Consider the following 55,722-nt stretch of genomic DNA (forward strand, 5'->3'; position numbering starts at 1 on the left):
CATACGCACCTACCTGAAAGGACACAGTAAAATAGATGACGGTAAAGCGCGGACCTTCCAGCCGTTTGTGGAAGTGAACTGGCTGCACAACACGCATGATTTTGGTACGAAGATGGACGGGGTGAGCGTGTATCAGGACGGGGCGCGCAATCTCGGAGAAATCAAAACCGGCGTGGAAGGCAAGCTGAACGACCACCTGAATCTGTGGGGTAACGTGGGCGTCCAGGTCGGTGACAAAGGCTACAGCGACTCATCTGCGATGGTAGGGATGAAATACAGCTTCTAGGTCATAAAGTCATGGCAGGCCTCAGGAAGAGGCTTGCCATTGTTTCATACAGGTTTTGTCAGCCGGAGCCTGTCAAATTTCTGGCGGCAGTGAGGTTACTTTGCTGCCCGCCAACTGAACCTGAACGTCATGTTCAGCATCTGATAAATTGCGCAAACTTCAGAGGCATCAGCCCCGTTATCGTCGTGATTGTCGCGATCATCCGGGACTTTTTGCTGTTATGGCGAGTCGTTACAGCCGGTATCTTTATGTCTGGCCCAGTCGACCATGCCCTGAAAGTCAACAATGACCACCGACTCATCCCCGACGACCCAGGCATCGTGCCCTGGAGGGATGCGTGACAGATCGCCGGGGCGGCAATCAAATTCACTGCCATCGTCCATTTTTACCCGCAGCACCCCGGCTACGTGGTATTGAAAATGCGGGGCTTCACAACTCTTTGTTCCCGCTATCGACTGGATCGATGTCGCCCATCGCCAGCCGGGCTCCAGCACCGCACGTCCGACGATGGCTCCGCCGATATTGAGAAGTTCCAGTCGTCCATTCGCAAACTCGCGAACCTCATCGGGTATATCGAATGATTTCACATCTGCTTTGTCCATTGCGCACCTCCTTAGCTTGATTACGCACATGGCCGCTCTTCAATTATATCAGCCTGGTTGTTTGTTGTTCGGTTTCGCCATGGGGAATTCTGCAACAGGACCTACCCGTAGACCGGGTTTAAGCCGTGCCCGGATTAGCGTAAAATGTCCGCTTTCTGCCGCAACGCTACTGGCTAACTCAACCAAGTGAATTTTTGATGAAAAATAATCCGACGCTCTCCCTGATGTGTTTTCAGATGCTGGAATCTGGCGCGAGTCGCCGTACGGTGAAAAGGGCTCTGACATCCCGCCGTGTCAAGGGACGTCAGGCTGTGGTGCTGCTCTGCAAGCAAGAGATGGCGCTGCTGAGAAGCGGGAAATTGCGCGTGTCAGAAAACGGGTAATCCCAGCCCACATTTCACTTCCCTTACTGTTTTCTGCGTGACGTCATGCGCCCGCTCGCTCCCTTTTTGCAATAGCGCCATCAACATACCTTTATCCTGGATGTAGGTCGCACGGCGCTCTCGCATGGGGGCAATAAGCTCTTGTAAGCACACCTCCAGCTCATTTTTACACGTTTTATCCCCCAGCCCACCTTGCTGGTAGTTCGCTTTCATTTCCGCAACTTTTGCTTTGTTCGGGTGAAAAGCATCCAGATACGTGAACACCATATTGCCATCTATCCGCCCCGGATCGGTCACTTTCAAATGGTGAGGATCGGTGTACATGGCGCTGACCGCGCGATGAATGGTCTCTTCGCTGGCAGAAAGAAGCAACGTGTTACCGAGCGATTTAGACATTTTGGCGTTGCCGTCGATCCCCGGCAGGCGGGTGGTTTCGCTCAACATCGCTTTACAATGCTGTAAAATGGGAGTCGGTAATAAGCTATTCATCTTATGTACGATTTCGTTAGTCTGCTCGATCATCGGTAATTGATCGTCGCCGACGGGGACAACGCTGGCTTTGAAGGCCGTAATATCTGCCGCCTGGCTGATCGGGTAAACCAGGAAACCAACCGGTAGAGAGCGGGTGAACCCTTTTTGCATAATTTCATTTTTTACCGTTGGGTTACGCTCCACGCGCGCCACGGTAACAATGTTCATATAAAGCGCAGTCAGTTCAGCAAGCGCCGGTAAAGCAGACTGCAAGCAAATTGTCGTGAGTGAAGGATCAATCCCCGCGGCAAGATAATCGGCGAGCACTTCGGGGATGTTATTGCGGATCTTTTGCGGATTGCTGCCGTTATCGGTAAGCCCCTGAAGATCCGCGACCAGCACAAACTGTTGATAATCACGTTGCAGGGCAACACGCTGGCGTAGCGAGCCAACAAAGTGGCCGAGATGTAATGGGCCGGTTGGGCGATCGCCAGTAAGAATAATGGTTTTGTTGTTCATGTCAGACTCCTTAGTCATCAAACCGAAAGGGGTCTTTCAAATGCAAGTAACCGCCTTTCGGCGGTTATTTAAAATGGAGAAAACACATTCTGGCCGCCTTTAAGAAGGCTGCCACCACAGGTTGTTATTAACGCTGTTTACATCGTGTTTTGTATTCATTTAATGAACATATCATGGTGTGATGAAGAGGTAAAGCCATGCACGCTGCGAGCTGATTGGCGTGACAACCGTTGTTATCGCGCGTTCTCACGCAACTGTACTTTACCTGTCAGATACGTTGTGGCTTGCCCACCAATATGGACACGATCGCCCACTAACTTGCAGCGTAAATCCCCGCCGCGCTCGGACACCTGGCGTGCCAGCATCTGTGTTTTGTTCAGTTTCTCAGCCCAGTATGGAATGAGCATGCTATGTGCCGAACCTGTGACAGGGTCTTCCGCAACGGCCTCGCCTGGGCAGAAGAAACGACTGACAAAATCATATTCCCCATCGCCTGGCGCCGTAATGCAGACCATTTTTCCCAGCGGAAGCATGGCGTGAATATCCGGGTGTACTGCTGCAATCTGCTGCTGATTCTCCATAACGACCATGTAATCACGTGCCACGCGGACTTCTTTGTATTCCGTGATACCCAGCGTTTCCAATAGTAAAGGCGGCGGTATAACCGATTCGGTATTCCAGGCGGGGAAATCAAGCGTCAGCCATTCGCCACTGCGGGTCACGGTCAGCGGGCCAACAAATCGGGTTTCGAAGTGAATTGTGGTGTCCGGGTAGTCAAGATGTTCAAAGATGACGTGTGCAGCAGCCAGTGTGGCATGCCCGCATAAATTGATTTCACCCTGAGTGGTAAACCAACGTAGCTCAAAGCCGCTATCGGTGGTGACAAAGAAGGCGGTTTCTGACTGGTTATGTTGCTGAGACATTTTTAATAATATCTCATCGGGCAACCATTCTGTAAGAGGACACACTGCGGCGGCATTGCCACCAAAAGTGGTGTCGGTAAAGGCATCTATCATGTAAAAATCAATGTGCTTCATCGTATAGTCCTCTTGTTGTTCTCCGGTCATCTCACGCTCTACCATGCCATGACAACGTGCAATTTCGTATTGGTTTATGCTCTTGCAGGCAATAACATATCGCGATATGCCCGCGTTTAGCTCGCTTGCAGCATACCGAAGCTCACAATTCGTGACCGGCCCAACTCTTTGGCGCGATACAGGGCCACGTCAGCGGCGCGCAGCAGGTTGTCGCTTTGGGCGTGCTGTGGGTAGCTGGCAACGCCAATAGACACGTCGATATGGCTGATGTCCGACGTCCCAAAGCGCAGCGTAAGCGCATGCACACCGTTGTAGATCTCCGTCGCCATGCGGTTAGACTCTTCTTCACCCATGCCGCTGAGCAGGACCAAAAACTCTTCACCACCGTAGCGGAACGCCATCCCACTGTCGCGTATGGCGCGCTGAATAATCGCGGCAACGCCCTTGATAACGCCATCGCCCGCCTCGTGGCCGAACCGGTCGTTGACATCTTTGAAGTGATCAATATCAATCATCAGGCAACTGATGGGTGTCTGATTATGTATCGCCTGGCCCATCTGGGTTCGCAAAGTGTCTTCCAGATGATGGCGATTGCGCAGACCGGTCAGCGGGTCGTAGAGTGCTTTTTCCAGTAACGCATCGCGCAGACGCTGATTGGCTAATGCCAGACCGAGCGCTTCTGCCATCAGTTCCAGATACGCGCGGGAAGGCGCGGTATCATCGCTGAGGTTCTGAAATGAGAGCAGGCCGATAGCTTCACCCTGAGCAATCAACGGCACACACAACGTGTGATCCTGACATGACTCTGGCAGATGGTAGCAGGCGATGTCCGGCTCGCCGTGGACCGGGGGATGACTCTGCCCGCGACGCACGGCCCAGCATTCGTCCGGGTGGAAGGCATCGGCTTTTCCCTGCGGAGAAAGCCACTCAGCGACGCAGCGCATCTGCCACGGTTCCCGATCGAGAATGTAGAGCCGTCCGACGACGCCGGGAGCAATATTCGGCGCGAACAGTTGTGCAACATTGATAACGTCAGCGAAGTTCTCACAGCCCTGTAAGCGCTGAGTCATCCGTGCCAGCAGTTCGCGTATCGCCCAGTCGGCGTCACGCTCTTTCTCCAGCCGCTGCCGTACCAGGCCATTCTCGCGAAAAATGCGGATGGCCTGTGCCATATCGCCGATTTCATCAATCTGGTTAAAGTTAGGTGTTTCAACCGCGTAATCCTGCGAGGCGAGTCGATGAACGACGTCGCTCAGTCGCACGACGGGGCGCAGCACCCGACGTTTTAAAATAAAGCCGAGGACAAACAAAAACAGCAGTGCCGTCAGTCCGACCATCACTTCGGACAGCGTGCGCAGTGTACGGGACGTCTGCGTGGCGTCCTCAATGGCGTTGCGGGCGCGGCTGTCGAGCATCTGGCGGAAATGGTCTATTTTATCCTGCGTCCGTTCGAGCTCCTGCTCATAGGATTTACCGAAGAGCAGGGCGATAGCCTGCGCCTGCTCTCCGCGCGCGACGCTTTCGATCGCCGTCTGTTGTTCGTTCTGTAGCGCATCAACAATTTGCAATCCCTCGTGCAGGAGCGCCAATTCTTCCCCTGATGCACCGGTATCCTTCAGTTTCGTCAATCGGTGCTCAACGGCTTTCAGCGAGGTCTCTTTCTGTTGGTAGGCTTGCAACGCATCAGGATCTTTACTGACCACATACAGGCGCGCCAGATCGGACAGTGACCAGGCGTCAATTTCAACTTCTTCGGTCAGTTGATCGAATACATACCGCTGTTCGACCGCCTGTCGTTCGGTGTTATCGGCGCTTGACGCCATTAGCATGACCACGCCGGAGGCGAGGGTCAGGCATACCGTCGCACTGTAGGCCCAGTTGGTGATTGTGGCTATTCGCACCTGTTTATTCCTTTTGCGACGAGTAATGAATGTGCATGATTGAAATTATAGAAAACGTATGATTTTGCGTGACAATAAAAAGGCGACCCCGTGGTCGCCCTTTATTATCGTCATACCGTTATAAATCTGGAGGATTTTTTCCTTCTTCCATAAAGTCTTTATCGATCTCCTCCACGTTGCCCTCGTGATCGCGCCCGGATAACAGATTCCAGCAGGCAAGGAACAGTGCCGCGATCAATGGGCCAATGACAAACCCGTTAATACCGTAAATCTCCATCCCGCCGAGGGTGGAAATCAAAATTAGATAATCGGGCATCTTGGTGTCTTTGCCCACCAGCAATGGGCGCAAAATATTGTCTACCAGCCCGACGATAATGACGAAGAATCCGACGATAAACAGTCCTTGCCATAACTGCTGTGTGGCAAAGAGGAAAATTGCCGCGGGCACCCAGACAATGGCTGAACCCACCGCAGGCACCAGTGAGAGAAACGCCATTAATGCGCCCCACAGAACGCTGCCGTCGATGTCCACAATGGCAAAAGCAATGCCACCGAGTGTGCCCTGAACCACCGCGACCACCGCTGTGCCTTTTACCGTGGCACGGGTGACACCGACAAATTTGGCAAACAGGTGCTGTTTAGCGAAATCGGTCAGCGGTAAAGAATCCAGAATCTGACGCACCAGGTACGGCCCGTCCTTGAGCAGGAAAAACAGCAAATACAGCATGATGCCAAAGCTGATGGCAAAGCCGAATGTCCCTTTGCCAATCAGGAATGCACTGCCGGCGAGGTACTGCCCGCCCTGTAATGCAACATCGGAGAGCTTTTGCCGAATTTGTGCCACGTTATCCAGATGGTGGTCCGCAAGGAATCCTCTGACCCAGTCAGGGAGATACGACAGAATCGCGGTGACGACTTCCGGGAACTGCGTGTCGTTCTGTTGCAGCTTGCTGTACACCACGTTCAGTTCGATAGCCAGTGATGACAGGATCACCATCAGGGGAATAAAGACAATCAGGCAGATAATGCCAATGGTGATAAGTGACGCCAGCCCGTTGCGATCGCCCAGCGCGCTGCGCAGTTTGTTTTTCACCGGATTAAAAATAGTGGTTAATATCGCGGCCCACAGAATGGCGGAAAAGTAAGGGGACAGCACATCAAAGAACGCCCACGTCACGAGGGCGAGAATGAAAATGAAAAAACCTTTGGTCAGTCCGTTATAACGCATTAGTGGATCCTGTAAATAAGAAGCAGTCCCGACTATAGAACTGTTCAGCGGATTTACCAACCTGCAACTGTCGGCGTGCCAGGACACGCTGAGCGAAATGGACGCGAGTCTACCGAGGTTTATTCATGTCCGGTGTTTACTCGTTTACCAATATCTTTGAGCTGAGAATACTTTTCCAGCAACTGCGGAGCATCATCCAGGCTCATGGCAAACATCCACATATAGGTCATCACAGAGTAAATGTGACCCGCATCAGCCCCGCCGCCGAGCGTCATGATGAGGATCGTCATGCCAAATAACAGAGCGACTACAATGCCAATGGACAAGTAACCCAGCGCCTCACGGTCGGACAGACAAATACGCAGCCGGGACAACAGGCGGTAATGTTTGCCGAGCGGGGAGGCGGCGGCGCTATTGACCATGGCTATCTCTTTTTCGAGTCGATTATTTAATCGCAGGAAAAGCGCTTCGTTTTTGCGCGTATAGCTGCTCAGGAACAGTGAAAAAAAACCAAGAATGACAAGGCAGGCCACACCCGTCCACAACTCTATAACCAGCAGCATGATGGCAGCCCCCAGAATAGAGGCGATCGAGGTGATCAGCGCAGGCAGATGCTTTTCAAAAAAATCGACGAACTCGCGGGAAAGCGCGACCCGTGCTGCAATGGTCGAGGTATTTTGATTGTCCCGACGTTGAGCGAGAATGACGGGAACCGCCAACTCAGCATAGATCCGGGTAAATGTACGGGTATCAACACTCCGACGAGCCGCCCCAATGGCCCACATAATAAACACCACAACGGCATAAAAAACCGCATGTAAGGCGTTACCCGCAATAATTGCATTGATGGCAAAGCCGGCCATTAGCGGATACAGCAGATACGTCAGGTTCTCGGCAACGACGAGAAGAAATGTGACCAGGAGTTTTTTACGGTGGCGGCGGGCCAGAGACTTAAGCGTGCCAACTGCACTGTATAAGGATGTGGATTTATCGTGACTCTTAAGGCTTATCATTATCTGTGATTCTGTTAAAATTAATAATTGAGCGGTTGCTCAATTATTGCAGATCGAGTGTATTTGAGCGGTTGCTCAAAGTCAATGCGGGGTGAGTTGGTGAAAAAAAAGACAGAAGAGTTGAGAGTACGAATTCTGGATGGCGCAGTGGCGCTGTTTATCGAAAAAGGGATAGAGAAGGTGACGACTCGGGAATTGACGGAACACCTCGGCCTTTCTCGCAGCCATATCTATCACTACTTTAAGGACTGGCAGTCACTGTGCCTTGCCGCGCTGGAACGATTTATGCAACAAGAGCTGGACGATTTAACCGAATCGTTAGCCGGGCGCGAACCTCACGAAAAGTTAAGCGTATTGATCAAATACTACCTTCCTGAAGGTCCGGATGCCGTCTGGCAGCTTTATGACTCTTTATGGCGTCTGGCGAGCCATGACGCCGCTTACGCAGAGCTTGCAGAGCGCAATATGAATTGCTGGATGGAAATGATAGCCGACATTATTCGTGAAGGTGTGGGGTTGAAAGCGTTCCGGGCGCTGGATGCCGAACGTGTTACACGCCAGTTCGTTGCCATGCTTAACGGGTACTCAGAGAACCTGATTATTCATCCTTCACCTGAGAAATGTCAGTTGGCCAGCGATGATCTCCACGACTTTATCAGGCAGATGTTGTAAAGCTGCATAGTTCGTGCGTAGCCAATGTTCAGAAAGGCGAAAAAGGACAGAGCTGATACACCGCTACCATCACGGAGATGCTCAATAATACGCTGATGATAAAGTAGGTTTTGAATGGCTGTTTTTGTGTTTTGTGGCGAAAGAGCTGTTGACCTGCTATCGCGCCGGGCCATCCACCGATAACGCCAAACATCAGTAATGTGGATTCTGGCACTCTGCGCCAGGCTTTTCGCGCCGCCATTTTGTCCAGGCCGTAAATCACCAGCGTCAGTACGTTGGCGAGCAGTAACCATATAATAAAGGGATGAGATGTAAACAGGCTGCCGATCGCGGCGAGGATCAGCAGCAAATAACAACCGCGATTGAGATTCATAGTATTCGCCACAGCCATTTCCAGAGAGTATCGACCCTGCATTGTACGCAATACCCACGGCGAGCAGAACCCCTGTCGGAAGCCGTAACCATAACCTGTTACTCATAAACCTTACTGGAATAATGTTCTATTCTAAAATTTGTCTTTTTAATACCAGACTTGTGCGCAAGGACGCTCACAAATAAAAATACGCGATGCCAATTGACTTACATCAATCTTTAGTCCTATTTTTACTACTCCTTTAGAGATAAATACGCATCCCTCTTTAAGGGGTTGTTACAGATATGGACAGAGATGATAGAGGGTTATTGCTAAGAGGAGAGGCTTGATGAGTGGGGAAATTGAAAAGTTAATGACTGGGAAGGTGTGAATGTCTACATTAATATATTATAAACCGATTTTTATTATATATCGTAATATATTGTCAGTGCTTAAAATTAAAGTGAGCATAGTGTAATGCAGATTCACTTTTATGTATTCAATGCCACCATATTTTCCTTTAAATATCACTGTGTCTTCTCATCGTTATTCTGATTTCCCACTTGTCATGATAACTTTCATATGAAGTAAATGCGCTAAATAGATGCTGCTTTTAACATTTAACGAACAAATTTCAAGGCGTTTTCAGCCGTTGACTTGAATTTACCAGGCGGTCATATTTCAACACGCGAAATATCACTACCGCCCGTGGACGCGGTGCAACGGATTTAACGAACTGGAAACCAAAGAATGAAAAAAGTACTCATCGCTAGCCTGACCTTAGTCGCAATGACCACCGCACCAGCGCACGCCATCAACGCACAGTACCGTGCCCAGTTGGAGCGTTCCGGCTGCAACGAGATGAATGCTGGCAAGGGGTGCGACATCCACAAAACAAAGGCAGAGAATGCAAAAAACGCCGTGAAGCATACACCTAACTCGGTAAATGAATCCAACGTGCCGCAGTACGTTAAAGAGGCTGAGAATATTATCAACCTCAAAGGGATCGCCGCAGAAGAATATTTGATAGAGCGTGGCTGGCGTCAGCAGGCAGATGGCGACTGGGAAAAAGGCGTTCACCTGATGCGCGTCATTGAGGATAAAAAAGGATTTGTGGCAAATGCCCAGATCATCAAGTAATAAAAGACCCCACACCGGGGGCCAGCCTTCGGCTGTTCAAATTCGTTCCTGACGAATTTATCACACAATTACTGACTTTATGAAATTCGAATTATTTTGGATATAGGGGGGATGTTCTTCAGAAATATGTAGTTTATCGCCATGGATAAAGAAAAGCTTTTTAAAGCATAAAATACGTGGCGGTATGATTGGGTGAGCTGTAAATAAAAACATTGACGATATACACAAAGGGTAAATGTAATGAAAGCAAAATTAATTATGGTGTTGCTTTGTTTGTCTGTGGTGGGTAATGCTAACGCTATTAGCGCCTCATACCGTAGCCAGCTTGAGAAATCAGGTTGCACACAAGTTACTGATGGTAACGGCACATGTGATATTCATAAAAGTAAACGCGAAAACATGAAACACCATCACGCGGAATTAGCCCCCGCTGAACGCACTATAGATCAGGCTGTAGCCGGTAAAAAATTGAGTGAGGTTGTTCCCCTACTGGTTGCTAATGGCTGGAAACAGGATGATAACGCACCTTTAGAATTTGTCTCAAAAGAAGGTGTACGGATGATTTTAGACGTTAATCAGTCTAATGATCAGGTACAGGGCGTAAATTTAAAATAATGAATAATCCTATTTTTATACTGTGGGCGGTAGTCTGTTTAGTAGGTTACATCATAACACTTCATCTTTATCGAGTTGATCAATGAAAACTATTTTTAAAATTCTGATAGTTTCTGCGGTTTGTGGTTCCCTCTATGGCTGTGTGGTACCTCTTGCAAATGATGATTATCAGGGAGCTGGCCACCATCATCATAAAAACAATAAGGGTTATAATGAAGAAGCAGGAAATCATAGCCATTATGTGACTCGAGACGGATTCACTCTGCCGCCTTGTGATGAAATCCCCGATGCCTCCCAGGCAGATAATGGCAACCGTTGCTGGTTCGAATGATAAACGATACGCAACTGACAGCGTTGTCGTGTTAGCGCATTGATAGTGCTCGCGTTCAATACTTCAAGGGAGGCGATACGTCTCCCTTTATCATCTTATATATTAAAGGGTTATCATTTCCTTCCCTTATTTACAAGGATGCGCTACTCTCACGAATGCGTTCGCAACCAAAATGGTTCGGGTCTGTATGCGTGCTTATTAAAGGCTACTAAAAATGAAAAAAACAATCCCAGAATATACGCCAGTTGACTTATCTTGTTGGGCAAGGAAGGAGCATTTTGAGGTATTTCAGACCTTTGCACAAAGCACATTTAACCAAACAGTTCTCTTAGACATTACCGCGCTGTTAAAACATATAAAAGAGGTTGGCTGGAAATTTTATCCTACTATTATTTTCCTGCTCTCTAAAGTCGTAAACAGACATACAGAGTTTCGTATGGCGATAAAGGACAATGAGCTTGTCATATGGAATGAAGTTCATCCAAGTTATACGATTTTCCATAATGAAACGGAGACCTTTTCATCATTATGGAGTCACTACGATGGCAATATTCATCACTTTCAACATGTTTATGCAGAAGACATGGCACGCTATGGTAATAACCTTTCTTACTGGCCTAAGGGAGAGTCGCTGGAAAATATATTTTTCGTGTCGGCCATTCCTTGGGTAAGTTTTACCAGCTTCAATATCAACGTTGCCAACATGCAGAACTTTTTTTCCCCCATGTTCACTATTGGGAAATACTACAACCAGGATGGAAAAGTAATGTTACCCCTCGCCGTTCAGGTACATCATTCCGTGTGCGATGGTTTTCATGTGGCAAGATTGATCAATGAGTTACAAGAGATTAGCGATAACATATTGCACCATTCAGAAGAACGCAATGCTTGATGTGCCAGACGATCTCTTATTACCAGCAAGGATAGCAGTCATGTCTGCTAAGAGTACATAACCTCCCGCTACAGGGCAGCTTGAACGTAAAGCCGCCCTTTATTTTGCCTGTGATGAAGCAACAATGTTACTCAGTCATGCCGTGGTTAATGCGCGTTAACGGTTCATTGACATTAAAGATTTTGAATTGCACGTTTTGCACACCCAGCGGCTTCAGACGGGCTGTATGCTTTTTAACATATGCCAGCGCAGTTTCTTCGTCCTGGAACAGGTAGATGCCGCCGGCTTCCTGGGTTGCTTCGTTTTCTGTCCAGATTTTCCAGATAAAGCCAGGCTCCTGGTTAATGGATTCTGCCAGGTCGACAAGCTGGCGTGACATCTCTTCGCCAAACGGGCCCTGAAAATCAAAGTGCAACTGCAATAGTGTGTTTGACATAATTCCTCCATGGATAACGCTGATGCGGGTAAGTCAGTATCTTATTTTTAATTTATTGCACAATAAACGGCAAAAGATCGCTGATTCGCCAGTCGGTTGAAAATTCGTTATGATCCGCTCCCGTACTTTATCATGGCTGCCTGATGTCTACTCTCTTTGATACCTTTATTGCTCCGCCGTGCCATGACGAGATAGAGGTCCTCTATCAGGACGACCATCTGCTTCTTATCAATAAACCCACCGGTTTGCTAAGCCTGTCGGGAAAAAATCCGCAAAATATCGACTCGGTACATCACCGGCTGGTTCAGATTTATCCCGGCTGCACGCTGGTGCATCGGCTTGATTTTGGTACCTCCGGGCTGATGGTAATTGCCCGCAATAAGGCGATCAATGCCGCGCTGTGTCAGCAATTCAGTCAGCGCGCCGTCACCAAGGTGTATAGCGCCTTGCTCTGTGGGCATCTGAGCGAGGATGACGGGGTGATTGACGCGGCTATTGCCAAAGATCCAGCGCTGTTTCCGCTAATGTCGATATGCGCCATCAGCGGCAAACCCGCGCGCTCCCGCTATCGGGTCGTCGAGCGCTTGATTCATCCGCTGGAAGACGGGACGATGCTGCCGCTAACGCGGGTACAGCTTTTCCCTGAAACCGGTCGCACCCATCAGTTGCGGATTCACTGTCAACATCTGGGGTATGCCATTTGGGGCTGCGATCTGTATGGTGGTCGTCTGTTACCGGGTACAGAACGGACGCCGCGACTGATGCTGCACGCCAGCGAGCTGCATTTTAAGCATCCCGTCAGCGGAGATGCGATCCACGTCCACAATGCCAGTCCGTTCTGAATAGGGCGGAGATAATAGCCGCCGGGTGGCGGCTATTGCGGGGCGTTATCGCGCTGCGCGTTGCAAAATAATGGCGGAAGGCTGGCGTTGCAGATAGCGCATGCGCAGCATCATCAAAATTGCGGCAGAGGTCAGACCGATAATAAAGCCGATCCAGAAGCCTGCTGGACCCATGCGATCAACCACCAGGTCGGTCAGTGCGAGGATATATCCGCTCGGTAAACCCAGCACCCAGTAGGCGATAAAGGTGATAAAGAAAATGGAGCGCGTATCTTTATAACCACGCAGGATCCCACTGCCAATCACCTGAATCGAGTCCGATATCTGATACACGGCGGCCAGTAACATGAGCTGGGCAGCCAGCGTCACCACTTCAGGATTATTGTTGTAGAGCAGGGCGATGTGCTCACGCAGGGTCACGGTGAACACTGCGGTTAACATCGCCATGCATACACCGACGCCTAACCCGGTTCTGGCAGCGGTTTGGGCGTCAAGCGTTGATCCCTGGCCCAGACGATAACCGACACGAATTGTCACGGCGGCAGCCAGCGACATCGGCAGAACGAACATAAGCGAGCTAAAGTTCAGCGCGATTTGGTGTCCGGCCACGTCCACAATCCCCAGCGGGGAAACCAGCAATGCCACTACGGCGAACAACGTGACTTCAAAGAATAACGCCAGCGCAATCGGTAAGCCCAGTTGGATCAGACGCTTCATCACCGCGGTATCGGGTTTCTGGAAACCGCGGAGGTTGCGAATATCACGCATTGAGCGCGCACGTTTAACGTAGGACAACATGGCGAGAAACATCACCCAGTACACCGCTGCAGTGGCTACGCCGCAGCCTACGCCGCCGAGTTCCGGCATGCCAAAATGTCCGTAGATGAAAATGTAGTTAACCGGGATGTTCACCAACAGGCCGAGAAACCCCATCACCATCGCGGGTTTGGTTTTGGCCAGACCTTCGCACTGGTTACGAGCCACCTGGAAGAATAAATAGCCTGGCGCCCCCCACAACAGCGCGCGCAGGTAGCCGACGGCTTTATCGGCCAACGCCGGATCGATGTTGTGCATAGAGCGGATAATGTATCCCGCATTCCATAGCACTACCATAATGAGTACGGATACGCTGCCCGCCAGCCAGAAACCCTGGCGTATTTGATGGGCAATGCGGTCGCGGCGACCAGAGCCATTAAGTTGCGCAATGACCGGCGTTAGCGCCAGCAGGAGTCCGTGACCAAATAAGATGGCCGGAAGCCAGATGGAAGTCCCGATAGCGACGGCAGCCATGTCCGTCGCGCTGTATCCGCCTGCCATGACGGTATCGACGAACCCCATTGCGGTTTGGGCGATTTGCGCAAGAATCACCGGAATTGCCAGAGCTAATAACTGACGCGCTTCAACTACATACTTTTGCACGTTTACACCATGATATTGTTGTTATTTGAGAGACTAAAAAAGCCGCCTGAGAGGGCAGCAAGAAGAAAATACAGGGGAAATTGCAGTCTATTGTAGCGAGGAATACGTAATTCTCCAGTGAAAAAACAGGTGGGGGCGGTGCATTGCTGGCAACCGCAATTTTCACCTGCTATTGTGCACAACAGATATGTCTTAATTACGTTCAGGAGTTAGAGGTATGTTTACGGGTATTGTGCAGGGCACCGCGAAACTGGTGTCTATTGATGAGAAACCAAATTTTCGTACGCATGTAGTGGAGTTACCTGAATACATGCTGGATGGCCTGGAGACGGGTGCATCGGTAGCACACAATGGTTGTTGTCTGACGGTGACCGACATTAACGGCAATCACATCAGCTTTGACCTGATGAAAGAAACGCTGCGTATTACCAACCTGGGCGAGCTTAAAGTGGGCGATCGGGTCAACGTAGAGCGCGCGGCAAAATTCAGCGATGAGATCGGCGGGCATTTAATGTCAGGCCATATTATGACTACCGCTGAGATATCAAAAATTCTGACCTCAGAAAATAATCGTCAGATCTGGTTTAAGGTGCAGGATGCGTCGTTGATGAAATATATCCTGTACAAAGGATTTATCGGCATTGATGGTATCAGCCTGACGGTTGGCGAAGTAACACCGACGCGTTTTTGCGTGCATTTGATCCCGGAAACGCTGGAGCGTACGACGCTGGGTAAGAAAAAACTGGGGGCTCGGGTCAACATCGAAATCGACCCACAAACGCAGGCGGTCGTGGATACCGTTGAGCGCGTGCTGGCGGCAAAAGAAAGTGCAGTAAATCACGTCACCGGCGAAGTCTAAGCCGGCGCGTTTCCAGGCCCCCGTTGAAGGCGGGGGCGAGAATGACTAGCGTGGAACGCGCAGACCGTGTTCTACGCCACGTGAGAACACCACCTGCCAGAGCTGAATATCACGGGCGCGAAATGCGCCGGCACAGGCGTTGAGGTAGTAGCTGAACATACGTTTAAAGCGTTCGGTGTAGCGATCGGTGATTTCAGGCCAGGTTGCCATAAAGCGCGTATGCCAGGCCATCAGCGTAGTGTCATAATCCGCGCCAAAATTATGCCAGTCTTCCATCACAAAGTACGGCTCGCTGGCGTTGGCAATCTGGCGCACGGACGGCAAGCAACCATTCGGGAAAATATACTTATTGATCCACGGATCGACGTTATTGTCGGTTTTTCTGGATCCAATGCTGTGGAGCAAAAACAGACCCTCTGGTTTTAAATTGCGATCGACAACATCAAAATAGGTGTTGTAGTTTTTTGGACCCACATGCTCAAACATGCCAACGGAGACAATGCGGTCGAAACGATCGTGCAGTTCGCGGTAATCCTCAAGTAAAATAGTGACATCCAGCCCTTCACACCGCGTTTGCGCCAGTTTCTGCTGTTCGGCAGAAATGGTCACCCCCACGACGCTGACGCCGTAATGGGCGGCCATAAACTGGGACAAGCCTCCCCAGCCGCAGCCAATGTCCAGCACGCGCATCCCCGGTTTGAGCTGTAATTTTTCGGCGATCATTTTGAGTTTCGCCTGTTGGGCTGACTCCAGGGTTGTGGCGTCCTTCCAGTAGGCGCAGGAATATTGCATATAGGGGTCAAGCATGCGGGTGAAGAGATCGTTGCCTAAATCGTAGTGTTCTTTTCCGACAACCCACGCGCGTTTTTTATTCTGTAAATTGAACAGGCGCGCGGCGGCGATTCGCAGCGTGTCTTTAAAGTGGCGGGGGAGTTGGCCTTCAAGGCCGGCACGTAAAACCTGAGTAAAAAACATGTCCAGCCGATCGCATTCCCACCAGCCATCCATATAACTTTCACCTAAACCCAGCGAACCTTCCTGTAAAACGCGCTTGTAAAAATCGGGGTTGTTAACGCGAATATCTGCCGGTGCAGTGCCATTAATGGTAATGCCCGCACGGCTTAATAATTCACTGGTGATTCGATACCAGTCATCATCCGGGATGCTGACGTCTTCTATACACGATGAACTCATAGCTTCTCCATCACAGGTCGGTGATCAGAACCTTAAAACAGCGTAGACGCTTTTTTGGGCTTTGTGAGAAATCTCACGGAATGAATCCGCGAATCTGTTTTCCGACGTAGAACAGAGGAAGGGAGAACCCCTTACCGAAAAGGCCATCCGTGGTTAAGCGGGAACATGCGTGTTCCCGTTAACACATAAAAATTATCGTTTTTGTAACAACTGGAAATCAGTATAGACCTGAATTTTTGTGGGTTCAATCGATAATTGTTAGCGGGCTAATTAAATGCCCGCAACCGTTATTAGTGCGACTCTCCGTGGGCAATTTGCGCACGGTCATCTGTTTGCGGGGCGTCAATTTTCTGTGATTGCATTTTGTAACCCACGGCCGCCAGCAGTACCGTTGACAGCATGACGCTGGTGGTGGTGAATAGCGGCGTGCTGATCAACCACGACACAACCAGACTTGCCAGGAAGCATAAGCCCAGTTGCAGTGTATTCTGCAGCGCTGCGGCACGTCCTGTTGCCTGTGGGAAGGGACGCAAAGCCTGAGCAACGACAATCGGATAGATAGCACCGTTCGCTATTGCCATCACGCAGAATGGGATCAGGATTTCGGCCAGCGCAACGTGGTGAATAAAGCCGACCGCCCAGGTGGCGATGACGCTCACGGCATACAGGATGAGCAGCCACGGCAGTAATTGACGGCCTTCCCATTTTTGCAGGGCGGCACGACAGCCGTATCCGCCTATCAAAAAGGCGATGGTTTGCGGCACATAGCTCAGGCCAATGACGGCCGGGCTATAGCCCATTTCGCTCAGGATAAACGGTGAGCCGGTCAGCCACGCGAAAAAGCTCGCGGAACAGGCGGCATAAATCAGCACGTTGCCGCGGTAGGTTCTGGAGCGCAAAAGGGTGGCAAAGGTGAGCTTATCCTGGCTATCGTCACGCGCCTTAGCCGTGGGCTTCAGGCGCAGAGCCGGCAGCATCAGGATCAGCGTGATGGCAAACAGAGTGGCAAAGATAGCCTGCCAGGAAAAATGCACCAGGATCCAGCTACCTAACAATGGCGCTAACGCAGGGGATAATCCGACCAGCGGCATAATCGTCGCAAAGATACGGTTCACTTTTTGTGAGGGATAATAATCGGCAACCAGCGCCTGCCAGATAACCGACGCCGCACAGACACCCACAGCCTGGATAAAGCGCAGCACCAGCAAGCCGGTGGCGTTTTCGACCCAAAGCATGCCAAGACTGCTCAGCGCGAAGATGGAGAGGCCTAATAGCAAAATAGGCTTGCGGCCATAATGGTCGGAGAGTGGCCCCCATAAAAGTTGCGCGATGGCAAAGCCCGCCAAAAACAGGCTAAGGCTGGCGCTGACGGCTGATGCTGGGGTTTGCAAATCGGACTGAATAGCCGCAAATGCTGGCAAATACATATCCGTTGCCAGAAAACCGAGCACGCTAAGACCTGCCAGCCAGACTAAAAACCCTTTTCCAGGTTGCATCATTATTTCTCTTTATAAGCAATAGAACAGTGCCGCTGAGTGTAGTGAGTGAAATTCTTGCTGTGAAACGCTAATATTTGCTTATTGATTTCAAATTTTTTGCAGGCAGAGTATGTGGTCAGAATATTCCCTTGAAGTGGTGGATGCAGTCGCACGCAACGGCAGCTTTAGTTCTGCCGCCCAGGAGTTGCACCGCGTGCCTTCGGCGGTGAGCTATACTGTGCGTCAACTGGAGGAGTGGCTGGCTGTGCCTCTTTTCGAACGTCGCCATCGGGATGTGGAATTAACCCCCGCCGGGGCGTGGTTTTTAAAAGAAGGGCGCTCTGTTATCAAAAAAATGCAGATCACCCGCCAACAATGTCAGCAAATTGCCAACGGCTGGCGTGGGCAACTGGCGATTGCCGTCGATAATATTGTCAGGCCGGAACGGACCCGACAGATGATTGTGGATTTCTACCGTCATTTTGATGATGTGGAGTTAATCGTTTTTCAGGAGGTGTTTAACGGCGTCTGGGATGCGCTATCGGACGGGCGCGTGGAGCTGGCGATTGGCGCGACGCAGGCTATTCCGGTAGGGGGGCGCTATACGTTTCGCGATATGGGAATGTTGAGCTGGAACTGCGTGGTGGCAAGTCATCATCCGCTGGCGTCGATGCCGGGACCGCTCAGTGACGATGCGTTGCGCAACTGGCCGTCGCTGGTGCGTGAAGATACCTCCCGTACGCTGCCAAAACGTATTACCTGGCTACTGGATAACCAAAAACGGGTGGTAGTGCCTGACTGGGAATCCTCTGCCACCTGTTTATCGGCGGGGCTGTGCGTGGGGATGGTGCCGACGCATTTTTCCAAACCGTGGATCGACAGTGGAAAATGGGTGGCACTTCAGCTTGAGAATCCCTTTCCTGATGCCGCCTGTTGCCTGACCTGGCAGCAAAACGATACGTCGCCTGCGCTGAGATGGCTGCTGGACTATTTAGGGGACAGTGAAACGTTGAATAAAGAGTGGCTGCGGGAGCCAGAGTAAGGCTCCCGCACAACAGATTATCGACGATAATCGCGGAACGGACCATCGGCCACGGAGCGACGTTCTACCAGGCGCGGGTGCACCTCAATAGACTGTGACTCTTCGCGTTTATTCACGATACGGTCTAACAGCATGTTAAAGGCCGTTTCACCGAGCGAATCTTTTGGCTGATGAATGGTGGTTAATGCCGGGGTGAAGAAGCGGGCATTACGCACGTTGTCGTAACCAATCAGCGACACATCCTGCGGGACGCGCAGGCCCATCTCGTCAGCGGCGCAAAGCGCGCCCATCGCCATGATATCACCACCGCAGAAGACGGCGGTCGGGCGGTGCGACTGGGAGAGGATCTGCTGCATGGCGCGATATCCGGATTCAGGCTCAAAATCACCCTGGACAATCCAGTTGTCAGGCACTTTAATCAGCGCTTCTTCCATTGCTTTCATAAAGCCTGCCAGACGACCGGCGCCGGTGTTACGCTCCATAGGCCCTGGGATCACACCAATCTCGCGATGACCGCGTTCAACCAGATAACGGCCTGCCATATACCCGCCTTCAAAGGCGTTATCGATGACCGTATCGGTAAAATCGGCTTTGGCTTCGCCCCAATCCATCACCACCATCGGAATATGGCGATATTCTTCGAGCATGGAAAGCAGAGGTTCCGGGTATTCAGAACACATCACCAGCAGACCATCTACGCGCTTCTGCGCCATCATGGAGAGGTAGGCCTGCTGCTTCTCGAGGCTGTTCCACGCGTTGCCCAGAATCAGCGTATAGCCTTTCTGGAAGCAGTTCTTCTCAACGGCTTCAATGATTTCCGCAAAGTAGGCGGCTTCGCTGCTGGTCGCCAACAAGCCAATCGATTTGGTGTGATTCACCTTCAGACTGCGTGCCACCGCGCTTGGGGAATAATGTAGTTCTTTAATCGCTGCCCAGACGGCATTGCGCGTTTCTTCCGCGACAAAGCGTGTTTTGTTAATTACGTGTGATACGGTTGTAGTGGAAACGTTTGCTCGCTTCGCTACATCTTTAATTGTTGCCATTACATCTCACTCCAGACCATATCCTAAGTTCCTGAGAATACTCCAGGTAAACGTTTGCCTTCACACACCCTTCGCGCAACATCAGGGTTGCGGTACGCCAGGAAAACGACACGGAACGTCAGGAAGGGGTCAATGGCCGGTACGCTAATCAAGTAAGCGTGGAATTTTGTCTGATCTTAACCAAAAGGGGAAGAGTTAAAAGCATTTATCAATATAAATCGTGAGAGATTTTTACCTTCAAGTGTGTAAAAATGCGCAATATCACTTTTTGTGTGGGAATAAAAAGGAGAAAACTTGATGAGCACCGATCTGAAATTTTCGTTAGTCACCACCATTATTGTTCTGGGTCTGATTGTCGCCAGTGGTTTAACCGCCGCGCTGCATTGATTTATCGCCGAGGGAGAGCACTCTCCCTCATCCCGCCCCCCCGTCCTCCTGCCGCTATTGTTTGCAAATAAGCAAAAGTCTTTTGCATTTTTGTTAACTTTATTATTTTTGCGATCAATGTCATGCTTTCGACTCTTATTCTGTGTCGTGCCACGGCTCGACGTTACGGAGTCGCTGTATGAAAATAAATTATCCACTACTGGCGCTGGCGATAGGGGCGTTTGGTATCGGCACGACAGAGTTTTCTCCGATGGGGCTATTACCGGTCATCGCTAAAGGCGTCGATGTCTCGATTCCGGCGGCAGGGATGCTAATTAGCGCCTATGCGGTAGGGGTGATGGTCGGTGCACCGTTAATGACCCTATTGCTTTCCCATCGCGCGCGTCGCAATGCGCTGATTTTCCTGATGGCGATTTTTACGCTCGGCAACGTGCTGTCGGCGTTATCACCGGATTACACCACTCTGATGCTGTCGCGTATTCTGACCAGTCTTAACCACGGGGCGTTTTTTGGTCTCGGCTCGGTTGTGGCGGCAAGCGTGGTGCCAAAGCACAAACAGGCCAGCGCTGTCGCCACCATGTTTATGGGACTCACCATCGCCAATATTGGCGGCGTTCCTGCAGCGACCTGGCTGGGTGAAACCATCGGCTGGCGCATGTCATTTATGGCAACGGCGGGTCTGGGTGTTATCTCGATGGTCAGCCTGTTCTTCTCGTTGCCGAATGGCGGAGCCGGGGAGCGCCCGGACGTGCGCAAAGAGCTGGCGGTGCTCATGCGCCCGCAGGTGGTGTCAGCGTTGCTGACTACCGTGCTGGGAGCCGGTGCGATGTTCACGCTCTATACCTATATTTCACCGGTGCTGCACAGCATCACCCATGCCACGCCTGTCTTTGTTACCGGAATGCTGGTGCTGATTGGCGTCGGGTTCTCAATCGGTAACTATCTGGGTGGCAAGCTGGCGGACCGCTCAGTCAACGGCACGCTGAAAGGCTTCTTGCTGCTATTGATGGTGATTATGCTGGCGATCCCGTTACTGGCGCGTAGTGAACTGGGCGCAGCTATCAGCATGGTAGTCTGGGGTGCGGCAACCTTTGCGGTAGTTCCGCCGTTACAGATGCGCGTGATGCGTGTTGCCAGCGACGCGCCGGGCTTATCATCCTCGGTCAACATTGGTGCGTTTAATCTGGGGAATGCGCTAGGTGCGGCGGCGGGTGGAGCAGTGATATCGGGTGGTTTAGGTTATAGTTTTGTCCCGGTGATGGGGGCAATTGTGGCTGGGATGGCGTTGCTACTGGTCTTTGTCTCCGCGAGAAAACAGCCTGACGAGGCCTGCAGCGTCACGAACTAACGCTAAAACGCAGAAGGGAGTCCCTTCTGCGTTATCATTTTTATGCTGCGAAGTTTTTCGCAACAAACTCCCAGTTCACCAGCGCCCAGAAATGTTCCAGGTAGCCAGGACGCGCATTGCGATAGTCGATGTAGTAGGCGTGTTCCCACACGTCAACGGTCATCAGCGGCGTTGCATCTGTGGTCAGTGGCGTACCGGCATTTGACGTGGAAACGATAGCCAGTTTGCCATCGGTACCTTTTACCAGCCAGGTCCAGCCAGCACCGAAGTTCTTGATTGCCGCATCGGTGAACTGTGCTTTGAAATCAGCGAAGCTACCAAAGGATGCAACAATGGCTTCAGCCAGTTTACCGGTCGGTTCGCCGCCCGCATTGGGTGCCAGGCAGTTCCAGTAGAAGGTGTGGTTCCAGACCTGGGCTGCGTTGTTAAACACACCGCCTTCAGAGCTACGCACGATCTCTTCCAGTGATTTGCCTTCAAACGCCGTGCCTTTGATCAGGTTATTCAGGTTAGTAACGTAAGTCTGGTGGTGTTTGCCATAGTGGTATTCCAGCGTTTCAGCAGAAATGTGCGGCGCCAGAGCATCTTTGGCATACGGTAATGCAGGTAATTCGAACGACATTGCTTCTCTCCTTATTATTTATATTGAGTACACACAATAGCCTCATTGTGAGTAAGGATAGGGTAGCAAATTGAAAGGTTATGCAAAAGAAGAACTTACCCTACAGCACATACTGTAGGGTAAGATTTTAGCGAATTGTTTTTGGCGTCATGACACGACGAGCGCCCACATAGTGGCGTTGCCAGTAATCTTCACTCAGGGAGGTGATTTGGATCTCCTGACCGCTACGTGGTGACTGAATAAATTTACCGTTGCCAACGTAGACACCAACGTGATCGGCGGTGCCGCGGCCCTGGGTACGGAAGAAGACCAAATCGCCGTTTTTCAGTTCATCGCGGTCGATCGGTGCCGCGTCGCGCAGGTGGTACATTTCATTGGCAGTACGCGGAATACGAAACTTCACCAGGTCCTTATACGCGTAGTAAACCAGACCACTGCAATCAAAACCGGTTCTCGGCGAAGATCCACCCCAGCGGTAGGGTTTACCGATCTGGTTCATCAGGGTAGACATCGCGGTTTTGGTCGCTTTTTGCACTTTCACTTTATGGGCATCGGCGAGGGCTACCGGGGCTGTTGATTTTACTTTTACACAGCGCGGCTTGTGACCTTTGCGCGGGGTGCATTTTTCAGTCCAGGTGACCGCAGCGGTTTGTGTTGTTGCGACTTTACTGCGACGGTTGACCGTTTTGGTTGTTTTTGCAGGTGTCGCGGTGCGTTTTTTGGAAGAGGAAGCGGTTTTGGTGCTGGATTTACTGGTGGTTTTTTTTGCCGTTTTCTTGCTGGTTTGTGTGACTTTTTTACTGGCTGTCGCGCTTTTCTTTTTATCTACCGTTTTGAGCGTGTGGGAAACGGCAGGTGTCGTCCTGGCCTGCTTGGAAGCATGGGCCACTGACGTAAAAGGGAGTGTGGTAAAAAGCAAAGCACAGAGCGTGATCGAGATCCGGTTTATCCGCGCCACTGAGCAGTCCTCTGTTAGGGCAGGTCTATCATGCCTGCGTGTGATTTTCAAAACTTGATGATTCTAATCTATAGAAACGGGGAAAGTTAATAGCTTTTTTTGTTTAAAATAGTGTTTCGTTACCGACCGCAAAAAAAAACAGCAATCAACGCCAATACTGGCGAAGGGATAATCAATTCCTTGTGCATAAAAGGGATAAGTAAGATTCTGAATGCAACTTATGGCGACTGGCGATAAAATAATAACCGTAAGAAAAATGTTATTTTCCGTTGTCAGTCAGACCCGTTACAATGTCAGACTACTGCCGTAAAAGAAGTTAAGGAAGCAAGATAATGAGCACCACTATCGAAAAAATCCAGCGCCAGATCGCTGAAAACCCGATTCTCCTGTACATGAAAGGTTCTCCTAAACTGCCAAGCTGCGGTTTTTCCGCTCAGGCTGTGCAGGCGCTGTCTGCCTGTGGTGAACGCTTTGCTTATGTTGATATTCTGCAAAACCCGGATATTCGCGCCGAGTTGCCGAAATACGCAAACTGGCCAACCTTCCCGCAGCTGTGGGTTGATGGTGAGCTGGTTGGCGGCTGCGACATTTTAATCGAAATGTACCAGCGCGGTGAATTGCAGCAGCTTATCAAAGAGACTGCGGCGAAGTACAAAACCGAAGAGCCGGACGCTGAGTAATCAGCAGAAACGAAAAAGCGACCAGTCTGGTCGCTTTTTTTATGGTCCGCTTATGCTTCTTCAGGCATTGGCAGGGGCCACCCACCAAGGCGTTTCCAGCGGTTAACGATTTCGCAAAACAGCACTGCCGTCCGTTCGGTGTCATACAGCGCAGAGTGCGCCTGGTTGCCATCAAACTCCATTCCTGCAGCCAGACACGCTTTAGACAGTACGGTTTGCCCGAGCGAAAGACCGCTTAAGGCCGCAGTGTCAAAGGTCACAAACGGGTGAAATGGGTTGCGCTTCAGTGAGGCGCGTTCGGCGGCTGCCATCATGAAGCTGTGATCGAAGGTGGCATTATGCGCAACCATAATCGCCCGATTGCAGCCGCTGTCTTTGATGCCTTTACGCACCATTTTGAAGATGGCGTGCAGAGCGTCGTATTCGCTGACCGCGCCGCGCAGCGGGTTGCTCGGATCAATACCGTTAAACGCGAGTGCTTCTGGTTGCAGATTTGCCCCTTCAAACGGTTCGACGTGGAAATGCAACGTCATGTCCGGCATCAGCCAGCCTTGTTCATCCATTTTCAGCGTGATGGCTGCAATCTCGAGCAGCGCATCGGTTTTGGCGTTAAATCCTGCTGTTTCTACATCAATGACGACAGGATAAAAACCACGAAAACGGTCACACAGACCGGAAAGTTGAGCGTTATCGGACATCTGGGTCTCTTAATACGGGAAAATTGCAGCGCGTATTATGACAAAATGATGAGTATAAAACTACGGGCACAGACGATCTGCGCCCGAGGGGAGGTTAGTCACCCAGGCCGCGGCCTGCGTCTTTCTCTTCGATCAGTTCGATTTTGTAACCGTCCGGATCTTCTACAAATGCGATAACCGTCGTCCCGCCTTTGACCGGACCCGCTTCGCGCGTCACGTTGCCGCCGTTCTGACGAATGCGCTCGCAGGCTTCTGCGGCGTTGTCTACGCTCAGGGCAATATGGCCGTAGGCAGTGCCCAGCTCATATTTGTCGACGCCCCAGTTATAGGTCAGTTCGATCACGGCTTCACTGGTTTCAGGACCGTAGCCAACAAAGGCCAGAGAGTACTTGTATTCAGGGTTTTCGCTGGTACGCAGCAGCTTCATGCCCAGCACGTTGGTGTAAAATTCGATGGAACGCTGCAGGTCACCTACGCGCAGCATGGTATGAAGTAAACGCATCTTTTTCCCCTTCAAAAATGGCCAGTACATTCAATATGTTGTTTTAGTATAGCGGCGTTGTTGCGCCGCTATCAATGCCAGAACGGAGATTGCGCAATTACAGGGTCGGATAATCCGTGTAACCCTCTGCACCGCCGCCGTAGAAACTCTCTGCGCGCTGTGGGTTCAGTTCTGCTTTGTGCTGCAAACGTGCGACCAAATCCGGGTTGGCAATATAGGCGCGGCCAAAGGCGACGGCGTCGATTAACCCTTTCTCAATCAGCGCTTCTGCTTTTTCCGGGGTGTAGGCACCAGCACCAATAATCGGACCGTGGAAACGCGCGCGAACTTTCTCGCGGAACGCATCGCTATACGGCTCTCCGCCGGCCCAGTCTGGTTCGGACATGTGCAGATAAGCGATACCACGTTTACCCAGCTGTTCAATCAGGTACAACGCATCGGCTTCTTCATTCGGGCCGTTATCAACGTTCTGGAAAGAGCCGATAGGGGATACGCGGATGCCAATCCGGTCTGCGCCCCATTCTTTGATACCGGCATCAACGACTTCCAGCACCAGACGTGCACGATTTTCGACGCTGCCGCCGTACTGATCGGTACGCTGGTTAGAGGTGGGTGACAGGAACTGGTGCAGCAAATAGCCATGGGCAGAGTGCAGCTCAACCATGTCAAAGCCTGCTTCGCGTGCGTTGGCGATGGCCTGACGGAAATCATTGACGATGCCCGGGATTTCATCGGTTTCCAGGGCGCGCGGCATTGAGGTGTCGGCACGCGTTGCCAGACCGTTTTCATCGCGCAGCGAGGTACGGGTACCGGCGCTGATGGCGGAAGGGGCAACTGGCGGTTGTCCGTTCGGCTGCAGGCTGACGTGAGAGATACGACCGGTGTGCCACAACTGTACGGCAATATGACCTTGTTCAGCGTGAACGGCGGCGGTGATTTTTTTCCAGGCTTCAATTTGTGCTGCGCTGTGTAATCCCGGCGCACCGGCGTAGCCTTTTGCCTGAGCAGATATCTGAGTGGCCTCGCTGATGATAAGACCCGCGCTGGCGCGTTGGCGATAATACTCGGCCATCAGCGGAGTCGGGATGTCGCCAGGTTCGATGCTACGCAGGCGCGTCAGTGGGGCCATAAATACGCGGTTGGCCGCTGTGATAGCACCTACTTTCAGCGGGGAAAACAATTTTTCAGATGACATATTAACTCCAGGTATGAATAGACCGGTCGTCTAGTAATTGGGTAAATAAAAACGCCTGTTAAACGGCAGGCGTTGCAATAATGTTTTTAACGTGTGCCAGCGCATTTTCCAGTGGGGTGGCACTGCGAGACATCTTGGCCTGCAGGTTGGCCCCGAGCCACAGCGCATACAGCACCTGCGCTTGCTGCAGCGGTTCGCCGCTAAACGACAGGCAGTGTGTGTCGCGACCTTTTTCCAGCGCTTGCGCCAGCAGGGTAATAATGTGCCGAGCGCCTTTATCCATCGCCGTACGCATATCTTCAGAGAGATCGCATACTTCAGCCGACAGTTTGACCGTTAAGCAACCGCTAATAATGCCGTGTTGACTAAACTGATTCAGGGTTTCCTGATAGTAGGCGAGGATTCTGTCGCGGTAGTTACCGGCACCCGATGCTAAATGTGTGGCCAGCCGAAGGTGGTAGGCCGCGTAATGGCGTTCAAGCATGGAAACACCAAACGCTTCTTTAGAGCGAAAATAGTGGTAAAACGACCCTTTGGGCACCTCGGCGGTTTTCAGCAGTTCGCTTAAACCCATACCGGTGAAACCGCGCTGCATGCAAAGCTGCTCGCCGGTCGCCAGAAGATGTTCGCGTGTGTCGTGTTCAGTTGCTTTGTTCATGGTATGGAGTGTAATAGACCAGTCGGTCTAATGCAATAGCGCTTGCCAGAAATTCAGTTAGCGTCTTCAATAGGTATAACTATCTTACGTAAGGAGGGGATGTGGCCGAACAGCTGGAGTTTTTCCCCGTCCAGAGCCCGTGCCGCGGGATCTGCCAGTCCGACGAACGCGGCTTTTGCCGTGGATGTTTTCGTAGCCGGGATGAGCGCTTTAACTGGCAGAAAATGAGCGATGCCGAAAAGCAGGATGTGCTGCGTCTTTGTCGTCAGCGTCTGATGCGTAAATTACGTGCAAACAAACCGAGCCCGCCAGAAGAACCGCAACAACCTTCACTCTTTTAAAAGCGTAATTGCGTATACTCGATGCACACTCATTGTTAAGGAAGCTGCTATGGTTCAGCGTATTACTATTGCGCCGCAAGGCCCGGAATTTTCTCGCTTTGTCATGGGGTACTGGCGGCTGATGGACTGGAATATGTCCGCGCGCCAGCTTGTCAGCTTTATTGAAGAGCATCTTGACCTGGGCGTAACCACCGTCGATCACGCGGATATTTACGGCGGATACCAGTGCGAAGCGGCGTTTGGCGAGGCGATGAAGCTGGCTCCGCATCTGCGTGAAAAAATGCAGATCGTGACCAAATGCGGTATTGCCACCACGGCACGGGCGGAAAATACCCTCGGTCACTACATCACCGACAGCGACCATATTATTGCCAGCGCGGAGCAGTCGCTGAAACTGCTGGCGACCGACCATATTGATCTGCTCTTGATCCATCGTCCCGATCCGCTGATGAATGCCGACGACGTGGCTGAGGCGTTTAAGAAACTGCATCATAGCGGCAAAGTGCGTCACTTTGGCGTGTCTAACTTTACGCCTGCGCAGTTTTCCCTGCTGCAATCACGTCTGCCGTTTACGCTGGCAACCAATCAGGTTGAGATTTCTCCGGTGCATCAGCCACTGCTGCTGGATGGCACCTTAGATCAGCTGCAACAACTGCGCATCCGGCCAATGGCCTGGTCCTGTCTGGGTGGTGGGCGGTTATTTAATGATGATGAATTCCAGCCGCTGCGCAATGAACTTGCCGTGATTGCGCAAGAGTTGAACGCTCAGTCCATTGAACAGGTGGTGTACGCGTGGATCCTCCGTCTGCCGTCGCAGCCGTTGCCGATTATTGGCTCAGGGAAAATTGAGCGCGTTCGCGCTGCTATTGAGGCCGAATCGTTGACCATGTCCCGCCAGCAATGGTTCCGTATCCGCAAAGCCGCTCTGGGGTACGACGTACCGTAATCGCGTTTTCGGCGTTCCGTCGCTCAACATTGCGTCACTGGTTTACACTTATCAGTCAGACACAGAGAGACGGAGGTCGTATGAAGCGTTTGAGTATCGCCATAATCACCTTACTGGCCTGTGCGGGCGCACAGGCTGCCAGTGAGCAAGTTGAGATGAACCTGGTGACATCGCAGGGGGTGGGGCAGTCGATTGGTTCAGTGATCATTGCTGAAACTGCGCAAGGGCTGACGTTTACGCCTGACCTGAAAGCACTGCCGCCGGGAGAACATGGTTTCCATGTCCATGCCAACGGCAGCTGTCAGCCTGCGATTAAAGAAGGCAAAGCTTCTGCCGCTGAATCGGCAGGGGGACATCTTGACCCGCATAAAACCGGAAAACATGAAGGTCCGGAGGGGGCTGGGCACATGGGCGACCTACCGTTGCTGGTGGTCAATGCCGAAGGTCACGCCACAACGGCTGTTACCGCCCCACGCCTGAAATCACTGGATGAGGTCAAAGGTAAGGCGCTGATGGTCCATGTGGGTGGCGATAACATGTCCGATCAGCCAAAACCTCTAGGCGGTGGCGGGGCGCGTTACGCCTGCGGGGTTATCAAATAATCAACGGCTCAGCGTGCCTGGCGGCGGAGCCTGTTCAAGCTGAGACAACGAACAGTGTAAACGCCAGATAAGCGCCGCCAGCTCTTGTGCGGCAGGCTGATGATGATGGGCAAGCGTATCGCAGATGCGCTGTAACTCGTTAAGCGTGGCATTCAGTGGACGCTGCTGGACGCCACGCTCGTTCATCACATCGCGTAGCAGTGAAATACACACATCCCTGACGCGGGCCAACGGATCGGAGCGCGCTTCCCAGGCGCGCAGCTGCCACACCACATGCGAGCAGTTCAGCAACACGACGCCCCAGCGTAATAACCACCGCCGCGCCAGCGCATCCTGGCTGTTACTGAGCTGGCTGACATGATGATAGGTTAACGACTCAAATTCATGTTCGCTGTGTGCCGGATGCCGACTGAGCTGATCGACAAAATCCCGGCGCAGGGCGCGAATATGACGACGACTCTTTCTCGCGTCTGAGCCTGGCCGCAGGATAGCAAAGGCCAACCAGGATAGCGCTACGCCGGTTATTTTTGCCAGATTATCATTCAGGAAATCGGCGAAGTCATACACCGGCGGATTGGTTACGGCGATAAACGATCCCATAAAGACGATCAACTGCCCCCAAAGCCCCGCCAGAGCAGGCATTTGCAGCTTTAGCAGTTGCATGGTGGCGAGCAGTGGGAAGAGAAACAGAATGAATTGCCACAGGTCGGTAATTTGTACCATCAGACCGAACTTCACCACAAAGCTGAACAATGACAGCAGCACCAACGTGCGCATCAGCAGTGAGAGTGATTTGAACGGTGTGGCAACGGCGGAATACAGTACGCAGCTAATCGCCGCCAGCGTCAGCGCACCCGCGCCGGATTCCCATTGTGCGCCGATGCTCCACGCGCCAATCACCATCAACGTGATGAAGGTACGTAACCCACTCCAGATGGCTTCCGCGTTGTCGGTATGGCGGGCCAGGCCCGGCGTGCGGTTCACGCTGATGCGCTCGGCGGTCACGCCTTTTTCCAGCAAATGCAGATAATGGCTGCTTTGCAGGTAAATTCGGCAGAAATAACGTAGCCGTTGCCAGAAGGCGACATGCCGGTAGTCGTGGGAGTCCTGCGGACGCAGGGGGGCAATAATGCGGGCTACCGTGTAGCTATCGGTATCGGATTTCACCAGTGCACTGAGTAGCTGTTCGATGACTTCCCGGGTGTGAGCCGGAGGATTTTGCCAGTTAAGCAGCATTCTGCGCAGGCTGGAGATCACGCTGGTCAGACGCAGTTGCTGATGCAGCAGTGAATTGAGCAGGGCATTCTGCCGTCGAAAGCGATAGTGGCTCCAGAATGCCTGAATACGCAGCAGATTCATGGTCAGAATCTGGCCGATTACCCCTTCGTGGGCTGAGCGGATCGCATCGGTGGTTTCGGGTTGCCAGAGTAAGCTAGCATGTTCCAGCAAACGCGCGTGCATGTTTTTCAGCGCCGTCAGCAACGCTGTACCATCAGACGTGCTGGGCAGGATCATCATCATCATGCCCCCGCAGAGTATCCCGACCATTACTTCGCACACGCGCGCCTGGGCAATATCCCACAGTTGCGTAACCTCAATGGTGTTGACCATCGGAAACGCAATAATAGCCGCGGTGTAGCCTGCCAGTTGAAACGCGTAGGCCACGTTGTTGGTAAAGTGCGCGCAGGCCCAGGTGCATAAACCAATCCAGGCCGACATGCTGAGTAAAAATAACCACGGTTCATTGAGGGTGTGGCCAGCAATAATCAATGCCGCCGTGGCACCAAGCAAACTGCCTGCCACGCGGCCCAGACTTTTGCTGATGACACCGCCCACGGTGGGAAAGCTAACCACCGCAGCGGAGGTCATCGCCCAGTAGGGTTCATCCAGATTCAGGTAATAGGCGAATGTTAACGCCAGGCACATCGCGATGGTGTTTCGCAGCGCGTAACGCCACTGTGCCGCGGTGGCTTTCAACCACGGTAAATTGCCCGGCGTCAGGTGAAGCCGTTTCATTTTTTCTGACCAATCGACACGCTGCAGGTGGTACCTGAAACCAGTGTGACATCGTGCGGTAGTGCGTCAAATTCGATACGCACGGGTACCCGTTGCGCCAGACGCACCCACGGTACGTTGGGTTTGATGTCAGGAATCAGACCGGAATCACTCTCTACACTTTGATCGTAAATCGCACGACCAATACTGGAAACGTGACCCTGTAACTTTATATTGCCGCTGTACAATGTAATCAGCGCCGGTGCGCCCTCGCGAATATGGCGGAGCTTGGTTTCTTCAAAATAGCCCATCACATAAAATGAACGACTGTCGACCAGCGCAAACAGGGGTTTACCGGTACTGGCATAATCGCCACCGCGTGTAGAAAGATTCGTCACCCAACCAGCGACAGGAGCTTTAACTTCCGTTTGGGTCAATTGCCACTGCGCTTGCCGTAATTGGGCCTGTGCTGCCTCCACGCTTGCCTGCATCGCTTTCACGTTGAGGTTGGCCGTGTCCAGATCCTCGGCAGAGATATAATTTTGTGACAGATGACGGCGGCGATTGGCCTCGTTATTAGCCTTTGCCAGATCGGACTGTGCTTTCGCCAGCTGCGCCTGTGCATTCAGTTCAGCAATATGAAACGGCGTCTTATCGATAACAAACAGCACGTCGCCTGCATTAACAAACTGATTATCTTTAATATTGAGTTGGGTAATGCTGCCGGAAACCTGTGGGGTGATACTGACCTGCTCCGCACGAACTTTGCCATCGCGCGTCCAGGGGGACTGCATATAATAATTCCACATCCACCAACCCGCGAGAACGGCAACAACTGCGACTATAATAGTGGAGAAGTATTTAACGGTTTTGAGCGACATAATCACCACACAATCAGCATAACAAAGCCCAGACACACGCAAAGCGCAAAGAGCGACAGATCCATTAACAAGGGATGCCAGATTTCGCCGGAGTACATCCAGTCGCGCAGTACGCGATGAACAACCAACCAGAAGATAAATCCGCAGATAAACGCTTTGAAAAGTGGAGGGAAGTAGACAGATGCACCGATCATTAAATCTTGTAGGGGCAATCCTGTTGCATTAAACATAAACTTCACGGGCAAAATCCTTGACGGAAGAGAGCATTGCTATAGGTTTAGCAAAAAAAGGGACAATCAGTCTCTTTAACGCATAATGTCTGAAAAAATGTCATCCGGTAAGCAAATTTGGCAATACATTTGTTTTGGGAATACAAATGCTGCACACTATTCTAAAATCAGCATAACAACTTAGCAAGCTAATTATAAGGAGATGAAATTGGAATCGCCACTAGGTTCTGATCTGGCACGGTTGGTGCGCATTTGGCGTGCTCTGATTGACCATCGCCTGAAGCCTTTGGAGTTGACGCAGACGCATTGGGTGACGCTGCACAACATTCATCAGCTGCCGCCGGATCAATCGCAGATCCAGCTGGCTAAAGCGATAGGGATTGAGCAGCCTTCTCTGGTGCGTACGCTCGACCAACTGGAAGAAAAGGGACTCATTTCACGACAGACTTGCGCCAGCGATCGTCGAGCAAAGAGAATTAAACTGACGGAGAAAGCCGAGCCGCTGATCGCTGATATGGAAGCGGTTATCAACAAAACGCGCGGAGAGATTCTGGAAGGGATTTCAACCGAGGAAATTAATCTGCTGATTAAACTGGTTGCCCGACTGGAACACAATATTATTGAGCTACAGTCTCAGGGCTGATGCGAAGATCTACGTGTGGCCAGTATCTGACTGACCACACGTAAATTCGATTAGCGCGGAGAAACGGTAACTTCTTTGCCGTTGCTGGCCATCACAACACGCTGACCTGACGCGAATTTGGTTGCACCTTGTTTCTGCACCACCATGATGGTATTGCCGTCATCCTTACGGATTTCCAGTTCCACACCCTGTGTTTTATTGATCGCACCCTGGACGCTTTGACCTGCGACGCCGCCTGCAACCGCACCTGCCGCCGTAGCTAATGAACGACCAGAACCGCCGCCGACGGTGTTACCAAGGAATCCACCGAGTACAGCTCCGCCGATCGCGCCGATGACGTTGGCATCATCGCCACCCTGAATTTGCACCGGACGGACATGAACGATGGTACCGTAGGTTACGTTCTGTACCTGTTTCGCTTCGGATGCGGTATACACGTCACCTGAAAGACTATCACTGTTAACACAACCCGCTAAAGATAATCCCATTAATGAAACAATCAGTGCACGTTTAATCATTTATAACTCTCCTTTACACCACGAAACGCTAAAAAAGCACCCTTCATGGTTAAATTATATGGCATTTGTGAGCCTAAGGTCACATGTTCTACTGGAACAGTATGAAAATCTTAACCGAAATCAGGTTAACTGAGTATAAACGAATCATTCATCAAATTGATTGAATAGATGGCAGCTTGTCATGATTAGCCATTAAAAATCATCAACGAAGCATGGAATTAATCAGCACTTTATGGTTGAGTGTCAAGGCTAACGTGTTTAAAAGGATGACGTATGAAATCGGGCCGTTTTATCGGTGTTATGTCTGGAACCAGCCTTGATGGTGTTGATGTTGTGCTGGCAGCAATAGATGAAACGATGGTCGCGCAGCAGGCGAGTCTGACCTGGCCCATCCCTCTCCATTTGAAACAGGCCATTCTCGATATCTGCCAGGGGCAGCAGCTCACCCTCTCGCAGTATGGGCAACTGGATACGCAATTGGGGCGTTTATTCGCCGAGGCGGTAAATGCGCTGCTGGCGCAGCAAAAATTAAAGCCGCAGGATATTGTCGCAATTGGCTGCCATGGACAAACCGTCTGGCATGAGCCGACAGGTAGTGCGCCGCATACCCTGCAAATTGGCGACAACAACCAGATTGTGGCGCATACCGGCATCACCGTAGTCGGCGATTTTCGCCGGCGTGATATTGCGCTAGGCGGGCAGGGTGCACCGCTGGTTCCCGCTTTTCATCAGGCGCTGTTGGCGCACCCAACTGAGCGTCGGATGGTGTTGAATATCGGCGGTATAGCTAATTTGTCACTGCTTATTCCTCGGCGCCCTGTACGCGGTTATGACACCGGGCCAGGTAATATGCTGATGGATGCCTGGATCTGGCGGCAATGTGGAAAACCTTACGATAAAGATGCGCAGTGGGCCTGCGAAGGCACGGTTATTCTTCCGTTGCTGCAAAGCATGCTGAGCGATCCCTATTTTGCCGCACCGGCACCTAAAAGCACCGGCCGCGAGTACTTTAATTATGGTTGGGTCGAACGTCATCTGGCGCAGTTCCCGGGACTGGCCGCGCGTGATGTGCAGACGACGCTTGCTGAACTGACGGCGGTGACGATATCCGAGCAGGTCCTGTTGAGCGGTGGCTGCGAACGCTTGATGGTCTGCGGCGGTGGAAGCCGTAATCCGCTGCTGATGATGCGCCTGGCGGCACTGTTGCCCGGCACGGAAGTGACCTCGACCGATGAAGCCGGTATTAGCGGGGATGATATGGAAGCGTTAGCTTTTGCCTGGCTGGCATGGCGCACGCTGGCGGGATTACCGGGCAATTTACCCTCAGTTACCGGTGCGACGGAATCCAGCGTTTTAGGCGCTATTTTTCCCGCAAACCCACGAACTCAGAGTTAACTGAAATTATCCTGGCGACGATGTCGGTAAACTAGGGATGTTAGGGAGGGGGTTATTCCCCTCCGGGACCAGGAATGTCTTCAGGATAGGGCTATGAAAAAACTGTTATTGGTCTGTTTGCCGGTACTGCTTACCGGCTGTAGTGTCTACAACCAATTTGTCGAGCGTATGCAAACGGATACCCTCGAATATCGCTGTGATGAAAAACCGCTGACCGTGAAATTGAATAATACCCAACAAACGGCAAGCTTTGTTTACGATAATCAGTTAGTGAATCTTAAACAGGGTGTATCAGCATCGGGCGCGCGCTACACCGATGGCATTTATGTCTTCTGGTCTAAAGGCGACGGCGCGACGGTCTATAAACGTGACAGAGTTGTGTTAAATAACTGTCAGTTACAGAATCCGAAGCGTTGAGATTTTCACCTGGGCGGCGCACAATAGCGTCACCCACTGACAATCCGTAGCCCAAACATCATGTCTGATAACGACGAATTGCAGCAAATCGCGCATCTGCGCCGTGAATACACGAAAGGCGGTCTTCGCCGCCGCGATCTTCCCGCCGAGCCGCTTGCGCTTTTTGAGCGCTGGCTCGGACAAGCCTGTGACGCGAAACTCGCCGATCCGACTGCCATGGTGGTGGCCACCGTTGATGAAAACGGCCAGCCGTACCAGCGCATCGTGTTGCTCAAACATTATGATGACAAAGGTTTGGTATTTTATACCAACATGGGCAGCCGTAAGGCGCACCAGATAGAGCATAATCCCCGCATTAGCCTTCTGTTCCCGTGGCATACGCTGGAACGGCAGGTGATGGTGATTGGTCAGGCCGAACGTCTTTCGACGCTTGAGGTCGTGAAGTACTTCCACAGCCGCCCTCGCGACAGCCAAATTGGCGCCTGGGTATCAAAACAATCCAGTCGTATCTCCGCGCGCGGTATTCTTGAAAGCAAATTTCTTGAACTGAAGCAGAAGTTCCAGCAGGGGGAAGTCCCGCTGCCGAGTTTCTGGGGCGGTTTTCGCGTGAGTATTGAGCAAATGGAGTTCTGGCAGGGCGGCGAGAACCGCTTGCACGATCGTTTTTTATACCAGCGTGAAGCCAACGCGTGGAAAATCGATCGCCTGGCCCCCTAAAGATGCAAAATTCTTGTTTTAAGCGCTGGTACTGATGAATCCGGCGCTTTATTCTATGTCTCTTTCGCATCAGGCGAAAAGTCGTGTACCGGCAAAGGTGCAGTCGTTTTATACATGGAGATTTTGATGGCAAGCAGTAACTTGATTAAACAATTGCAAGAGCGGGGGCTGGTGGCCCAGGTGACGGACGAAGAAGCGTTAGCAGAGCGACTGGCGCAAGGCCCGATCGCGCTCTATTGCGGCTTCGACCCTACCGCTGACAGCTTGCATTTGGGGCATCTGGTTCCATTGTTATGCCTGAAACGCTTCCAGCAGGCGGGCCATAAGCCTGTCGCACTGGTAGGTGGTGCAACCGGTCTGATTGGTGACCCGAGCTTTAAAGCCGCCGAGCGTAAACTGAATACCGAAGACACCGTGCAAGAGTGGGTGGATAAAATCCGCAAACAGGTTGCACCGTTCCTCGATTTCGACTGTGGCGACAACTCCGCGATTGCTGCGAACAACTACGACTGGTTTGGCGGTATGAATGTACTGACTTTCCTGCGTGATATCGGCAAGCATTTCTCTGTGAACCAGATGATCAACAAAGAAGCGGTGAAGCAGCGTCTGAACCGTGACGATCAGGGCATCTCCTTTACCGAGTTTTCTTACAACCTGCTGCAAGGGTATGACTTCGCTTGCCTGAACAAACTGCACGGTGTGGCGCTGCAAATCGGGGGTTCTGACCAGTGGGGTAACATTACCTCCGGTATCGATCTGACCCGCCGTTTACACCAGAATCAGGTGTTCGGCCTGACGGTTCCGCTGATCACCAAAGCAGACGGGACCAAGTTCGGTAAAACGGAAGGTGGCGCAGTCTGGCTGGATCCGAAGAAAACCAGTCCGTACAAGTTCTACCAGTTCTGGATTAACACCGCCGATGCTGATGTCTATCGCTTCCTTAAATTCTTCACCTTTATGGACATTGAAGAGATCAATTCCCTGGAAGAAGAAGATAAGAACAGCGGTAAAGCGCCGCGTGCCCAGTATGTTCTGGCGGAGCAGGTTACGCGTCTGGTTCACGGTGAAGAAGGTCTGGTGGCGGCAAAACGTATTACCGAAAGCCTGTTCAACGGCAACTTAAGCGATCTCAGCGAAGCCGACTTCGAGCAGTTGGCGCAGGATGGCGTGCCGATGATCGAAATGGAAAAAGGTGCCGATCTGATGCAGGCGCTGGTGGACTCAGAACTGCAGCCGTCTCGCGGCCAGGCGCGTAAGACCATTGCGTCGAATGCGGTGACCATCAACGGCGAAAAACAGTCAGATCCGGAATACTTCTTCCAGGACAGTGACATTTTGTTTGGGCGCTACACGTTACTGCGCCGCGGCAAAAAGAACTATTGTCTGATTTGCTGGAAATAATGCGTTAAGGAATGGGAGTGAGAAATCACTCCCTTATTTTTGTTCAGGTAAAAAAATGAAGAATATCCTCGCCATCCAGTCCCACGTTGTTTTTGGTCATGCGGGCAACAGTGCAGCAGAATTTCCGATGCGCCGTCTTGGCGCCAACGTCTGGCCTCTTAATACCGTTCAGTTCTCTAACCATACCCAATACGGCAAATGGACCGGCTGCGTGATGCCGCCCAGCCACCTGACCGAAATTGTCCAGGGTATTGCCGATATCGATAAACTTAAAACCTGTGATGCAGTGCTGAGCGGCTACCTCGGTTCAGCAGAGCAGGGCGAACATATTCTGGGAATTGTCCGTCAGGTAAAGTCGGCTAACCCACAGGCGAAGTATTTCTGCGATCCTGTGATGGGGCATCCTGAAAAAGGCTGTATCGTTGCACCGGGTGTCGCCGAGTTTCACGTGCGTCATGCGTTACCGGCCAGCGATATTATCGCGCCTAATTTGGTTGAGCTGGAGATTCTTTGTGAGCATGCGGTAAGCAATGTCAACGAAGCGGTATTAGCGGCGCGGGAGTTGATTGCTCAGGGACCGGAGGTTGTGCTGGTGAAGCATCTTGCTCGCGCAGGCTTGAGCCCTGACCGTTTCGAGATGCTGCTGGTAACCGCTGAGCAGGCGTGGCATATCAGCCGTCCGCTGGTGGATTTTGGCACGCGACAGCCTGTAGGCGTCGGTGATGTTACCAGCGGTTTGTTGCTGGTGAAACTGTTACAGGGTGCGACGGCGCAGCAGGCGCTTGAGCATGTGACGGCGGCGGTGTACGAGATTATGATTGCCACCAAAGAGATGCATGAGTATGAACTGCAGGTTGTTGCCGCGCAGGATCGTATCGCAAAACCTGAGCACTATTTCAGCGCAACGCAGCTGTAATCAATGCCCGATGGCGCTCACGCTTACCGGGCCTACATGGCCGGGTAAGCAAGCGCCACCCGGCAACAACCATTAATTTAACCCTTCAGCCTTAAGCGCCGCTGCCACTGCCGGACGCTCAGCCATCCGTGCCATATAGGCTTCGATATGGCTTAATCCTGCCATATTCAATTTCACGGCATACGCCCAACGCAGCACGGTGAACAGATAAGCATCGGCAATGGAAAAACGCTGGCCGCAGATCCACGGATTGTCCTGCAGTGAATCGTTCACATACTGCATTTTTTTCTCCAGCAGTGCGCGTACGGTCGGCTTGTACTCTTCCGGTGTATCGGGACGGAACAATGGCGTAAAGCCTTTATGCAGTTCTGTCGCAATATAGTTAAGCCACTCCAGCGTTTTGTAACGCGAGAGGCTGCTGGTGGGTGCAAGAAGCTGGCGATCGGGTACCGAATCGGCCAGGTACTGCATGATGGCCACGCCTTCGGTTAGTAGCGTACCATCGTCCAGCAGCAGAGCAGGAACTTGCCCCTTTGGGTTTACCGCGAAAAAATCATCGCCGTTTTCCAGGCGTTTCTTCATCAGATCAACACCATCAAGGGTGAAATCTTTACCGCTTTCGCGGAGCGTGATGTGCGAAGCAAGAGAACACGCGCCCGGTTTGTAGAACAGTTTCATCGGTAACTCCTTTTGGCTGAGGTATATCGTATGGTAGTGCGACCTCAGCCAAAAAAAAAGCCGCTAACATCAGTTAGCGGCCTGAAAAGAAGTTTCCCTGAGAATTACGCTGTTGCGGTCTTAGAGGCTTTCTCGCTGACATCATCGTCCTGAGTCATACGGTTCAGCTTCGGTGCTGTCAGCAGCATCAGAACAGCGATAACTGCCGTTGCAATACCGATCTGCAGGAACACACGACCATAGACTTCCAGAGACATCAGTGGGTCGGTCACATTCTCCGGTACAGCCATCATGTTAGCAACATAGCCACCGATGATGTTTGCACCGGCAGTGGTCAGGAACCAGCTACCCATGATGAAGCCCATCAGACGCTGTGGTACCAACTGCGCAACCATTGCCAGACCCAGACCAGAGATCATCAGTTCACCGATACTCTGCAGACCGTAGCAAATGATCAGCCAGTTAACGGAAACGATACCCGCATCGGTGGCAAATTTCGCACCCAGCGGCAGGATCAGGAACGCACCGGAACACAGCACCATACCGATAGCAAACTTGGTCGGCATTGGCAGGGTGTCACCCATCTTGTTATAGATAGCGGCAAGGATTGGGCTACCAATAATGATCCAGAACGGGTTCAGTGCCTGATACTGCTCAGGTTCGAACGCGATGCCCAGAATAGAGTGCTCAACGTTACGAATCGCGAAGAAGTTCAGTGATGTCGGCATCTGGCTGTACAGCACGAAGAAGATAATCGCTTCCAGCATCAGAATGAAGGCGACGATCATTTTACGACGCGCGGCACCCTTCATGGCGAAGGCTTCTTTACCGAAGATAAACACGATACCCATAGCCACGACGCCCAGAACCATACGTGCAATGCCCTGGTTGTGCAGTAACCATGTTGCGATAACAATCAACACCACCACGCCAACAATAGTCAGCAGCAGGTTGCGGAAGTTGATCGGCTCAAAGTCTGGTTTAGACCCGTATTGTTTAACCCAACGCTGGCAGAATGCGAAGTTTACGACGGTAATCAGCATCCCGACGACGCTCAGTGCGAACGCGGTACTCCAGCCGTATCGTGCCGCCAGCCATGGAGTCGCAAGCATTGAGAAGAATGAACCGATGTTGACGGACATGTAGTACATAGTAAATGCACCATCAAGACGCGGGTCATCTTTGGCATAGCAGGTAGAAAGCAGGGAGGATGGGTTCGCTTTGAACAGGCCATTACCGACCGCGATGGCCGCCATACCCATATAAACGATGCCAGCATCATGGCCGGACCATGCAACCAGCGCATAACCGATAGCCAGCACAATGGCACCCAGCATAATGACGCGCTTAGTACCCAGAACTTTATCACCTAACCAGCCGCCAATAGCCACCAGGCCGTAAACCAGGGCACTAAAGGAGGAGAAAAGGGTAATGGAATCCGCTTCTGACATACCCAGTTGTTTCACCAGGTAGACGGCCATAATTCCTTGCAGGCCGTAGTAGCCAAAACGTTCCCACAGCTCAATTGAGAAAATGAGATAGAACGCTTTTGGTTGTTTGAAGGCGTTTAAACTCACGCTTTCAGTTGGTTTATTGTTTGCAGTAGACACTTTTACCTCTTTTTTTACATCCCATATCTACGGGGGTGTTCTGGTACGTGATGAGTCAAGTTCATCCGTCCGATTGTTATAGTGGGAGGGGAAACGGCAAGTAATGTTCACTATCTTGCCCCTTCAGACAAGAGGTTTGTAATACTCTGTTACATATATCCGGACTGGTGAAATCATCGGGGCAAGGAAATGTTATCTAGCGTTAAATTTCTTCAATTGAAAAATGGCAGATTTTTACACTGTTTGAGCAGGGTGGAAACCGCAATGAGGCGATATGTTCTGCTATTTGCGGTTGAATCCAGTGATATAGGCCATTATCTGAAAAATAGCCAGTGTAATGTTTTGTTTAGAAGCTGTACGGTTAGGTCATTCGATTGTCACTTTAACTAAAAAGTAATTATTTTTTAACATTGTGTTATCTGGATGATCTGGATCACGTATAGATAGAAATTTCTTTTACTAAAAAAACGATTAACCTGCTCAGGTGTTAATTAACAAGAATATTGCATTAGATATGAGCGATTGAATGGCATCATTGTCGGGAAATGAAAGTCAGGGGAGTGCATAACTAATCGTTATGTATGCAAGGGCAAAGAGGATGCCCCGGCAGTATCAGATATCGACTTTTTCTTTGAATTCACAGAGGTCTTCAATGATACAGGAGCCGCAGCGCGGCTTCCTCGCAATGCAGGTGTAGCGGCCATGAAGAATTAACCAGTGATGGCAGTCGACTTTAAATTCACTGGGGACGACCTTCAGCAGTTTTTCTTCGACCTGCTCGACGTTTTTCCCGGGGGCGAATTGTGTTCGGTTGCACACCCGAAATATATGCGTATCGACGGCGATAGTTGGCCAGCCAAAGGCGGTATTCAGCACCACATTGGCGGTTTTACGTCCGACGCCAGGCAGTGCTTCCAGTGCTGATCTGTCCTCCGGAACCTCGCCATTGTGTTGTTCGAGCAAGATACGGCAGGTTTTAATCACGTTCTCCGCTTTGCTGTTGAACAATCCGATGGTCTTAATATAAGACTTTACGCCGTCGACGCCGAGTTCCAGCATCGCGGCTGGGGTGTTAGCGACAGGGTACAGTTTTGCGGTGGCTTTATTGACGCTGACGTCGGTTGCCTGCGCCGAAAGCAGCACGGAAATCAGCAGCTCAAACGGCGATGTAAAATTGAGTTCGGTGGTGGGGTGCGGATTGTTATCGCGCAGACGCGTCAGTATTTCCAGCCGTTTTGCTTTGTTCATGATACATTCCCTGTTTCACCCGCCGGAGCGTCTGCAACAGCAAGCTCCGCGCGACGTTTCTTCATCTTCTCGTCTATAAGATACTTCACGGCCAGCATCAGCCCCAGTCCGATGAATGCGCCTGGCGGCAGCATGGCTAACAGGAACGGCGTGTCCGTGTGGAAGATCTCAACGCGCAGCACTTTTGCCCAGCTACCCAGCAGGCCATCGGCGCCATCAAACAACGTGCCGTTGCCGATAATCTCGCGCAGTGAGCCCAGCACAAACATCGCGCCGGTTGCCCCCATTCCGATGGAAAACCCATCCAGCGCGGAGAGTGCGGGGCCTTTTTTTGCCGCAAAGGCCTCGGCACGACCGACCACAATACAGTTGGTCACAATCAGCGGGATGAAGATCCCCAACGACTGATACAACCCGAAGGCGTAGGCGTTAATGAGCATCTGTACGGCACTGACCACCGACGCGATGATCATGACATAAATCGGAATACGAATCTCAGACGGCGTCCAGCGGCGCAGGGCAGAGATGGTCAGGTTGGTTAGCGTTAAAACCAGTGTGGTAGCAAGTCCCAACCCAAGGGCATTGGTAGCAGTAGAGGTGACTGCCAGCAGCGGACACATGCCAAGTAACTGTACCAGTGCGGAGTTGTTTTTCCACAATCCCTGAACAATAACGTCTTTAATTTCGCTCATGGTTTATTCTCCACAGGCGGGAAGTTGAGGAAGTTGTGCAGGCAGCGTCTGTGCATACAGGCCCGCGCGTTTCACCGCATTGACGACTGCGCGGGGGGTGATGGTAGCACCGGTGAACTGGTCGAAGTCACCGCCATCTTTTTTAACGGCCCAGTGCGGGTCGTTTTCAGCAGAGATCGTTTTGCCGCTAAAGTGTGTTATCCAGTCGGACAGTCGTAGCTCAATCTTATCACCGAGACCCGGTGTTTCATGATGCTCTGTGACCCGCGTCCCCAACACGGTACCGTTAAAATCGACACCAACCAGCAGTTGTATCGCGCCGGAGTAGCCATCTGGCGCAGTGGCTTCGAGGATGGCGGCGACCGGTTGCTCGTCCTGACGGGCGATATACACGCGGTGCGTCCCTTTCCCCAACGCCGGGGCCGTGACCAGATAACAGCTATCTGGCAGGCTGTTATTGTAACGGTCAGTTGGCAGAACCTGATCAAACAGCGCCTTTTGCTGCAGCGTTGCCTGCTCGTCAATCGTGGACTTAGTCAGCTGATTGATTGCCGCTGTTAAGCCCGTAGAGCCCGCAGCAAACAGTGCCAGAGTGATACCGTGTTTACGAATCGTTTTCAGCATAGGTTGTCCTTAGCGATGTCCGTACACGCGAGGGCGGGTGTAATAATCAATCAACGGGACCGTGATATTTGCCAGCAAGACAGCAAAGGCTACGCCATCCGGGTATCCGCCAAAACTGCGAATCAGCCATACCAACAGACCGGCAAGTGCGCCAAAAATCAGGCGGCCACGGTTGGTGGTCGATGCCGTAACGGGATCGGTAAGAATAAAAAATGCACCGAGCATGGTTGCGCCAGAGAGCAGGTGCAGCTGTGGTGACGCCAGCGACTCGGGAGAGAAAAGCCAGCCTAACGTCGCACAGACGGCGAGCGACAGCAGGAAACTGACCGGAATATGCCAGCGAATAGCGTTTTTCCACAATAGCATGACGCCACCCGCCAGCCAGGCCAGGTTTACCCACTGCCAGCCTGCGCCTGCAAGCACCCCGCTGTAAATGGGGTACTGCATAACCTGTTCTACCGTGCGTCCGGCGTGCAACGATGTCTTGAACGTATCCAGCGGTGTTGCCTGACTAATGCCGTCGATACCCATCCGCAGAGTATTCATATCCCCGCCGCTTGCAGTATGTCCGGTAAAGATAACGTTCAGGGCGTCAACAAATCCCGGTACCGTGGCCGCAATTTCATGCGGGGGAAGCCAGCTAGTCATCTGCACCGGGAAGGAGATAAGCAGGACCACATAGCCAATCATCGCCGGGTTAAACGGGTTTTGCCCGAGGCCGCCATACAGTTGCTTGGCAATGATCACAGCAAATACGGTACCCAATACCACCATCCACCAGGGCGCCAGCGGCGGAAGACTGACGGCAAGCAGTAGCCCGGTGAGCAAGGCGGAATTGTCTTTTAAAATAGCGACAACCGGCTGCTTACGCAGTTTCAACACCCCTGCTTCAGCGCCGATTGCGCTGATGGACGCGAGGAGTATCTGCACCAACGTGCCCCAACCAAAAAACCAAAGCTGAGCGGCAATCCCCGGTAACGCAGCAATTAACACCAGCAGCATAATACGCGATGTCTGGCGCTGGTTATGGGTATAGGGAGAGCTTGCGATTCTGAATACCATTTATTCCTCGTTAACAACCTGCTGCTGGGCGGCCTTTTTAGCCTGAGCGCGTGCAATAGCGGCCGCAACGGCGGCTTTGCGTGGATCAACTGGTTCGGTGGTCTCGGTGACAACCTGCTGCTCAAGTTTGCGTGCTTTAGCGCGGGCAATGGCGGCTTCTACCGCGGCTTTACGCGGGTCAACCGGTTCGGCAGTCTCGGCGACGGCCTGCTGCTGCTCAAGTTTGCGTGCTTTGGCTCGGGCAATGGCGGCTTCTACCGCGGCTTTGCGCGGGTCAACCGGTTCGGCAGTCTCGGCGATGGCCTGTTGCTGCTCAAGCTTGCGTGCTTTGGCGCGGGCAATGGCGGCTTCTACCGCGGCTTTGCGCGGGTCAACCGGTTCGGCAGCCTCGGCGACGGCCTGTTGCTGCTCAAGCTTGCGTGCTTTGGCACGGGCAATAGCGGCTTCTACCGCGGCTTTGCGCGGATCGGTATCGGTGGTGCTGTCGGTAGCAGGCACATTTTCCGCCTGTCTGGCCCGGGCCTGTGCTTTCCGCGCTTCTCTGGCGGCAATGGCGGCACTATTATCCGGTATCTCTCCGGCCTGAATAACAATCGGTTGTAAAGCCTGTGCTTGTTTCTCTTTCACCCGTGCCAGCGCGGCAGCAATGGCATCGTTGTCCTTCGCGGCAGGTTGAACGGCGGCGCTTTTATGACGTTCCAGACGCGCGGCTTTTTCACGCTCCAGGCGTGCCTGTCTGGCTTCGAATCGTGCTTTTGCCTCTGCGGCGCGTTTTTCTTCCTGGCTTATGGCGTAAATCTCAGCTTTTTCCTGACGGAAATACTGCACCAGCGGAATATTGCTGGGACATACCCAGGCGCAGGCGCCGCATTCAATACAGTCAGCGATATTGTGACCGATTGCTTTGTCGTGCTGCTGTCCTTTACTAAACCAGTAAAGTTGCTGAGGCAAGAGATCGGCCGGGCAGGCATCGGCGCAGGCGCTACAGCGAATGCAGCCTTTTTCTTCCTGCTGTTCACCCATTTCACTGGCAGATGGCGCCAGCAGGCAGTTGGTGATCTTCACTACGGGGACATCAAGCCAGGGGAGAGTGAAGCCCATTAGCGGGCCGCCCATGATGACCATTTGCTCTGCGGAAGGGCAAAAACCTGCGTCATCAAGCAGGTGGCGAACAGGCGTCCCTAAACGTGCCCAGACGTTGCCCGGACGGCTAACGGCTTCGCCGGTCAGCGTTACGACGCGTTCGGTGATCGGTTCTCCGTCAATTACGGCGCGTTTGATAGCATAGGCCGTACCGACGTTTTGCATCAGGACGCCGATATCCGAGGAGCGTCCACCGTGTGGGACCTGTTTTCCGGTCAGAATTTGGGTCAACTGCTTCGCGCCGCCGGAAGGATATTTGGTTGGGATAACGCGCAGGCTGATATCATGTGAGTCCGCCAGCACCGCGCGCAGCATTGATATCGCTTGCGGTTTGTTATCTTCAATCCCCAACAGGATCTCGCGCGGTTGCAGAATGTGGGCCAGAATGCGAATGCCTTCCACTACTTGAGCCGCACAATCCTGCATCAGGCGATCGTCAGCGGTAATGTAGGGTTCACATTCCGCAGCATTGATGATCAGCGTTTCAATTTTGTCGCCGCCGCCCTGCAATTTGACGCCGGTAGGGAAACCAGCGCCGCCCAGTCCGGCAACACCGTACTGGTGAATACGGTTAATCAACTCTTCCCGGCTGCGGGAACGATAGTCAGCCCAGCCTTCACGCTCAATCCAGCGATCTTCGCCATCAGCATCGATTATGACGCTGAGCTCGGCCAATGCTGAAGGGTGCGCAGTGGAGTGTGGTGCAATGGCCAACACGGTACCGGAGGTCGGCGCATGCACCGGCAGCATTTTGCCACGCCCGCGCGTTAACGCCTGGCCGCGCAGAACGCGATCACCGACGTTTACACACAGCTCACCCTCAGCCCCGATATGCTGCTTAAGGGGCATGACCAGACGCGGTGGTAGTGGAACCTGCCGCAGCGGTGTGCCGTTTGACTGAGTCTTCATTTCGGGCGGATGAATGCCGCCTTCGAAGTCCCAGATTTTATTTTTTCTGAATGCAGAGAATAGCTTAAACATGTTGTTCCACGGGAATGATGCGCACGGGGATAGTGTTCAAATCCCACTTCCAGCTATCAGGCGTTTCGGCAACCGGATGTAATTCAATACACTGAGTCGGGCAGGGATCAACGCACAGGTTGCATCCGGTACAGAGATCGCTCATGACCGTGTGCATCGCCCGCGTCGCGCCGACGATGGCATCCACCGGGCAGGCCTGAATACACTTTGTACAGCCAATACAATTATTTTCATCAATGACCGCCAGCATTCTCACTGGCGTAACGTCCTGTTCATCACCATCAATAGGCTGCGGATCGACGTTCAGCAGCGTCGCAATTTTTAGCATCACCGCTTCACCGCCGGGGGCGCAGCGATTGATTTTTTCGCCCTGGCAGCCAATCGCTTCCGCATACGGGCGACAGCCAGGGTAACCGCACTGGCCACATTGACTTTGCGGAAGGATCTCATCGATTTTTTCAACGACCGGGTCGTCCTCAACGGCAAAACGTCGCGAGGCATAACCTAAAACAGCGCCGAATGCCAGACCCAGTAGACTCACTGCAGCAACGGCAATCCAGATAGCATTCATTACAGCTTCACCAAACCACTAAAGCCCATAAAGGCCAATGACATTAAACCGGCGGTAATCAGCGCAATCGCATTACCGCGAAAAGGTGCCGGAACATCAGCCACGGCGAGGCGCTCGCGAATGGCGGCGAACAGTACCATCACCAGCGAGAAGCCGACGGCAGCGGAAAAACCGTACAGCGCCGACTGTAAAAAGTTATGACCGAGGTTGATATTCAACAACGCGACGCCCAGTACCGCACAGTTAGTGGTGATCAACGGTAAGAAGATCCCCAGCAGGCGATACAGCGCAGGACTCGTTTTGCGCACCACCATTTCGGTAAATTGTACGACCACGGCGATGACTAAGATAAACGCCAGCGTACGCAGGTAGATGAGATCGAGCGGGATGAGGATCCAGGTGTCAATCAGCCATGCGCAAATCGATGCCAGCGTCATTACAAAGGTCGTGGCGAGGCCCATGCCCATCGCCGTTTCCAGTTTTTTGGAAACACCCATAAACGGGCAGAGACCCAGAAACTTGACCAGTACAAAGTTATTGACCAGTACAGTTCCGACAAACAGCAGCAGGTAATCAGTCATTTTTCGGCCTGAAATAAAAAAGCCGCCTATTATCTGACAATCTACAACAGGCGACAACAGGTTAACTGTAGGGTTATTACGGGTTCACAAACGTCGATTTCACGCGCTGCGAACGCTTGAAATAGGGCACCAGCAATGCAGCAGCCAACAACGGGAACAGTAGCTGGCGGACGGCAAAGGCATCCGGAACAGGTGAAAACGCAAAGGCTTTAATAGCCAGTAACACAGAGATCAGTAACCATAAAATGTAGTGCTTAGGTACACAGCGTCGGCGTTTGAAAAACGCGATAGTCAGCCACAGCGTGTAGTACCACATGGCGATAGCGGTAATAAAGGAAACGCCCCATAACAGTAAATTAGTGGAGCTTTGTTCGCCGAGCGTCTGAAACGTCTGCGGAGTTGCCAGCGCAGTTACATACAACAGGATCGCCAGCGAAGCGCTCAACAACGCCACTAACAGCCAGGCCAGTGGCCCAAGTAGCCAGCCTCCGATACGTTGTGCCGGTGTCGTCGTCATCTCTTCTCCAGATTTACGCGTGCAAACAAACATGCCATTCATTTTGGGGCGATTATTATAAAGCTTTTAACGATGAGCGCTACTTTCTTATTTATTGCACATAATGCCAGACGGATTTTGGCACCTGGCCGATATCAAACAGGCGTCCCCCGGAGATTAGCTCCGCCCGGCGGTGATCCGCCGCGCGATACATATTGATAATGTCGCGATCGTCGGTGAGCGTGTAGTTAAGATGATCGAACAGTTTTTCCAGGCTTTCGAGGGAATTGATTTTGCGGAATTTTAATAAGTAATCCTGAACAGTCATATACGGAGATCCATATTAAGAAAATAACACCAACGGAGTAGTTAATATTAAAAAATAAACAAGGTTGCACAGGTAAAAACGCAGGGTTGTGCAAAGATACAAATAAGAGTGTTCGTACTGATAGATACGCAGGCACGCTGAGCACCCGGTCAAAGGGTAACGCGCTTCGCTATCGCAGGCAATAAGTGCCAAGGTGGGGGACTGCACAATTCGCTATTTTTGATAGAAATGACGCTGTTACAACCTAACCCAGCATGACTGCTGGGTTAAAAAAGGAGGCCGTGGGTTATTTTTTCTGCACCGCATGCACCGAAGCCGTTGGTTCTGGTGGCTGGTAGTTGTCGATATGCGTGGCAATACCTAAAAGGATGACGGAAACCGCGAGAACAATCCAACCTGTTAACTCAATAAGACGATTCATTACTGACGACATTTGCTTTGATTTATCCTTAAACACAGGAGGCAAATGTTACTTATCAATAAGTAAGACGGCAAGAGCATTGGGAACGATTTCGACGACTTTTTCGCAGCAAGTTATCACTAAGTGGCATATGTTTGACTTAAGTTAAGAAACAACCTTTTCCCTGCAAAGGTTATTAAACTGTTGTGACGTTGCGATGTATGGTGTGAAATAGGTCGGTCCTGAATTGAGAGGCAATAACATGAGTGACAACATCCGCGTTGGGCTGATTGGCTATGGCTATGCCAGCAAAACTTTCCATGCCCCTCTGATTGTGGGCACCCCGGGGCTGGAGCTGGCCGCGGTATCCAGTAGTGACGAAGCAAAAGTGAAGGCGGACTGGCCTTCTGTTACGGTGGTGAGTGAGCCTAAGCATCTGTTTAACGATCCCAGCATCGACCTGATTGTGATCCCCACGCCGAATGACACGCATTTCCCGCTCGCTAAAGCAGCGCTGGAAGCGGGTAAACACGTGGTTGTTGATAAGCCATTTACCGTGACACTGTCACAAGCTCGCGAACTGGATGCGTTGGCGCGTAGCCTGGGTCGTGTGCTGTCTGTTTTTCATAACCGCCGCTGGGACAGTGATTTCCTGACGCTGAAAGCTCTGCTGGCAGACGGAGTGTTGGGTGAAGTCGCTTACTTTGAATCCCACTTCGATCGTTTCCGTCCGCAGGTCCGCGACCGCTGGCGTGAACAGGGCGGACCAGGAAGCGGAATCTGGTACGATTTAGCGCCGCATCTGTTGGATCAGGCCATTAACCTGTTTGGTTTGCCCGTCAGCCTGACGGTGGACCTTGCGCAATTGCGTCCTGGCGCACAATCGACAGATTATTTCCACGCTATTTTGACTTACCCTCAGCGTCGGGTGGTTCTGCACGGCACCATGCTGGCTGCCGCCGAGTCGGCACGCTACATCGTGCACGGTTCGCGTGGGAGCTATGTGAAATACGGTCTTGATCCGCAGGAAGAACGTTTAAAAAATGGTGAACGTTTGCCGCAGGAAGACTGGGGTTACGACATGCGCGATGGCGTGCTGACGCGGGTCGAAGGCGAAGAACGTGTGGAAGAGACCTGGTTAACCGTGCCGGGTAACTATCCGGCTTATTATGCGGGTATCCGTGATGCACTGAACGGCAATGGTGAAAACCCGGTTCCAGCACGACAGGCCATTCAAATTATGGAACTGATTGAGCTGGGTATTGAATCGGCAAAACATCGTTCTACGTTGTGTCTTGCCTGATTACGGAAATGCCGGATAAGCGTTAGCGCTATCCGGCACTATCATCGTTATGCCGCTGCGACTTTCTCACGCAACGCACGTTTCTCTTCAGTACTCAAAAACGCCATTTCCAGACCATTAATTTGCGCCTGACGGATCTGCTCGCGGCTCAACCCTACAGCTGGAGCAGCAACGGTATATTCGTGAATAATATCCACGCCCTGAACCGCGGGATCGTCGGTGTTTAGACTGGCCAACACACCCTGTTCGAGGAACGTCTTCAGCGGATGTGCAGCCAGTGAAGCAACGGTGCTGGTCTGGATGTTGGAGGTCAGGCAGGATTCGATGCCAATTCGCTGCTCGGCAAGAAAATCCATCAATGCACGATCTTCCACAGCTTTAACGCCATGGCCAATACGTTCAGCGCCCAGTTCTCTTATTGCCTGCCAGATGCTTTCAGGGCCTGCTGCTTCACCAGCGTGCACGGTAATGTGCCAGCCTGCATCGCGCGCCCGATTAAAATGAGACAGGAACAGACTGCCTGGGAAACCCAGTTCATCGCCCGCCAGGTCCAGTGCGGTAATGTGGTCACGGTGTGCTAACAGTGCATCCAGTTCCTGCAGGCAAGCGGCTTCGCCAAAAGTACGGCTCATAATGCCAATTAAGCGCGCTTCCACGCCAAAAGCCTTGCAGCCTTCACGTACGCCCGCAATTACTGCTTCAACCACGCCCGCGACGGGGAGTTGATGCGCCATCGCCATATAGCCGGGCGAAAAGCGCAGTTCCACATAGTGCAGCCCGTTACGGGCGGCATCTTCAATATTTTCAAATGCCACGCGGCGGCAGGCATCCAGTGAGGCCAGTACCTTCACGCCCCAGTCAAGCTTCGACAAAAAACTGACTAAATCCGGTTCTGTCGAGGTGACCTGCACGTGCGGGATCAGCGTTTCCAGCGTTTGAGCGGGAAGCGTCAAATTGAACTGACGGCCAAGATCGAGAATGGTTTGCGCACGAATGTTGCCATCAAGGTGGCGATGGACGTCGGTTAAGGGGAGGGATTTATCAATCATGGTCGCACTCTTTGTTATAGGTAAAGTGCAGGGCATTATACAACAGATTTAAAATCCTCCAATAACTTAAATAAAAGCACGAAGACCTTTCAAATACACGGTTATTGGAGGTATTTCATCTAATTATGTTTTGAGTCGATTTATATATCAGTGATTGTCATTGTAGGCGCTGTGATCACATTCGCGCTTGTGTCGGAATGGATGACAACACAGTTCCGCCCTTGTTTTTTCGCCTGATACAGCGCGCGATCGGCTAAATCGGCCAGCTGTTCGGCGGCGGCATCATTATCAGCAGACGATACAATACCTAAACTGATGGTTATAGTGCGTGGAAAGTCACCGTTGGTTGAGGCAGTCGTTTGTTGCTCAACGTTTTTTCTGATTCGCTCAGCGATGTTATAGGCAGCATCTACACGGGTTTCAGGCAATAAAATAGCGAACTCCTCTCCGCCGATACGGGCGACGACGTCATGGCTACGACTCTGCTGTTGCATGAGTTTTGCCAGTTTAATGATCACCCGGTCACCTTGCAGATGACCCCAGGTATCATTGACTGACTTAAAAAAATCAATATCACAAAAAATAATACTTAACGGTCTGAGTTCCGTAGATGCTTTTATTTCAGTGCTCAGCATTGTATAAAAATAACCACGGTTATAAAGACGGGTCATCGGATCGCGCACTGAATTTTCATACGATAACTTATACGCCTGGCGCGAAGTTTTATATCGTTGGAAGATATCTGACATCAGAGCGATCATCACCGCCAGGGCACTAAAACACTCCAGTCCACGGGCAATGTACCATCCAGCGGAATCGATATGTGCGTATTTAAGCATAATAACAATGCTCACCAGATTGCTCAGTGCGACGAGTGACATACTTAACCAGAACAGATTTTTGAGTCGCGTAAATACAATACCTATAAAAGAGATGGATGCCCACAGTATGATAAAAAAATAGCTAAAAAGACCGCTCCATGGCCTAAGCCAGGCATTGTTTTTAGGATTTACCAGTAGCAGACTATGGGGCAATAGTTCGGTTGAATAGAGCACAGCAACCGTCACATGAATAACACTCCAAATCAAAGTAAAATGTATCGTTGCATTACAGATATGGTGTGGTTTGTCTCTACGTGCATATAAATAGTAAGTGGCAAAAAAAAGGCCCGCAATGAGTATGTTTCTTAGCGAGTAAAGAACTGCTATGTCATTATAAATAACACTTGTAGGCGTCGTCTCGTTAAAGAATAGATACAGAGCAATAAATAAAAAGATACCGGAGCAGTGAAATGCGCAGGCTAATGGTAGCAAAAATGTTTTTTTACGGTTGCTGATATAATTCATTGTCATGAAGCAGCCGATCTGGATATGTAGCGCTCCCGCAAAGGTGGCAATCACCGGGTAAACGGAGAGATTATAGTGTTTGTTGCTTAAAGGAATAAACAAAAAAAATAGAAGTACGGCTAAAGAGAAAAGTAAGAGAAGTGTTAAATTATTTTTGTGAAGGGGCGCTGGTGGGGTGTTCATTTTTATACGTCTAAAGTGGCGTTATATTGCGAACATTCTGCCCTGTTTGTATCAGGTTTTTTTGATTTTAACTGCTATTTATTTTATTAAACAAACTGATAACAAGATTTATATCGAATTAATGCTTCATCAGTACAAAATTTTAAAACTGATATCACGCATTTTTTTCAGGAGCATGAGGTTTGCGCAATACAGGACGTATTGCGCAAGTAAAGTCAGCGTAGTGAACGAATAGCGTTTATTAACCCATTCACACCTTTTTCCAGTTTTGCACGCGGACATCCGGCATTCAGACGGACAAAACCGCGACCTTCTTCACCATAGGTATATCCCGGCATGATCGCGACTTTTTGCTGATGGATGAGTACATCCTGCAACGCATGATCATCAATATTGAGCGGACGCAGGTCAATCCATGCCAGATAAGTTGATTGTGGGATCTGCCAGTTTAACTCAGGGAACGCAGCATTAAGCTCATGTGCGACATAGTGCAGATTAGCGGCCAGATAATCGCGTAACGCATCCAACCACGGGGCGCCGTGCTGATAAGCAGCAATATGCGCGGTAAGCGCCAGTACGGCAGGTGAGGAAAGGCCATCTCGGCCTTTTAGCGCCGCAAGGTAGTGGTTACGGCTATCGGCGTCTTCAACGATCCCGTAAGCCCCGGTTAACGCCGGAATATTAAAACTCTTGGAACCGGATGTGAGCAGCGCCCAGTCGCCTCGAGCAACCTGACTCCATGGGATATGAGGTTGTTGATCCCATACCATGTCCATATGAATCTCGTCGGAAATGACCTTCACGCCGTGCCGTTGACACATGCTGGCCATGGTTTCCAGTTCATCTCGGGTCCAGACCTTGCCTGTCGGATTCTGCGGACTACAGAGCAGAAGAATTTTGCTTTCAGGCCGCGAGAGGGCTTCTTCCAGCTTAGCCATATCGCAATACCAACCGTGCGCACGTTTCTCCAGTTCAACAGGAAGCACCGTGCGCTGGTTGCCCTCAATGGCTTTATAAAACGCATCATACGCCGGAGTATGGATAACCACCGCGTCACCCGTTGATGACCACTGGCGGATCAGCTCCGACACCATATAGATGACGGAGGGGCCATAAACTACAGATTGCGGATCGATTTGGGTGTTATGGCGGGTCAGGAACCAGTGGCTAATTGCCGCCAAAAAATCATCATTTTTCCAGCGACTGTAGCCCAACACACCGTGTGACAGGCGCTGCGTCAGCGCCTGGAGAATGCATGGTGCGGTGGCAAAATCCATATCTGAGATGGTGAATGGTAGCAGGTCGGCTGAACCAAACCGGTCGGCGACATAATCCCATTGGGTGCACCAGGTACCGTGCCTGTCCACTTCAGTTGAGAAATCAAACATATTGTTGCCCTTATGCCTGTACGGTATTCATCAGAACCGTCATTTCGTCCTTCACCGACTGGACCTGCGGACCGATGACGACCTGCAAGTTATGCTGATTGAGTTGAACGACACCAATCGCGCGATTGTCCTTCAGTGCCTGCACGTTCACAAGCGACATATCTTTCACGGAAAGACGCAAGCGGGTAATGCAATTATCCAGGCTGACGATATTCTCAGCGCCACCCAGCGCCGCCAGAATAGCCGGGACGTTATAGCCTGATTTGCCCGGCGTTCCTGCCATGACTTTCTCAATATTGCTGGCAATTTCGACATCACGACCCGGTGTTTTAAGATTAAAGCGGGTGATGGCGAAGCGGAAGATGACGTAGTACACCGCGAACCAGATAGCAGCGACAACCGGTACCAGATACCACTTGGTGGACAACCCGTGCAGGATGCCAAACACCACGAAGTCAATCAGGTTGCCATCGGTATTGCCGATAGTGACGCCAAGCACAGCCATGATAGTGAAGCCCAGTCCGGTCAACAGTGCGTGAATTACGTACAGCACTGGTGCGACGAACAGGAATAAGAACTCCAGAGGTTCGGTGGTACCGCCAATCACGCAGGCGATCAGGCCGGAGATTAATAATCCCTTAATTTTGTGACGATTTTCAGGGCGAGCACAGTGGTACATCGCTAACGCAGCGCCCGGTAAACCGCCGAGGAACGCCGGCATTTTGCCCTGGGACAGGAAACGCGTGGCACTTTCAGAGAAGCCCTGAGTGGTAGGGCAGCTCAATTGGGCCTGGAAAATAGTCAGCGCGCCGCTAACGCTATGACCACACACCTCCTGCGTACCGCCAGCTTCAGTGAAGCGAATTAAGGCCACCAGAATGTGATGCAGGCCAAACGGCAACAGCAGACGTTCACCGGTACCAAACAGCATCGGACCAAAATCACCGGCGCTATTGATGATGTTACCCAAGCCAGTGATACCCATGGCGAAGAACGGCCAAATCAGCGGAATGACCAGCCCGACCAGTCCCATCACGACCGACGAGATGATCGGTACAAAACGGGTACCACCGAAGAACGCCAGCGCATCCGGCAGACGAATGTTGTGGAAACGCTCATGCAGCATCCAGACAATGATCCCGGCGATTACCGCACCGAGGATCCCGGTATCGATCGACTGGATCCCCAGAATATTTTGCACGTTGTTGGCTTTGAGGATCGCTGCGTCAGTGGTAGGTAAAATACCTTTGGCCGTTAACCAAAAGTTGACGGCCAGGTTCATTACCGCATAGCCGACAAAACCGGCAAAGGCCGCAACGCCTTTGTTTTCGCGCGCCAGGCCAAGCGGGATAGCGATACAAAACATCACCGGCAGAAAACTAAATGCGAAGGATCCGACTTTGCTCATCCAGGTAAACAGCGCCTGCAACATCGGGTTCCCCAACGCGGGGATCAGTGTAATGACATCATGGCTGCTTAATGAGCTGCCGATCCCCAGCATGATCCCGCAAAACGAGAGCAGTGCTACGGGCAACATAAAGGTTTTGCCCAACTGCTGGAAAAATTCCCATAACGTGACTTTTGGTGTGGTTCTCGTCGTCATCTAACGACTCCTTGTAAAAAATCGACCAACGAATGATGGCGAGAAGATAAAACGTTTTACCTAATTTTAGTGCGTTACAAATCACATTATCGAAGGATAATAGGGCGTATAAATACGGATGATTGATAAAACGTTTTATCCATCACGTTATCAGGGAGCTTTCTGGTTTTATGGCTATAGCCAAAAAAATAACCATTCATGATGTAGCGCTGGCGGCCGGTGTCTCAGTCAGTACCGTCTCATTGGTTCTTAGCGGCAAAGGGCGTATCTCATCAGCGACCGGAGAACGGGTCAATGCTGCCATCGAACAACTGGGGTTCGTACGTAACCGCCAGGCATCGGCGCTGCGTGGCGGGCAGAGTGGGGTTATTGGGTTAATCGTTCGCGATCTCTCGACGCCGTTTTATGCCGAACTGACGGCAGGACTGACGGAAGCCTTAGAAGCTCAGGGGCGGATGGTATTTTTACTGCATGGCGGTAAGGACGGCGAACAGCTGGCCCAGCGTTTCTCGATGTTACTCAATCAGGGTGTTGACGGGGTGGTGATCGCCGGAGCCGCAGGCAGCAGCGACGCGTTACGGCAGTTGGCCGGTGAAAAAGGTATTCCGGTAGTGTTTGCTTCACGCGCCAG

Annotated in this window: 61 protein-coding genes and 1 pseudogene (1 of these 62 only partly in view); 24 read left to right on the top strand and 38 right to left on the bottom strand. The window is 51.6% G+C overall.

The annotated features are described in order from the left end of the window. A partial coding sequence (locus tag QNN86_RS15330) for an autotransporter outer membrane beta-barrel domain-containing protein (protein ID WP_414211560.1) occupies window positions 1-286 on the top strand: 286 nt, incomplete at its 5' end. A 218-nt stretch (window positions 287-504) separates the two neighbouring features. On the opposite strand, the gene QNN86_RS15335 is transcribed toward QNN86_RS15330, so the two are convergent. Then, window positions 505-888, bottom strand: a complete 384-nt coding sequence (locus tag QNN86_RS15335; protein WP_096757175.1) for a cupin domain-containing protein — start codon at window positions 886-888, stop codon at window positions 505-507. A gap of 197 nt (window positions 889-1,085) precedes the next feature. On the opposite strand from QNN86_RS15335, the gene QNN86_RS15340 reads away from it, so the two are divergent. Further along, window positions 1,086-1,271 (top strand): hypothetical protein, encoded by a 186-nt coding sequence (locus QNN86_RS15340; protein WP_115258589.1) that lies wholly within the window; start codon window positions 1,086-1,088, stop codon window positions 1,269-1,271. On the opposite strand, the gene trpS is transcribed toward QNN86_RS15340, so the two are convergent. From trpS to QNN86_RS15365, 5 genes are all read right to left on the bottom strand, one after another. Then, window positions 1,257-2,261 carry a tryptophan--tRNA ligase gene (trpS, locus tag QNN86_RS15345; RefSeq protein WP_182269888.1) on the bottom strand — a complete coding sequence of 335 codons (1,005 nt, stop codon included), beginning with the start codon at window positions 2,259-2,261 and terminating at the stop codon, window positions 1,257-1,259. The two genes, QNN86_RS15340 and trpS, sit on opposite strands and share 15 nt — an antisense overlap. Before the next feature lie 233 nt (window positions 2,262-2,494). After that, entirely contained in the window at window positions 2,495-3,298 is an 804-nt protein-coding gene (locus QNN86_RS15350) for a PhzF family phenazine biosynthesis protein (protein WP_414211563.1), read from the bottom strand. A 116-nt stretch (window positions 3,299-3,414) separates the two neighbouring features. Next, a complete protein-coding gene (locus QNN86_RS15355) occupies window positions 3,415-5,199 on the bottom strand; it encodes a diguanylate cyclase (protein WP_414211565.1) in 1,785 nt (594 codons plus the stop codon). 118 nt (window positions 5,200-5,317) lie between these two features. Beyond that, entirely contained in the window at window positions 5,318-6,427 is a 1,110-nt protein-coding gene (locus QNN86_RS15360) for an AI-2E family transporter (RefSeq protein WP_414211567.1), read from the bottom strand. A gap of 119 nt (window positions 6,428-6,546) precedes the next feature. Then, the gene (locus QNN86_RS15365) at window positions 6,547-7,440 is read right to left on the bottom strand and encodes an ABC transporter six-transmembrane domain-containing protein (protein WP_170972986.1); all 894 of its coding nucleotides are present in this window, start codon (window positions 7,438-7,440) and stop codon (window positions 6,547-6,549) included. A gap of 99 nt (window positions 7,441-7,539) precedes the next feature. On the opposite strand from QNN86_RS15365, the gene QNN86_RS15370 reads away from it, so the two are divergent. Next, on the top strand, window positions 7,540-8,112 hold the full coding sequence (locus QNN86_RS15370; protein ID WP_096757170.1) for a TetR/AcrR family transcriptional regulator: 573 nt from the start codon (window positions 7,540-7,542) through the stop codon (window positions 8,110-8,112). A gap of 28 nt (window positions 8,113-8,140) precedes the next feature. Here the strand turns inward: QNN86_RS15370 and QNN86_RS15375 are convergent, their stop codons facing one another. Continuing rightward, entirely contained in the window at window positions 8,141-8,485 is a 345-nt protein-coding gene (locus QNN86_RS15375; RefSeq protein ID WP_182269885.1) for a DUF1294 domain-containing protein, read from the bottom strand. A 729-nt stretch (window positions 8,486-9,214) separates the two neighbouring features. On the opposite strand from QNN86_RS15375, the gene QNN86_RS15380 reads away from it, so the two are divergent. The 4 genes from QNN86_RS15380 (at window position 9,215) to catA (ending at window position 11,442) form a co-directional block, all read left to right on the top strand. After that, window positions 9,215-9,604 (top strand): hypothetical protein, encoded by a 390-nt coding sequence (locus tag QNN86_RS15380; RefSeq protein ID WP_414211570.1) that lies wholly within the window; start codon window positions 9,215-9,217, stop codon window positions 9,602-9,604. A gap of 240 nt (window positions 9,605-9,844) precedes the next feature. After that, on the top strand, window positions 9,845-10,219 hold the full coding sequence (locus tag QNN86_RS15385) for a hypothetical protein (protein WP_174360825.1): 375 nt from the start codon (window positions 9,845-9,847) through the stop codon (window positions 10,217-10,219). A gap of 82 nt (window positions 10,220-10,301) precedes the next feature. After that, window positions 10,302-10,550: a hypothetical protein gene (locus QNN86_RS15390; protein ID WP_137400071.1), complete on the top strand. Its 249-nt coding sequence runs from the start codon at window positions 10,302-10,304 to the stop codon at window positions 10,548-10,550. 214 nt (window positions 10,551-10,764) lie between these two features. Beyond that, window positions 10,765-11,442, top strand: coding sequence for a type A chloramphenicol O-acetyltransferase (catA, locus tag QNN86_RS15395; protein ID WP_174360826.1), 678 nt, complete (start codon window positions 10,765-10,767; stop codon window positions 11,440-11,442). A gap of 127 nt (window positions 11,443-11,569) precedes the next feature. Here catA and QNN86_RS15400 read toward each other — a convergent pair whose 3' ends face one another. Continuing rightward, window positions 11,570-11,878, bottom strand: coding sequence for a monooxygenase (locus QNN86_RS15400; protein ID WP_137400073.1), 309 nt, complete (start codon window positions 11,876-11,878; stop codon window positions 11,570-11,572). Between the two features lie 143 nt (window positions 11,879-12,021). On the opposite strand from QNN86_RS15400, the gene QNN86_RS15405 reads away from it, so the two are divergent. Continuing rightward, the gene (locus QNN86_RS15405; protein WP_414211573.1) at window positions 12,022-12,720 is read left to right on the top strand and encodes an RluA family pseudouridine synthase; all 699 of its coding nucleotides are present in this window, start codon (window positions 12,022-12,024) and stop codon (window positions 12,718-12,720) included. A gap of 45 nt (window positions 12,721-12,765) precedes the next feature. On the opposite strand, the gene mdtK is transcribed toward QNN86_RS15405, so the two are convergent. Continuing rightward, window positions 12,766-14,139 carry an MdtK family multidrug efflux MATE transporter gene (gene mdtK, locus QNN86_RS15410; protein ID WP_279276892.1) on the bottom strand — a complete coding sequence of 458 codons (1,374 nt, stop codon included), beginning with the start codon at window positions 14,137-14,139 and terminating at the stop codon, window positions 12,766-12,768. A gap of 217 nt (window positions 14,140-14,356) precedes the next feature. Here mdtK and QNN86_RS15415 point away from each other — a divergent pair, with 217 nt between their 5' ends. Then, complete coding sequence (locus QNN86_RS15415; RefSeq protein WP_096757165.1) at window positions 14,357-14,998, top strand: riboflavin synthase subunit alpha; 642 nt, start codon at window positions 14,357-14,359, stop codon at window positions 14,996-14,998. 45 nt (window positions 14,999-15,043) lie between these two features. Here the strand turns inward: QNN86_RS15415 and cfa are convergent, their stop codons facing one another. Further along, entirely contained in the window at window positions 15,044-16,192 is a 1,149-nt protein-coding gene (cfa, locus tag QNN86_RS15420) for a cyclopropane fatty acyl phospholipid synthase (protein WP_414211576.1), read from the bottom strand. 290 nt (window positions 16,193-16,482) lie between these two features. After that, on the bottom strand, window positions 16,483-17,688 hold the full coding sequence (punC, locus tag QNN86_RS15425) for a purine nucleoside transporter PunC (RefSeq protein WP_279278113.1): 1,206 nt from the start codon (window positions 17,686-17,688) through the stop codon (window positions 16,483-16,485). Between the two features lie 112 nt (window positions 17,689-17,800). Between punC and punR the strand changes: the two genes are divergently transcribed. Then, window positions 17,801-18,712 (top strand): DNA-binding transcriptional activator PunR, encoded by a 912-nt coding sequence (gene punR, locus QNN86_RS15430; protein WP_181619346.1) that lies wholly within the window; start codon window positions 17,801-17,803, stop codon window positions 18,710-18,712. A gap of 17 nt (window positions 18,713-18,729) precedes the next feature. Here the strand turns inward: punR and purR are convergent, their stop codons facing one another. Further along, complete coding sequence (gene purR / locus QNN86_RS15435) at window positions 18,730-19,755, bottom strand: HTH-type transcriptional repressor PurR (protein WP_096757161.1); 1,026 nt, start codon at window positions 19,753-19,755, stop codon at window positions 18,730-18,732. Between the two features lie 297 nt (window positions 19,756-20,052). Between purR and cydH the strand changes: the two genes are divergently transcribed. Both cydH and QNN86_RS15445 read left to right on the top strand, forming a co-directional pair. After that, window positions 20,053-20,142 carry a cytochrome bd-I accessory subunit CydH gene (cydH, locus tag QNN86_RS15440; protein WP_072036634.1) on the top strand — a complete coding sequence of 30 codons (90 nt, stop codon included), beginning with the start codon at window positions 20,053-20,055 and terminating at the stop codon, window positions 20,140-20,142. Between the two features lie 178 nt (window positions 20,143-20,320). Then, window positions 20,321-21,490: an MFS transporter gene (locus QNN86_RS15445; protein ID WP_182269878.1), complete on the top strand. Its 1,170-nt coding sequence runs from the start codon at window positions 20,321-20,323 to the stop codon at window positions 21,488-21,490. A gap of 40 nt (window positions 21,491-21,530) precedes the next feature. On the opposite strand, the gene sodB is transcribed toward QNN86_RS15445, so the two are convergent. Then, on the bottom strand, window positions 21,531-22,112 hold the full coding sequence (sodB, locus tag QNN86_RS15450) for a superoxide dismutase [Fe] (RefSeq protein WP_181619348.1): 582 nt from the start codon (window positions 22,110-22,112) through the stop codon (window positions 21,531-21,533). Window positions 22,113-22,239: 127 nt separating this feature from the next. Next, complete coding sequence (locus tag QNN86_RS15455; protein ID WP_117343058.1) at window positions 22,240-23,070, bottom strand: C40 family peptidase; 831 nt, start codon at window positions 23,068-23,070, stop codon at window positions 22,240-22,242. Window positions 23,071-23,402: 332 nt separating this feature from the next. Here QNN86_RS15455 and grxD point away from each other — a divergent pair, with 332 nt between their 5' ends. After that, entirely contained in the window at window positions 23,403-23,750 is a 348-nt protein-coding gene (grxD, locus tag QNN86_RS15460; protein ID WP_003832760.1) for a monothiol glutaredoxin 4, read from the top strand. Between the two features lie 50 nt (window positions 23,751-23,800). Here the strand turns inward: grxD and rnt are convergent, their stop codons facing one another. From rnt to QNN86_RS15480, 4 genes are all read right to left on the bottom strand, one after another. Further along, window positions 23,801-24,448, bottom strand: a complete 648-nt coding sequence (rnt, locus tag QNN86_RS15465) for a ribonuclease T (RefSeq protein WP_096757157.1) — start codon at window positions 24,446-24,448, stop codon at window positions 23,801-23,803. A 94-nt stretch (window positions 24,449-24,542) separates the two neighbouring features. After that, window positions 24,543-24,950 carry a lactoylglutathione lyase gene (gloA, locus tag QNN86_RS15470; protein WP_003029198.1) on the bottom strand — a complete coding sequence of 136 codons (408 nt, stop codon included), beginning with the start codon at window positions 24,948-24,950 and terminating at the stop codon, window positions 24,543-24,545. A gap of 97 nt (window positions 24,951-25,047) precedes the next feature. After that, window positions 25,048-26,145: an alkene reductase gene (locus QNN86_RS15475; protein WP_096757155.1), complete on the bottom strand. Its 1,098-nt coding sequence runs from the start codon at window positions 26,143-26,145 to the stop codon at window positions 25,048-25,050. Between the two features lie 58 nt (window positions 26,146-26,203). Continuing rightward, window positions 26,204-26,803 (bottom strand): TetR/AcrR family transcriptional regulator, encoded by a 600-nt coding sequence (locus QNN86_RS15480; protein WP_117343060.1) that lies wholly within the window; start codon window positions 26,801-26,803, stop codon window positions 26,204-26,206. A gap of 101 nt (window positions 26,804-26,904) precedes the next feature. On the opposite strand from QNN86_RS15480, the gene QNN86_RS15485 reads away from it, so the two are divergent. The 3 genes from QNN86_RS15485 to sodC all read left to right on the top strand — a co-directional run bounded on the left by QNN86_RS15485 (window position 26,905) and on the right by sodC (window position 28,692). Further along, entirely contained in the window at window positions 26,905-27,144 is a 240-nt protein-coding gene (locus tag QNN86_RS15485; protein WP_115258572.1) for a DUF1289 domain-containing protein, read from the top strand. A 49-nt stretch (window positions 27,145-27,193) separates the two neighbouring features. Next, window positions 27,194-28,090 (top strand): aldo/keto reductase, encoded by an 897-nt coding sequence (locus tag QNN86_RS15490; RefSeq protein ID WP_414211583.1) that lies wholly within the window; start codon window positions 27,194-27,196, stop codon window positions 28,088-28,090. Window positions 28,091-28,170: 80 nt separating this feature from the next. Next, window positions 28,171-28,692 (top strand): superoxide dismutase [Cu-Zn] SodC, encoded by a 522-nt coding sequence (gene sodC / locus QNN86_RS15495; protein WP_414211585.1) that lies wholly within the window; start codon window positions 28,171-28,173, stop codon window positions 28,690-28,692. Here the strand turns inward: sodC and QNN86_RS15500 are convergent. The 3 genes and pseudogenes from QNN86_RS15500 to QNN86_RS15510 all read right to left on the bottom strand — a co-directional run bounded on the left by QNN86_RS15500 (window position 28,668) and on the right by QNN86_RS15510 (window position 31,807). Next, window positions 28,668-30,708 (bottom strand): annotated as a pseudogene (locus QNN86_RS15500) (FUSC family protein). The gene sodC and the pseudogene QNN86_RS15500 overlap by 25 nt on opposite strands. Further along, window positions 30,705-31,568, bottom strand: coding sequence for an HlyD family secretion protein (locus tag QNN86_RS15505; protein WP_117343063.1), 864 nt, complete (start codon window positions 31,566-31,568; stop codon window positions 30,705-30,707). Before QNN86_RS15505 ends, QNN86_RS15500 begins: the two are co-directional and overlap by 4 nt. Window positions 31,569-31,570: 2 nt before the next feature. Further along, window positions 31,571-31,807 carry a DUF1656 domain-containing protein gene (locus QNN86_RS15510; protein ID WP_096757148.1) on the bottom strand — a complete coding sequence of 79 codons (237 nt, stop codon included), beginning with the start codon at window positions 31,805-31,807 and terminating at the stop codon, window positions 31,571-31,573. Window positions 31,808-32,000: 193 nt separating this feature from the next. Here QNN86_RS15510 and slyA point away from each other — a divergent pair, with 193 nt between their 5' ends. Next, window positions 32,001-32,441, top strand: a complete 441-nt coding sequence (slyA, locus tag QNN86_RS15515; RefSeq protein WP_269473706.1) for a transcriptional regulator SlyA — start codon at window positions 32,001-32,003, stop codon at window positions 32,439-32,441. A 50-nt stretch (window positions 32,442-32,491) separates the two neighbouring features. Here the strand turns inward: slyA and slyB are convergent, their stop codons facing one another. Continuing rightward, a complete protein-coding gene (gene slyB / locus QNN86_RS15520; RefSeq protein ID WP_096757147.1) occupies window positions 32,492-32,959 on the bottom strand; it encodes an outer membrane lipoprotein SlyB in 468 nt (155 codons plus the stop codon). Between the two features lie 273 nt (window positions 32,960-33,232). Between slyB and anmK the strand changes: the two genes are divergently transcribed. The 5 genes from anmK (at window position 33,233) to pdxY (ending at window position 37,805) form a co-directional block, all read left to right on the top strand. Beyond that, window positions 33,233-34,354 (top strand): anhydro-N-acetylmuramic acid kinase, encoded by a 1,122-nt coding sequence (anmK, locus tag QNN86_RS15525; protein ID WP_414211589.1) that lies wholly within the window; start codon window positions 33,233-33,235, stop codon window positions 34,352-34,354. Window positions 34,355-34,447: 93 nt separating this feature from the next. Further along, window positions 34,448-34,771, top strand: a complete 324-nt coding sequence (mliC, locus tag QNN86_RS15530) for a C-type lysozyme inhibitor (RefSeq protein ID WP_279276888.1) — start codon at window positions 34,448-34,450, stop codon at window positions 34,769-34,771. A gap of 60 nt (window positions 34,772-34,831) precedes the next feature. Further along, window positions 34,832-35,488 (top strand): pyridoxamine 5'-phosphate oxidase, encoded by a 657-nt coding sequence (gene pdxH, locus QNN86_RS15535; RefSeq protein WP_182269871.1) that lies wholly within the window; start codon window positions 34,832-34,834, stop codon window positions 35,486-35,488. A 126-nt stretch (window positions 35,489-35,614) separates the two neighbouring features. Then, window positions 35,615-36,889, top strand: coding sequence for a tyrosine--tRNA ligase (tyrS, locus tag QNN86_RS15540; protein ID WP_279276887.1), 1,275 nt, complete (start codon window positions 35,615-35,617; stop codon window positions 36,887-36,889). Between the two features lie 55 nt (window positions 36,890-36,944). Then, window positions 36,945-37,805 (top strand): pyridoxal kinase PdxY, encoded by an 861-nt coding sequence (pdxY, locus tag QNN86_RS15545; RefSeq protein ID WP_182269869.1) that lies wholly within the window; start codon window positions 36,945-36,947, stop codon window positions 37,803-37,805. 72 nt (window positions 37,806-37,877) lie between these two features. Here pdxY and gstA read toward each other — a convergent pair whose 3' ends face one another. From gstA to blr, 12 genes are all read right to left on the bottom strand, one after another. Then, on the bottom strand, window positions 37,878-38,483 hold the full coding sequence (gene gstA / locus QNN86_RS15550) for a glutathione transferase GstA (protein WP_096757141.1): 606 nt from the start codon (window positions 38,481-38,483) through the stop codon (window positions 37,878-37,880). A gap of 104 nt (window positions 38,484-38,587) precedes the next feature. Further along, entirely contained in the window at window positions 38,588-40,093 is a 1,506-nt protein-coding gene (gene dtpA, locus QNN86_RS15555) for a dipeptide/tripeptide permease DtpA (protein WP_115258565.1), read from the bottom strand. A 612-nt stretch (window positions 40,094-40,705) separates the two neighbouring features. Next, window positions 40,706-41,341 (bottom strand): endonuclease III, encoded by a 636-nt coding sequence (gene nth, locus QNN86_RS15560; RefSeq protein WP_182269867.1) that lies wholly within the window; start codon window positions 41,339-41,341, stop codon window positions 40,706-40,708. Continuing rightward, window positions 41,338-42,033 (bottom strand): electron transport complex subunit E, encoded by a 696-nt coding sequence (locus QNN86_RS15565; RefSeq protein ID WP_181619356.1) that lies wholly within the window; start codon window positions 42,031-42,033, stop codon window positions 41,338-41,340. Before QNN86_RS15565 ends, nth begins: the two co-directional genes overlap by 4 nt. Window positions 42,034-42,036: 3 nt before the next feature. Continuing rightward, complete coding sequence (gene rsxG, locus QNN86_RS15570) at window positions 42,037-42,657, bottom strand: electron transport complex subunit RsxG (protein WP_181619357.1); 621 nt, start codon at window positions 42,655-42,657, stop codon at window positions 42,037-42,039. A gap of 9 nt (window positions 42,658-42,666) precedes the next feature. Continuing rightward, window positions 42,667-43,719 carry an electron transport complex subunit RsxD gene (gene rsxD, locus QNN86_RS15575; protein ID WP_181619358.1) on the bottom strand — a complete coding sequence of 351 codons (1,053 nt, stop codon included), beginning with the start codon at window positions 43,717-43,719 and terminating at the stop codon, window positions 42,667-42,669. Further along, window positions 43,720-45,843, bottom strand: coding sequence for an electron transport complex subunit RsxC (gene rsxC / locus QNN86_RS15580; protein ID WP_414211594.1), 2,124 nt, complete (start codon window positions 45,841-45,843; stop codon window positions 43,720-43,722). It lies immediately after the preceding gene. Then, window positions 45,836-46,414, bottom strand: coding sequence for an electron transport complex subunit RsxB (gene rsxB / locus QNN86_RS15585; RefSeq protein ID WP_181619360.1), 579 nt, complete (start codon window positions 46,412-46,414; stop codon window positions 45,836-45,838). The genes rsxC and rsxB overlap by 8 nt, the downstream gene beginning before the upstream one ends. Continuing rightward, window positions 46,414-46,995, bottom strand: a complete 582-nt coding sequence (rsxA, locus tag QNN86_RS15590; protein ID WP_005121199.1) for an electron transport complex subunit RsxA — start codon at window positions 46,993-46,995, stop codon at window positions 46,414-46,416. The genes rsxB and rsxA overlap by 1 nt, the downstream gene beginning before the upstream one ends. Window positions 46,996-47,071: 76 nt before the next feature. Further along, window positions 47,072-47,512, bottom strand: coding sequence for a DUF2569 domain-containing protein (locus QNN86_RS15595; protein ID WP_181595435.1), 441 nt, complete (start codon window positions 47,510-47,512; stop codon window positions 47,072-47,074). Window positions 47,513-47,603: 91 nt separating this feature from the next. Next, entirely contained in the window at window positions 47,604-47,819 is a 216-nt protein-coding gene (gene ydgT / locus QNN86_RS15600) for a transcription modulator YdgT (RefSeq protein ID WP_096757131.1), read from the bottom strand. A 286-nt stretch (window positions 47,820-48,105) separates the two neighbouring features. Further along, window positions 48,106-48,240 carry a division septum protein Blr gene (blr, locus tag QNN86_RS15605; RefSeq protein ID WP_096757130.1) on the bottom strand — a complete coding sequence of 45 codons (135 nt, stop codon included), beginning with the start codon at window positions 48,238-48,240 and terminating at the stop codon, window positions 48,106-48,108. Window positions 48,241-48,481: 241 nt separating this feature from the next. Here blr and QNN86_RS15610 point away from each other — a divergent pair, with 241 nt between their 5' ends. Next, window positions 48,482-49,522 carry an oxidoreductase gene (locus QNN86_RS15610; protein ID WP_096757129.1) on the top strand — a complete coding sequence of 347 codons (1,041 nt, stop codon included), beginning with the start codon at window positions 48,482-48,484 and terminating at the stop codon, window positions 49,520-49,522. A 47-nt stretch (window positions 49,523-49,569) separates the two neighbouring features. On the opposite strand, the gene add is transcribed toward QNN86_RS15610, so the two are convergent. The 4 genes from add to malX all read right to left on the bottom strand — a co-directional run bounded on the left by add (window position 49,570) and on the right by malX (window position 55,091). Further along, the gene (add, locus tag QNN86_RS15615; RefSeq protein WP_182269865.1) at window positions 49,570-50,571 is read right to left on the bottom strand and encodes an adenosine deaminase; all 1,002 of its coding nucleotides are present in this window, start codon (window positions 50,569-50,571) and stop codon (window positions 49,570-49,572) included. Between the two features lie 140 nt (window positions 50,572-50,711). Beyond that, window positions 50,712-52,100 (bottom strand): GGDEF domain-containing protein, encoded by a 1,389-nt coding sequence (locus QNN86_RS15620; protein WP_181619365.1) that lies wholly within the window; start codon window positions 52,098-52,100, stop codon window positions 50,712-50,714. Window positions 52,101-52,315: 215 nt separating this feature from the next. Continuing rightward, the gene (locus QNN86_RS15625; RefSeq protein WP_182269864.1) at window positions 52,316-53,488 is read right to left on the bottom strand and encodes a MalY/PatB family protein; all 1,173 of its coding nucleotides are present in this window, start codon (window positions 53,486-53,488) and stop codon (window positions 52,316-52,318) included. A 10-nt stretch (window positions 53,489-53,498) separates the two neighbouring features. Beyond that, window positions 53,499-55,091 carry a maltose/glucose-specific PTS transporter subunit IIBC gene (gene malX / locus QNN86_RS15630; protein WP_096757126.1) on the bottom strand — a complete coding sequence of 531 codons (1,593 nt, stop codon included), beginning with the start codon at window positions 55,089-55,091 and terminating at the stop codon, window positions 53,499-53,501. Between the two features lie 170 nt (window positions 55,092-55,261). Between malX and QNN86_RS15635 the strand changes: the two genes are divergently transcribed. Beyond that, window positions 55,262-55,722: the beginning of a Mal regulon transcriptional regulator MalI gene (locus QNN86_RS15635; RefSeq protein ID WP_117343075.1), read on the top strand. It continues 568 nt past the right edge of the window; the window shows 461 of its 1,029 coding nt (coding positions 1-461); it begins with the start codon at window positions 55,262-55,264; its stop codon lies off the right edge, out of view.

Source organism: Citrobacter sp. C348, from assembly GCF_047467975.1.
GTDB classification, from domain to species: Bacteria; Pseudomonadota; Gammaproteobacteria; order Enterobacterales; family Enterobacteriaceae; genus Citrobacter; species Citrobacter gillenii.

What these genes read in the sequence shown, in the direction of transcription:
- QNN86_RS15335 (WP_096757175.1), bottom strand. Translation starts at nt 888, where the DNA reads ATGGACAAAGCAGATGTGAAATCATTCGATATACCCGATGAGGTTCGC.
- QNN86_RS15340 (WP_115258589.1), top strand. Translation starts at nt 1,086, where the DNA reads ATGAAAAATAATCCGACGCTCTCCCTGATGTGTTTTCAGATGCTGGAA.
- trpS (WP_182269888.1), bottom strand. Translation starts at nt 2,261, where the DNA reads ATGAACAACAAAACCATTATTCTTACTGGCGATCGCCCAACCGGCCCA.
- QNN86_RS15350 (WP_414211563.1), bottom strand. Translation starts at nt 3,298, where the DNA reads ATGAAGCACATTGATTTTTACATGATAGATGCCTTTACCGACACCACT.
- QNN86_RS15360 (WP_414211567.1), bottom strand. Translation starts at nt 6,427, where the DNA reads ATGCGTTATAACGGACTGACCAAAGGTTTTTTCATTTTCATTCTCGCC.
- QNN86_RS15365 (WP_170972986.1), bottom strand. Translation starts at nt 7,440, where the DNA reads ATGATAAGCCTTAAGAGTCACGATAAATCCACATCCTTATACAGTGCA.
- QNN86_RS15375 (WP_182269885.1), bottom strand. Translation starts at nt 8,485, where the DNA reads ATGAATCTCAATCGCGGTTGTTATTTGCTGCTGATCCTCGCCGCGATC.
- QNN86_RS15380 (WP_414211570.1), top strand. Translation starts at nt 9,215, where the DNA reads ATGAAAAAAGTACTCATCGCTAGCCTGACCTTAGTCGCAATGACCACC.
- QNN86_RS15385 (WP_174360825.1), top strand. Translation starts at nt 9,845, where the DNA reads ATGAAAGCAAAATTAATTATGGTGTTGCTTTGTTTGTCTGTGGTGGGT.
- QNN86_RS15390 (WP_137400071.1), top strand. Translation starts at nt 10,302, where the DNA reads ATGAAAACTATTTTTAAAATTCTGATAGTTTCTGCGGTTTGTGGTTCC.
- catA (WP_174360826.1), top strand. Translation starts at nt 10,765, where the DNA reads ATGAAAAAAACAATCCCAGAATATACGCCAGTTGACTTATCTTGTTGG.
- QNN86_RS15400 (WP_137400073.1), bottom strand. Translation starts at nt 11,878, where the DNA reads ATGTCAAACACACTATTGCAGTTGCACTTTGATTTTCAGGGCCCGTTT.
- QNN86_RS15405 (WP_414211573.1), top strand. Translation starts at nt 12,022, where the DNA reads ATGTCTACTCTCTTTGATACCTTTATTGCTCCGCCGTGCCATGACGAG.
- QNN86_RS15415 (WP_096757165.1), top strand. Translation starts at nt 14,357, where the DNA reads ATGTTTACGGGTATTGTGCAGGGCACCGCGAAACTGGTGTCTATTGAT.
- cfa (WP_414211576.1), bottom strand. Translation starts at nt 16,192, where the DNA reads ATGAGTTCATCGTGTATAGAAGACGTCAGCATCCCGGATGATGACTGG.
- punC (WP_279278113.1), bottom strand. Translation starts at nt 17,688, where the DNA reads ATGCAACCTGGAAAAGGGTTTTTAGTCTGGCTGGCAGGTCTTAGCGTG.
- punR (WP_181619346.1), top strand. Translation starts at nt 17,801, where the DNA reads ATGTGGTCAGAATATTCCCTTGAAGTGGTGGATGCAGTCGCACGCAAC.
- purR (WP_096757161.1), bottom strand. Translation starts at nt 19,755, where the DNA reads ATGGCAACAATTAAAGATGTAGCGAAGCGAGCAAACGTTTCCACTACA.
- cydH (WP_072036634.1), top strand. Translation starts at nt 20,053, where the DNA reads ATGAGCACCGATCTGAAATTTTCGTTAGTCACCACCATTATTGTTCTG.
- QNN86_RS15445 (WP_182269878.1), top strand. Translation starts at nt 20,321, where the DNA reads ATGAAAATAAATTATCCACTACTGGCGCTGGCGATAGGGGCGTTTGGT.
- sodB (WP_181619348.1), bottom strand. Translation starts at nt 22,112, where the DNA reads ATGTCGTTCGAATTACCTGCATTACCGTATGCCAAAGATGCTCTGGCG.
- grxD (WP_003832760.1), top strand. Translation starts at nt 23,403, where the DNA reads ATGAGCACCACTATCGAAAAAATCCAGCGCCAGATCGCTGAAAACCCG.
- rnt (WP_096757157.1), bottom strand. Translation starts at nt 24,448, where the DNA reads ATGTCCGATAACGCTCAACTTTCCGGTCTGTGTGACCGTTTTCGTGGT.
- gloA (WP_003029198.1), bottom strand. Translation starts at nt 24,950, where the DNA reads ATGCGTTTACTTCATACCATGCTGCGCGTAGGTGACCTGCAGCGTTCC.
- QNN86_RS15475 (WP_096757155.1), bottom strand. Translation starts at nt 26,145, where the DNA reads ATGTCATCTGAAAAATTGTTTTCCCCGCTGAAAGTAGGTGCTATCACA.
- QNN86_RS15480 (WP_117343060.1), bottom strand. Translation starts at nt 26,803, where the DNA reads ATGAACAAAGCAACTGAACACGACACACGCGAACATCTTCTGGCGACC.
- QNN86_RS15490 (WP_414211583.1), top strand. Translation starts at nt 27,194, where the DNA reads ATGGTTCAGCGTATTACTATTGCGCCGCAAGGCCCGGAATTTTCTCGC.
- sodC (WP_414211585.1), top strand. Translation starts at nt 28,171, where the DNA reads ATGAAGCGTTTGAGTATCGCCATAATCACCTTACTGGCCTGTGCGGGC.
- QNN86_RS15505 (WP_117343063.1), bottom strand. Translation starts at nt 31,568, where the DNA reads ATGTCGCTCAAAACCGTTAAATACTTCTCCACTATTATAGTCGCAGTT.
- slyA (WP_269473706.1), top strand. Translation starts at nt 32,001, where the DNA reads ATGAAATTGGAATCGCCACTAGGTTCTGATCTGGCACGGTTGGTGCGC.
- slyB (WP_096757147.1), bottom strand. Translation starts at nt 32,959, where the DNA reads ATGATTAAACGTGCACTGATTGTTTCATTAATGGGATTATCTTTAGCG.
- anmK (WP_414211589.1), top strand. Translation starts at nt 33,233, where the DNA reads ATGAAATCGGGCCGTTTTATCGGTGTTATGTCTGGAACCAGCCTTGAT.
- mliC (WP_279276888.1), top strand. Translation starts at nt 34,448, where the DNA reads ATGAAAAAACTGTTATTGGTCTGTTTGCCGGTACTGCTTACCGGCTGT.
- pdxH (WP_182269871.1), top strand. Translation starts at nt 34,832, where the DNA reads ATGTCTGATAACGACGAATTGCAGCAAATCGCGCATCTGCGCCGTGAA.
- tyrS (WP_279276887.1), top strand. Translation starts at nt 35,615, where the DNA reads ATGGCAAGCAGTAACTTGATTAAACAATTGCAAGAGCGGGGGCTGGTG.
- pdxY (WP_182269869.1), top strand. Translation starts at nt 36,945, where the DNA reads ATGAAGAATATCCTCGCCATCCAGTCCCACGTTGTTTTTGGTCATGCG.
- gstA (WP_096757141.1), bottom strand. Translation starts at nt 38,483, where the DNA reads ATGAAACTGTTCTACAAACCGGGCGCGTGTTCTCTTGCTTCGCACATC.
- nth (WP_182269867.1), bottom strand. Translation starts at nt 41,341, where the DNA reads ATGAACAAAGCAAAACGGCTGGAAATACTGACGCGTCTGCGCGATAAC.
- QNN86_RS15565 (WP_181619356.1), bottom strand. Translation starts at nt 42,033, where the DNA reads ATGAGCGAAATTAAAGACGTTATTGTTCAGGGATTGTGGAAAAACAAC.
- rsxG (WP_181619357.1), bottom strand. Translation starts at nt 42,657, where the DNA reads ATGCTGAAAACGATTCGTAAACACGGTATCACTCTGGCACTGTTTGCT.
- rsxD (WP_181619358.1), bottom strand. Translation starts at nt 43,719, where the DNA reads ATGGTATTCAGAATCGCAAGCTCTCCCTATACCCATAACCAGCGCCAG.
- rsxC (WP_414211594.1), bottom strand. Translation starts at nt 45,843, where the DNA reads ATGTTTAAGCTATTCTCTGCATTCAGAAAAAATAAAATCTGGGACTTC.
- rsxB (WP_181619360.1), bottom strand. Translation starts at nt 46,414, where the DNA reads ATGAATGCTATCTGGATTGCCGTTGCTGCAGTGAGTCTACTGGGTCTG.
- rsxA (WP_005121199.1), bottom strand. Translation starts at nt 46,995, where the DNA reads ATGACTGATTACCTGCTGCTGTTTGTCGGAACTGTACTGGTCAATAAC.
- QNN86_RS15595 (WP_181595435.1), bottom strand. Translation starts at nt 47,512, where the DNA reads ATGACGACGACACCGGCACAACGTATCGGAGGCTGGCTACTTGGGCCA.
- ydgT (WP_096757131.1), bottom strand. Translation starts at nt 47,819, where the DNA reads ATGACTGTTCAGGATTACTTATTAAAATTCCGCAAAATCAATTCCCTC.
- blr (WP_096757130.1), bottom strand. Translation starts at nt 48,240, where the DNA reads ATGAATCGTCTTATTGAGTTAACAGGTTGGATTGTTCTCGCGGTTTCC.
- QNN86_RS15610 (WP_096757129.1), top strand. Translation starts at nt 48,482, where the DNA reads ATGAGTGACAACATCCGCGTTGGGCTGATTGGCTATGGCTATGCCAGC.
- add (WP_182269865.1), bottom strand. Translation starts at nt 50,571, where the DNA reads ATGATTGATAAATCCCTCCCCTTAACCGACGTCCATCGCCACCTTGAT.
- QNN86_RS15620 (WP_181619365.1), bottom strand. Translation starts at nt 52,100, where the DNA reads ATGAACACCCCACCAGCGCCCCTTCACAAAAATAATTTAACACTTCTC.
- QNN86_RS15625 (WP_182269864.1), bottom strand. Translation starts at nt 53,488, where the DNA reads ATGTTTGATTTCTCAACTGAAGTGGACAGGCACGGTACCTGGTGCACC.
- malX (WP_096757126.1), bottom strand. Translation starts at nt 55,091, where the DNA reads ATGACGACGAGAACCACACCAAAAGTCACGTTATGGGAATTTTTCCAG.